This window comes from Streptomyces sp. NBC_01445, assembly GCF_035918235.1.
Lineage (GTDB): Bacteria > Actinomycetota > Actinomycetes > Streptomycetales > Streptomycetaceae > Streptomyces.
The window spans coordinates 686,432-742,250 of the sequence record NZ_CP109486.1; the positions used below are offsets into that span (position 1 = coordinate 686,432).

Annotated in this window: 53 protein-coding genes and 8 pseudogenes (2 of these 61 cut by a window edge); 32 read left to right on the forward strand and 29 right to left on the reverse strand. The window is 68.2% G+C overall.

The window, feature by feature from the left end; genetic code table 11:
- A protein-coding gene (locus OG574_RS51415; protein ID WP_326779251.1) for a DUF3291 domain-containing protein crosses the window boundary here: on the reverse strand, positions 1–543 show its 5' portion. The gene continues 15 nt to the left of window position 1, outside the view; 543 of the gene's 558 nt are visible here — the first part of the coding sequence; it begins with the start codon at positions 541–543; its stop codon lies beyond the left edge, outside the window.
- Positions 544–1,045: 502 nt separating this feature from the next.
- Positions 1,046–1,834 carry a tetratricopeptide repeat protein gene (locus tag OG574_RS51420; protein ID WP_326779252.1) on the reverse strand — a complete coding sequence of 263 codons (789 nt, stop codon included), beginning with the start codon at positions 1,832–1,834 and terminating at the stop codon, positions 1,046–1,048.
- Positions 1,835–2,439: 605 nt separating this feature from the next.
- Between OG574_RS51420 and dnaE the strand changes: the two genes are divergently transcribed.
- From dnaE to OG574_RS51455, 7 genes are all read left to right on the forward strand, one after another.
- Positions 2,440–6,045: a DNA polymerase III subunit alpha gene (gene dnaE / locus OG574_RS51425; protein WP_326779253.1), complete on the forward strand. Its 3,606-nt coding sequence runs from the start codon at positions 2,440–2,442 to the stop codon at positions 6,043–6,045.
- Positions 6,042–6,395 (forward strand): DUF6300 family protein, encoded by a 354-nt coding sequence (locus tag OG574_RS51430; protein ID WP_326779254.1) that lies wholly within the window; start codon positions 6,042–6,044, stop codon positions 6,393–6,395. The genes dnaE and OG574_RS51430 overlap by 4 nt, the downstream gene beginning before the upstream one ends.
- Before the next feature lie 255 nt (positions 6,396–6,650).
- Positions 6,651–7,040 carry a hypothetical protein gene (locus OG574_RS51435; RefSeq protein ID WP_059420476.1) on the forward strand — a complete coding sequence of 130 codons (390 nt, stop codon included), beginning with the start codon at positions 6,651–6,653 and terminating at the stop codon, positions 7,038–7,040.
- A gap of 265 nt (positions 7,041–7,305) precedes the next feature.
- The gene (locus OG574_RS51440) at positions 7,306–7,698 is read left to right on the forward strand and encodes a CPCC family cysteine-rich protein (RefSeq protein WP_326779255.1); all 393 of its coding nucleotides are present in this window, start codon (positions 7,306–7,308) and stop codon (positions 7,696–7,698) included.
- Between the two features lie 28 nt (positions 7,699–7,726).
- Entirely contained in the window at positions 7,727–8,452 is a 726-nt protein-coding gene (locus tag OG574_RS51445; RefSeq protein ID WP_326779256.1) for a HEAT repeat domain-containing protein, read from the forward strand.
- 25 nt (positions 8,453–8,477) lie between these two features.
- The gene (locus OG574_RS51450) at positions 8,478–9,023 is read left to right on the forward strand and encodes an Imm21 family immunity protein (RefSeq protein WP_326779257.1); all 546 of its coding nucleotides are present in this window, start codon (positions 8,478–8,480) and stop codon (positions 9,021–9,023) included.
- A 5-nt stretch (positions 9,024–9,028) separates the two neighbouring features.
- The gene (locus tag OG574_RS51455; RefSeq protein ID WP_326779258.1) at positions 9,029–9,670 is read left to right on the forward strand and encodes a DUF6000 family protein; all 642 of its coding nucleotides are present in this window, start codon (positions 9,029–9,031) and stop codon (positions 9,668–9,670) included.
- 75 nt (positions 9,671–9,745) lie between these two features.
- Here OG574_RS51455 and OG574_RS51460 read toward each other — a convergent pair whose 3' ends face one another.
- On the reverse strand, positions 9,746–10,279 hold the full coding sequence (locus OG574_RS51460; protein WP_326779259.1) for a CbrC family protein: 534 nt from the start codon (positions 10,277–10,279) through the stop codon (positions 9,746–9,748).
- 31 nt (positions 10,280–10,310) lie between these two features.
- Complete coding sequence (locus OG574_RS53010; RefSeq protein WP_442816968.1) at positions 10,311–10,649, reverse strand: hypothetical protein; 339 nt, start codon at positions 10,647–10,649, stop codon at positions 10,311–10,313.
- A gap of 330 nt (positions 10,650–10,979) precedes the next feature.
- On the opposite strand from OG574_RS53010, the gene OG574_RS51470 reads away from it, so the two are divergent.
- Entirely contained in the window at positions 10,980–11,492 is a 513-nt protein-coding gene (locus tag OG574_RS51470) for a uridine kinase (RefSeq protein WP_326779260.1), read from the forward strand.
- A gap of 79 nt (positions 11,493–11,571) precedes the next feature.
- Here the strand turns inward: OG574_RS51470 and OG574_RS51475 are convergent.
- From OG574_RS51475 to OG574_RS51485, 3 genes and pseudogenes are all read right to left on the reverse strand, one after another.
- Positions 11,572–11,857: pseudogene (locus OG574_RS51475) on the reverse strand (NF041680 family putative transposase); the annotation flags it as partial.
- A gap of 85 nt (positions 11,858–11,942) precedes the next feature.
- Positions 11,943–13,163, reverse strand: coding sequence for an alpha/beta hydrolase family protein (locus tag OG574_RS51480; protein WP_326779261.1), 1,221 nt, complete (start codon positions 13,161–13,163; stop codon positions 11,943–11,945).
- A 137-nt stretch (positions 13,164–13,300) separates the two neighbouring features.
- A pseudogene (locus OG574_RS51485) lies at positions 13,301–13,540 on the reverse strand (3-hydroxyacyl-CoA dehydrogenase family protein); the annotation flags it as partial.
- Between the two features lie 220 nt (positions 13,541–13,760).
- On the opposite strand from OG574_RS51485, the gene OG574_RS51490 reads away from it, so the two are divergent.
- Together OG574_RS51490 and OG574_RS51495 are read left to right on the forward strand one after the other, a co-directional pair.
- Entirely contained in the window at positions 13,761–14,075 is a 315-nt protein-coding gene (locus OG574_RS51490) for a hypothetical protein (protein ID WP_326779262.1), read from the forward strand.
- Entirely contained in the window at positions 13,972–14,559 is a 588-nt protein-coding gene (locus tag OG574_RS51495) for a transposase (RefSeq protein ID WP_326779263.1), read from the forward strand. Before OG574_RS51490 ends, OG574_RS51495 begins: the two co-directional genes overlap by 104 nt.
- Positions 14,560–14,640: 81 nt before the next feature.
- Here OG574_RS51495 and OG574_RS51500 read toward each other — a convergent pair whose 3' ends face one another.
- The 4 genes from OG574_RS51500 to OG574_RS51515 all read right to left on the reverse strand — a co-directional run bounded on the left by OG574_RS51500 (position 14,641) and on the right by OG574_RS51515 (position 17,770).
- On the reverse strand, positions 14,641–15,387 hold the full coding sequence (locus OG574_RS51500; RefSeq protein ID WP_326779264.1) for a phosphotransferase family protein: 747 nt from the start codon (positions 15,385–15,387) through the stop codon (positions 14,641–14,643).
- 146 nt (positions 15,388–15,533) lie between these two features.
- Positions 15,534–15,917 (reverse strand): SgcJ/EcaC family oxidoreductase, encoded by a 384-nt coding sequence (locus OG574_RS51505; RefSeq protein WP_326779265.1) that lies wholly within the window; start codon positions 15,915–15,917, stop codon positions 15,534–15,536.
- A gap of 53 nt (positions 15,918–15,970) precedes the next feature.
- Positions 15,971–16,684, reverse strand: a complete 714-nt coding sequence (locus OG574_RS51510; RefSeq protein WP_326779266.1) for an SDR family NAD(P)-dependent oxidoreductase — start codon at positions 16,682–16,684, stop codon at positions 15,971–15,973.
- Between the two features lie 165 nt (positions 16,685–16,849).
- Entirely contained in the window at positions 16,850–17,770 is a 921-nt protein-coding gene (locus tag OG574_RS51515) for a LysR family transcriptional regulator (RefSeq protein ID WP_326779267.1), read from the reverse strand.
- A gap of 139 nt (positions 17,771–17,909) precedes the next feature.
- On the opposite strand from OG574_RS51515, the gene OG574_RS51520 reads away from it, so the two are divergent.
- Positions 17,910–18,197, forward strand: coding sequence for a muconolactone Delta-isomerase family protein (locus tag OG574_RS51520; protein WP_326779268.1), 288 nt, complete (start codon positions 17,910–17,912; stop codon positions 18,195–18,197).
- Here the strand turns inward: OG574_RS51520 and OG574_RS51525 are convergent, their stop codons facing one another.
- A complete protein-coding gene (locus OG574_RS51525) occupies positions 18,198–18,797 on the reverse strand; it encodes a TetR/AcrR family transcriptional regulator (protein WP_326779269.1) in 600 nt (199 codons plus the stop codon).
- Positions 18,798–19,008: 211 nt separating this feature from the next.
- Positions 19,009–19,902: a methyltransferase domain-containing protein gene (locus tag OG574_RS51530; protein WP_326779270.1), complete on the reverse strand. Its 894-nt coding sequence runs from the start codon at positions 19,900–19,902 to the stop codon at positions 19,009–19,011.
- A 510-nt stretch (positions 19,903–20,412) separates the two neighbouring features.
- Here OG574_RS51530 and OG574_RS53015 point away from each other — a divergent pair.
- Positions 20,413–20,687: pseudogene (locus tag OG574_RS53015) on the forward strand (IS630 family transposase); the annotation flags it as partial.
- Positions 20,688–21,019: 332 nt separating this feature from the next.
- On the opposite strand, the gene OG574_RS51540 reads toward OG574_RS53015, so the two are convergent.
- Together OG574_RS51540 and OG574_RS51545 are read right to left on the reverse strand one after the other, a co-directional pair.
- The gene (locus OG574_RS51540; protein WP_326779272.1) at positions 21,020–21,199 is read right to left on the reverse strand and encodes a hypothetical protein; all 180 of its coding nucleotides are present in this window, start codon (positions 21,197–21,199) and stop codon (positions 21,020–21,022) included.
- Positions 21,200–21,525: 326 nt separating this feature from the next.
- On the reverse strand, positions 21,526–21,786 hold the full coding sequence (locus tag OG574_RS51545; protein ID WP_326779273.1) for a hypothetical protein: 261 nt from the start codon (positions 21,784–21,786) through the stop codon (positions 21,526–21,528).
- A gap of 375 nt (positions 21,787–22,161) precedes the next feature.
- Between OG574_RS51545 and OG574_RS51550 the strand changes: the two are divergent.
- Positions 22,162–22,879, forward strand: a pseudogene (locus OG574_RS51550) (IS5/IS1182 family transposase).
- A gap of 78 nt (positions 22,880–22,957) precedes the next feature.
- Here the strand turns inward: OG574_RS51550 and OG574_RS51555 are convergent.
- Positions 22,958–24,016 (reverse strand): NAD(P)-dependent oxidoreductase, encoded by a 1,059-nt coding sequence (locus tag OG574_RS51555; protein ID WP_326779274.1) that lies wholly within the window; start codon positions 24,014–24,016, stop codon positions 22,958–22,960.
- 331 nt (positions 24,017–24,347) lie between these two features.
- Between OG574_RS51555 and OG574_RS51560 the strand changes: the two genes are divergently transcribed.
- Positions 24,348–25,403, forward strand: a complete 1,056-nt coding sequence (locus OG574_RS51560) for a LacI family DNA-binding transcriptional regulator (protein WP_326779275.1) — start codon at positions 24,348–24,350, stop codon at positions 25,401–25,403.
- Positions 25,404–25,475: 72 nt separating this feature from the next.
- Here OG574_RS51560 and OG574_RS51565 read toward each other — a convergent pair whose 3' ends face one another.
- From OG574_RS51565 to OG574_RS51575, 3 genes and pseudogenes are all read right to left on the reverse strand, one after another.
- Positions 25,476–26,018 (reverse strand): plasmid pRiA4b ORF-3 family protein, encoded by a 543-nt coding sequence (locus OG574_RS51565; protein ID WP_326779276.1) that lies wholly within the window; start codon positions 26,016–26,018, stop codon positions 25,476–25,478.
- 178 nt (positions 26,019–26,196) lie between these two features.
- Positions 26,197–26,481 carry a ribosomal protein L7/L12 gene (locus OG574_RS51570; protein WP_326779277.1) on the reverse strand — a complete coding sequence of 95 codons (285 nt, stop codon included), beginning with the start codon at positions 26,479–26,481 and terminating at the stop codon, positions 26,197–26,199.
- A gap of 122 nt (positions 26,482–26,603) precedes the next feature.
- Positions 26,604–27,775: pseudogene (locus OG574_RS51575) on the reverse strand (RNA-guided endonuclease InsQ/TnpB family protein).
- Positions 27,776–28,664: 889 nt separating this feature from the next.
- Between OG574_RS51575 and OG574_RS51580 the strand changes: the two are divergent.
- The 3 genes from OG574_RS51580 to OG574_RS51590 all read left to right on the forward strand — a co-directional run bounded on the left by OG574_RS51580 (position 28,665) and on the right by OG574_RS51590 (position 30,518).
- The gene (locus OG574_RS51580) at positions 28,665–29,276 is read left to right on the forward strand and encodes a TetR/AcrR family transcriptional regulator (protein ID WP_326779278.1); all 612 of its coding nucleotides are present in this window, start codon (positions 28,665–28,667) and stop codon (positions 29,274–29,276) included.
- Between the two features lie 49 nt (positions 29,277–29,325).
- Positions 29,326–29,997: an enoyl-CoA hydratase-related protein gene (locus OG574_RS51585; RefSeq protein ID WP_326779279.1), complete on the forward strand. Its 672-nt coding sequence runs from the start codon at positions 29,326–29,328 to the stop codon at positions 29,995–29,997.
- 65 nt (positions 29,998–30,062) lie between these two features.
- The gene (locus OG574_RS51590; protein WP_326779280.1) at positions 30,063–30,518 is read left to right on the forward strand and encodes a PaaI family thioesterase; all 456 of its coding nucleotides are present in this window, start codon (positions 30,063–30,065) and stop codon (positions 30,516–30,518) included.
- Here OG574_RS51590 and OG574_RS51595 read toward each other — a convergent pair.
- Positions 30,519–30,749, reverse strand: a pseudogene (locus OG574_RS51595) (Tn3 family transposase); the annotation flags it as partial.
- A 6-nt stretch (positions 30,750–30,755) separates the two neighbouring features.
- On the opposite strand from OG574_RS51595, the gene OG574_RS51600 reads away from it, so the two are divergent.
- The 3 genes from OG574_RS51600 to OG574_RS51610 are packed head-to-tail and all read left to right on the forward strand — an operon-like array spanning position 30,756 to position 32,068.
- A complete protein-coding gene (locus tag OG574_RS51600; RefSeq protein WP_326779282.1) occupies positions 30,756–30,911 on the forward strand; it encodes a hypothetical protein in 156 nt (51 codons plus the stop codon).
- A gap of 49 nt (positions 30,912–30,960) precedes the next feature.
- Entirely contained in the window at positions 30,961–31,320 is a 360-nt protein-coding gene (locus OG574_RS51605; RefSeq protein ID WP_326779283.1) for a Tn3 family transposase, read from the forward strand.
- Positions 31,321–31,330: 10 nt separating this feature from the next.
- On the forward strand, positions 31,331–32,068 hold the full coding sequence (locus tag OG574_RS51610) for a VOC family protein (RefSeq protein ID WP_326779284.1): 738 nt from the start codon (positions 31,331–31,333) through the stop codon (positions 32,066–32,068).
- A 169-nt stretch (positions 32,069–32,237) separates the two neighbouring features.
- Here the strand turns inward: OG574_RS51610 and OG574_RS53020 are convergent, their stop codons facing one another.
- Positions 32,238–32,393, reverse strand: coding sequence for a transposase family protein (locus OG574_RS53020; protein WP_442816977.1), 156 nt, complete (start codon positions 32,391–32,393; stop codon positions 32,238–32,240).
- A gap of 277 nt (positions 32,394–32,670) precedes the next feature.
- Positions 32,671–33,384: an alpha/beta fold hydrolase gene (locus OG574_RS51615; protein ID WP_326779285.1), complete on the reverse strand. Its 714-nt coding sequence runs from the start codon at positions 33,382–33,384 to the stop codon at positions 32,671–32,673.
- A 173-nt stretch (positions 33,385–33,557) separates the two neighbouring features.
- Here OG574_RS51615 and OG574_RS51620 point away from each other — a divergent pair.
- A pseudogene (locus tag OG574_RS51620) lies at positions 33,558–34,334 on the forward strand (transposase family protein).
- A gap of 280 nt (positions 34,335–34,614) precedes the next feature.
- A complete protein-coding gene (locus tag OG574_RS51625) occupies positions 34,615–35,136 on the forward strand; it encodes a hypothetical protein (RefSeq protein ID WP_326779286.1) in 522 nt (173 codons plus the stop codon).
- Here OG574_RS51625 and OG574_RS53025 read toward each other — a convergent pair.
- Complete coding sequence (locus OG574_RS53025) at positions 35,117–35,497, reverse strand: transposase (RefSeq protein WP_442816978.1); 381 nt, start codon at positions 35,495–35,497, stop codon at positions 35,117–35,119. The two genes, OG574_RS51625 and OG574_RS53025, sit on opposite strands and share 20 nt — an antisense overlap.
- 78 nt (positions 35,498–35,575) lie before the next feature.
- The gene (locus tag OG574_RS51630) at positions 35,576–36,529 is read right to left on the reverse strand and encodes a magnesium transporter CorA family protein (protein WP_326779287.1); all 954 of its coding nucleotides are present in this window, start codon (positions 36,527–36,529) and stop codon (positions 35,576–35,578) included.
- Between the two features lie 497 nt (positions 36,530–37,026).
- On the opposite strand from OG574_RS51630, the gene OG574_RS51635 reads away from it, so the two are divergent.
- Together OG574_RS51635 and OG574_RS51640 are read left to right on the forward strand one after the other, a co-directional pair.
- Complete coding sequence (locus tag OG574_RS51635; protein ID WP_326779288.1) at positions 37,027–38,718, forward strand: adenosine deaminase family protein; 1,692 nt, start codon at positions 37,027–37,029, stop codon at positions 38,716–38,718.
- 1,121 nt (positions 38,719–39,839) lie between these two features.
- Entirely contained in the window at positions 39,840–40,094 is a 255-nt protein-coding gene (locus OG574_RS51640) for a hypothetical protein (RefSeq protein WP_326779289.1), read from the forward strand.
- A gap of 266 nt (positions 40,095–40,360) precedes the next feature.
- Here OG574_RS51640 and OG574_RS51645 read toward each other — a convergent pair whose 3' ends face one another.
- Positions 40,361–40,468 carry a hypothetical protein gene (locus tag OG574_RS51645; RefSeq protein WP_326779290.1) on the reverse strand — a complete coding sequence of 36 codons (108 nt, stop codon included), beginning with the start codon at positions 40,466–40,468 and terminating at the stop codon, positions 40,361–40,363.
- A complete protein-coding gene (locus OG574_RS51650) occupies positions 40,465–40,710 on the reverse strand; it encodes a stealth conserved region 3 domain-containing protein (RefSeq protein WP_326779291.1) in 246 nt (81 codons plus the stop codon). The genes OG574_RS51645 and OG574_RS51650 overlap by 4 nt, the downstream gene beginning before the upstream one ends.
- Before the next feature lie 511 nt (positions 40,711–41,221).
- On the opposite strand from OG574_RS51650, the gene OG574_RS51655 reads away from it, so the two are divergent.
- Positions 41,222–42,481, forward strand: coding sequence for a uracil-xanthine permease family protein (locus OG574_RS51655; protein WP_326779475.1), 1,260 nt, complete (start codon positions 41,222–41,224; stop codon positions 42,479–42,481).
- A gap of 12 nt (positions 42,482–42,493) precedes the next feature.
- Here OG574_RS51655 and OG574_RS51660 read toward each other — a convergent pair.
- Positions 42,494–43,736 (reverse strand): annotated as a pseudogene (locus OG574_RS51660) (RNA-guided endonuclease InsQ/TnpB family protein).
- A gap of 183 nt (positions 43,737–43,919) precedes the next feature.
- Here OG574_RS51660 and OG574_RS51665 point away from each other — a divergent pair.
- The 3 genes from OG574_RS51665 to OG574_RS51675 all read left to right on the forward strand — a co-directional run bounded on the left by OG574_RS51665 (position 43,920) and on the right by OG574_RS51675 (position 46,829).
- Complete coding sequence (locus OG574_RS51665; protein ID WP_326779292.1) at positions 43,920–45,335, forward strand: amidohydrolase family protein; 1,416 nt, start codon at positions 43,920–43,922, stop codon at positions 45,333–45,335.
- A complete protein-coding gene (locus OG574_RS51670) occupies positions 45,332–46,042 on the forward strand; it encodes a sulfite exporter TauE/SafE family protein (protein WP_326779293.1) in 711 nt (236 codons plus the stop codon). The genes OG574_RS51665 and OG574_RS51670 overlap by 4 nt, the downstream gene beginning before the upstream one ends.
- A gap of 466 nt (positions 46,043–46,508) precedes the next feature.
- Positions 46,509–46,829: a hypothetical protein gene (locus OG574_RS51675; RefSeq protein WP_326779294.1), complete on the forward strand. Its 321-nt coding sequence runs from the start codon at positions 46,509–46,511 to the stop codon at positions 46,827–46,829.
- Between the two features lie 341 nt (positions 46,830–47,170).
- Here OG574_RS51675 and OG574_RS51685 read toward each other — a convergent pair whose 3' ends face one another.
- Both OG574_RS51685 and OG574_RS51690 read right to left on the reverse strand, forming a co-directional pair.
- Positions 47,171–47,740, reverse strand: coding sequence for a hypothetical protein (locus OG574_RS51685; RefSeq protein WP_326779295.1), 570 nt, complete (start codon positions 47,738–47,740; stop codon positions 47,171–47,173).
- Positions 47,741–47,803: 63 nt separating this feature from the next.
- Entirely contained in the window at positions 47,804–48,124 is a 321-nt protein-coding gene (locus OG574_RS51690) for a GYD domain-containing protein (RefSeq protein ID WP_326779296.1), read from the reverse strand.
- A gap of 880 nt (positions 48,125–49,004) precedes the next feature.
- Between OG574_RS51690 and OG574_RS51695 the strand changes: the two genes are divergently transcribed.
- The 4 genes from OG574_RS51695 to OG574_RS51710 all read left to right on the forward strand — a co-directional run.
- Complete coding sequence (locus OG574_RS51695) at positions 49,005–49,547, forward strand: hypothetical protein (protein ID WP_326779297.1); 543 nt, start codon at positions 49,005–49,007, stop codon at positions 49,545–49,547.
- Between the two features lie 689 nt (positions 49,548–50,236).
- Complete coding sequence (locus OG574_RS51700) at positions 50,237–51,745, forward strand: FAD-binding oxidoreductase (protein WP_326779298.1); 1,509 nt, start codon at positions 50,237–50,239, stop codon at positions 51,743–51,745.
- A 74-nt stretch (positions 51,746–51,819) separates the two neighbouring features.
- The gene (locus OG574_RS51705) at positions 51,820–53,049 is read left to right on the forward strand and encodes an IS30 family transposase (protein WP_326779299.1); all 1,230 of its coding nucleotides are present in this window, start codon (positions 51,820–51,822) and stop codon (positions 53,047–53,049) included.
- A gap of 267 nt (positions 53,050–53,316) precedes the next feature.
- Positions 53,317–55,819: the 5' portion of a S8 family serine peptidase gene (locus tag OG574_RS51710; protein ID WP_326779300.1), read on the forward strand. It continues 1,211 nt past the right edge of the window; only the first 2,503 of its 3,714 coding nucleotides appear in the window; it begins with the start codon at positions 53,317–53,319; the stop codon falls past the right edge of the window.

The following is a 55,819-nucleotide window of genomic DNA, read 5'->3' on the forward strand; positions in this document are numbered from 1 at the left end:
GCTCTTCGGCCCGATGCCTTTGATCCTGGTCGGAGTTCCGTCCGGGGCGAACGAGTGGTGGAAGGTGAAGGCGTGCGGCGCGGAGCCGTGGTCGTGGAGATGTTCCAGCCTGGAAACCCCGTCCTGCCAGGTGGGTGTCACGCCGTCGGAGACCCACCAGAACACGTAATTTGAGTGTCCTGTCCTCTCGAACCAGTCGTAACGCCTGTTCAGCGCCTCACGGTGCAGACCGGTGTAGATGGCGTCGAAGGCGGGGCGCAGGTCGGTCCAGAGTGAGAGGGTCGCGGCCAGGGCGGTGGTTTCCAGCGTATGGCCCTTGCCGTACCAGGTCGGTACGGCGAACTCTCCCCATGCACCCCAGTCCGCCTCGAAGAGCGCGCCCCGGTCACCGTCTGCCGCCTCAGCATGCGCGAGGTACCCGGGGTGCTGACTGATCTTCCGGTAGACGGCCGCACCAATGTCGTAGAACTCGCGCGTGAGAGGTGCGGGATCGACGAGAGGTGACTTCAGGACGCCGAATGTGTACAGAGCAAGATGGGGCATGTGTCTCTCCCTGGTTGGGGCTGCCTGGCGTGGACCCGGTTCGGTGGCTTACGCATGGGGACGAGGGTTCGTGGGGCGTGACCGACTCATCCCGTCGCGGCTGGCCCAGCCTGAAGGAACCCCTGTACGACCGTGGCGACCACCGAAGACCAGATGAAGGTAGCTGCCTCTGCGAGCCATGTCGAAGTTGCAATTTCCTTGTCCAAGTGGCCTCTTGTACCGGTCATTTCGAGGGCTGGGGCGGCGACAGGCGGGGCAGGCTGCGGGGTACCAGTGATCCACTTCGGCCGATCGGTTCGCCCGCCATGCCCGTCCGCACCCCCTGTCCGAAGCCTCGAGTGCCGCCGAACCCGTGCGATTGAAGAAGATGACCTACGGCCACAAGACCGGGCACCGGCTGCGGGTGCGTGCCATGAGATGACCTCTCAGTCCGGCGCGTTGCGATAGCTGAATGAGCTGCCCAGGGAGCCGCCTGCGACTCGCCCCGAGCGGGGCGCTGCGCTTACGGTCGAGTGCCGTCGATGTGCTCGAGCAGCGTTCGGGCTTCGACGGTGCGGCGGTGGTCCGGGCCGAAGGAGGCCAGGCAGGAATCGTGAGCGGCTGCAGCCTGGCGACGGGCATCAGGAGCGCGGCGCAACCCCAACAGGGCAGTAGCAAAGGCCAGTTCGACAGCGCCCGTATCTGGATGGCGCTGGTATTCGGGCAGAGCGCCGTACAGCTTGTCCGCGCCCTGCACCTCGGTGAGGGCGTCTTCGTGGCGGGCTTGGCCGTTGAGGCTGCGAGCCAGGCCGAGGCGCAGGACGAGGGACGTCCGGTCACGTGCGCGATGGGCGGCCAGGGCCTCGCGGGCGAGTGCTTCGGCCTCCTGGTGGCGCCCCTGCGCATTGAGGGCGAAGACCAGCCCGTTGCGGGCGGCCGCTGCCAGGAGTGACATTTCCGGGCCGGTACCGCGGCCCGCGGCCTCGGCGACGGCCGCACATTCTGCCTCGCACTCGGCGTGCTGACCGAGCGAGATCATCTGCTGGGCGCGGTCCGAGCGCAGCTTCAGGGTCAGCCAGTGATCGGCTCCAAATATCCTGCTGAAGGCAGGCAGCGCTTCGTCGTAGGTGGCGAGCGCCTCGGCGTGGCGGCCTTGGGCGCCCGTCGCGATCGCGGCGATGTTCAGCGCCACAGCTGCGTACTCGTCGTCGCGTGGGCGCGATCGGGCGACGGCGCGGGCTTCGGCCTCCGCCTCGGCGTAACGCCCGGCTTCGTAAAGGGCTTTGGCCTCAGCCACAGGCGTACCCGTCATTCGTTGGGCGTCGCTTCGGCCACGCGGCCGGAAAAATCTCATGCCCGGGAGCATACGGACACTGCGCAGGCTGCTCGGCGAAGAGGCAAGGAGGTGGTCGGCAGCCCTTCCGTCCTAAGACGCTGGCGCGCCGTATACAGCGAAGAGCTGCCTCGCAGGCACCGTCATGACCATGGGCAGCTGACAGCAAACAAGCCGACATCACTCATTCAAGTTCAGAAGTCGTGACGGTCGACACTACGGTCGGCCTCGGCCTGCTGACTGCAGCCGTTGAGGAGTGCAGCGCACCCCAGAGTGCGTGGGGCGCACGCTGCCCATATGCGCTTGGAAATCGGGGCTGTTGCTCTCCGAGCGCGGCGTCCGGTCCGCGCGGCGGCCACAGAGTCCAAGGCGTGATCATTTCTCCTAATTGTGCAAGCCTCAGGCGAGCCCCTGGCATGGATCGGCGCCACGCCCGAGTGTAAATATCTCTCCCGGTCATACCGCGAGGCCATCACGGCCGCGTCATTCGGTGAGGCTCCGGAAGGGGCAGCGAAGCCGAATTTGATCTTGGTCTCGGGGCTAGGGTGAGGGCTTCCCGCGACCCCTTCGGAGGTGCCTGCCCGGTGGCTGACAGCTTTGTTCACCTGCACAATCACACCGAATACTCGATGCTTGACGGGGCTCAGAAGCTCAAGCCGATGTTCGGCGAAGTCGAGCGTCAGGGCATGCCCGCGGTCGCGATGAGCGACCACGGCAACATGTTCGGTGCGTACGAGTTCCATCAGGTGTCCAAGGGCTTTGACGGCGTCAAGCCGATCATCGGGATCGAGGCGTACGTCGCCCCGTCCTCGCGTCGGAACCGGAAGCAGGAGTTCTGGGGACCCGGTGGGCAGCGGGCGATGTCCGACGACGGTGAAGGGTCCAAGGACGTCTCGGGCGGCGGCCGCTTCACGCACATGACGATGTGGGCGCAGAACGTGAGGGGCCTGCGCAACCTCTTCTACCTGTCGACGGAAGCCAGCTATACGGGGCAGTTCCCGGCCGGCAAGCCCCGCATGGACATGGAGCTGATCAGCGAGCACTCCGACGGGATCATTGCGACGACCGGCTGCCCCTCGGGTGCGATCCAGACCCGTCTGCGGCTGAAGCAGTACGACGAGGCCCGGCAGGTCGCGGCCTCGTATCAGGACATCTTCGGCCGGGAGAACTACTTCCTCGAGCTGATGGATCACGGCCTGTCCATCGAGCGGGACGTCAGGGACGGGCTGCTGCGCCTGGCCAAGGACCTGAACATTCCGCTCCTGGCCACCAACGATGCGCACTACGTCCACGCGGACCAGGCGGACGCGCACGACAACCTCCTGTGTATCGGCGTGGGCAAGAACAAAGCCGACGAGAAGCGATTCCGGTTCTCGGGGAACGACTACTACCTCAAGACCGCGGACGAGATGCGCGCTCTGTTCGCCGAGATGCCCGAGGCGTGTGACAACACGCTTCTGATCGCGGAGCGTGTCGAGGCGTACGGCGAGGTCTTCGACAACATCGACGAGATGCCGCAGTTCCCTGATGTTCCCGACGGGGAGACTCAGGAGTCGTGGCTGCGCAAGGAGGTCATGAAGGGCCTCGCCATGCGGTACGGGGACCCCGTCCCGGCCGAGGTCCTGGAGCGGTTCGAGACCGAGATGAGCATCATCGGTCCGATGGGGTTCTCCTCCTACTTCCTCGTGGTCGCCGACATCTGCAAGTACGCCCGCGACAACAACGTGCCGGTGGGGCCGGGCCGTGGATCGGCCACCGGTTCGATCGTGGCGTACGCGACCCGCATCACCGAGCTGTGCCCGCTGGAGCACGGCCTGCTGTTCGAGCGGTTCCTCAACCCGGAGCGCATCAACCCTCCGGATGTCGACCTCGACTTCGACGACCGTCAGCGCGACTTCATGGTCCGCTACGTCGTCGACAAGTACGGCGACGAGTACACCGCCATGGTCAACACGTTCGGCAAGATCAAGGCCAAGAACGCGATCAAGGACAGCTCGCGCATCCTGGGCTATCCCTTCCAGCACGGCGAGCGCATCACCAAGGCCCTGCCCGACGACATCATGGGCAAGTCCATCCCCCTCGACGGCATCTTCGACTCCACGCACCCGCGCTACGGCGAATGCGGCGAGATCCGGGCGCTGTACGAGAACGAACCCGACGTCAAGAAGGTCATCGACACGGCCAAGGGCGTCGAGGGCCTGACCCGCGGCACCGGAGTGCACGCGGCCGCCGTCATCCTCTCCAAGACCAAGCTGACCGACCGGATCCCGCTGCACATGCGGGCCAAGGACGGCGTCAAGATCACCGGCTTCGACTACCCCAGTTGCGAAAACATGGGGCTCGTCAAGATGGACTTCCTGGGTCTGCGGAACCTCGGCGTCATCGACCACGCCATCCAGAACATCCGTGAGAACCGCGGTATCCGTCTGGCCACCGTCGACCCGGGCAACGGCGACGTCACCGACCAGGTCGTCATCCCTCTCGACGACAAGACCACATACGAACTCCTCGCCTCGGGCGACACCTTCGGCGTCTTCCAGCTCGACGGCGGCGGCATGCGCACACTGCTCAAAGCCATGGAGCCGACCCGGTTCGAAGACATCGCAGCCGCCCTCGCCCTGTACCGCCCCGGCCCGATGGCCGCGAACGCGCACATGAACTACGCGCACCGCAAGACCGGCCGCCAGGAGATCCAGCCGATCCACCCCGAGCTGGAGAAGGCCCTCGAGCCGATCCTCGGGAACACCTTCCATCTGCTCATCTACCAAGAGCAGATCATGGCCATCGCCCGCCAGCTCGCCGGCTACACCCTCGGCGGCGCCGACCTGCTGCGCCGCGCCATGGGCAAGAAGAAGCCCGAGGTCCTGGCCGCCGAGTGGGAGAAGTTCCACGCAGGCATGCAGGGCAACGGCTACTCGGAGGAGTCCATCAAGGCTCTGTGGGACGTCATGCTCCCCTTCTCCGGCTATGCGTTCAACAAGTCCCACACCGCCGGATACGGGCTCGTCTCGTACTGGACCGCGTACCTCAAGGCCAACTACCCGGCCGAGTACATGGCCGCGCTGCTGACCTCCGTCGGCGACGACAAGGACAAGGCCGGCATCTACCTGGCCGACGCCCGCAAAATGGGGGTCACCGTCCTGCAGCCGGACGTCAACGAATCCGTCGCCGAGTTCGCGGCCATCGGCGACGACGTCCGCTTCGGCCTGCGGTCGGTCCGCAATGTCGGCGACAACGTCATCGAGTCGATCGTCGCGGGCCGCAAGGCGGGCGGGAAGTTCGGCAACTTCGCCGACTTCCTGGACAAGGTCGACCTGCCCGCCCTCAACAAGCGGGCGATCGAATCACTCATCAAGGCCGGCGCCTTCGACTCACTCGGCCATACCCGCAAGGGCCTCACTGCGGCCCACGAATACGCCATCGACGCGGTCGTACCCGTGAAGAAGGCCGCCGCGTACGGGCAAGACGACTTGTTCGCCGGCCTGGGCGGAGACGGAGGCGACGACGGCACTCCGGCCTTCGGTGTCGACATCCAGATCGACGAAGGCGAGTGGCCGCGCAAGCAACTCCTGTCGACCGAGCGGGAGATGCTCGGCATGTACGTCTCCGCACACCCCTTGGACGGCACAGAGAGCATCCTGGCGGGCCATCGCGACACCACGATCCCCGACTTGATCGCCTCCGGCCGAACCGAAGGCGTCGTACGGCTGGCCGGACTCATCACCAGCGTGCAGCCGAAGATGACCAAGCAAGGCAACCCCTGGGCCATCGTCAACCTCGCAGACCGAGACGGCCAGCTGGAAGTACTGTTCTTCCCCGCCACCTACCAGCTCGTCATGGGAGCACTCGTCCCGGACAGCGTGGTCTCCGTCCTGGGCCGCCTCAACGACCGTGACGGCACCATCAACCTCGCCGGACAGGAGCTCCAGGTCCTCGACGTGACCTCCGCCGAACGCAGCGGCGCCGCGCCCATCCAACTCCACCTGCCCTACCACCGAGTCAACGATCCCTCCGTACAGGAACTCAAACGCATCCTGCTCGCCCACCCCGGCCCCAACCCGGTCCGCCTGGCCATCCAAGGACCCCGGAAAACCACCGTGTATGTCCTGCAGGAAACAGTGAACGCCGGCACGATCGCGTCCGACATCAAGGGCAGCTTCGGCCAGGACACCTGGCAGGGCATCGCATGACTGCACCGGCTGACGAAAACGACGTCATCATCCAACTCGACGACATGGACGCGTGCCGGGCCTGCGGTGAACAGAGCGTGCTCAAAGCCAGCTTCGCGCAGACGTGGACGAACAAGCGCGGCGAGGCCATGTCCGGACTACGCGAGGCAGTGCTGTGCCCAGAGTGCGACCGGGGAACCCCGGCCGCAGACGAACTACTCGCGCTGTTCGCCGTCGACGAGACGCTTGGCATCAACAACATCGAGACTTTCGGCGGACTCGTCGCGGCCTGGGTCGAATCCGTACGACACCAACAAGTCGACGAGGCGCGACTCGCCGAGGAACACGAGCAGTGGAGCGGTGAGTTGTAAGCAGCTCGCCCCGGCGCTGCGCACGGGGGCCGGTGGAAGCGGCGGCGATGCGTGAACAGCCCCACTGCGCAGCCCCGCCTCGCACAGAAACCCCAGGTCAGAATCCTGCTGTTGGGATGCTCCTTCAGCATGTCGTCGGTCGTCGCATAGAGTGCTGTCGCGAGGGTGTCCACGTCGTTCGTCACAAAACGATCTTGGACACCCTCGTTCTCGTCTCCGCAGGCACCCCTTGGACCACACCACCAGGAGGAACCAGTGTCATACCCGCAACTGCTCACCCCCGAGGAGAAACTCGCCGACGCGAAGAAGCTGTTGAGCCTCCCGCGCATCGTCGTGATCTGCGGCTCCACCCGCTTCATGACCGAGATGACCGAGGCCGATCTGCGGGAGACCAAAGCCGGAAAGATTGTCGTCAAACCGGGCTGTGACATGAAGTCGCCGCACGAACTTTGGTCCGATCCTGTCGAGGCCGAGGCGCTGAAGGTTCGACTCGACGATCTGCACCGGGCGAAGATCCGGCTCGCTGATGAGGTGCTCGTAGTCGGCGACTACATCGGAGACAGCACCCGAGCCGAAATCGCCTATGCCCGGTCGCTGGGCAAGCCCGTACGGTTCACGCACCCCGAAGTCGACCCTGACGCCTGACCGCCCGCTGCCACCTCGACAACCAGGGCCGGCAGGCCGCCGCCTGACCGTCTCGCGGTGACTTCGGCCGCCGCCCACCCCACACCCTCCGCAGGCATCCCTTGGAATTGATCACCTAGCCAGGAGCACGGCGCTGCTTACGCCCGTGACGCTTGATCCAACGTGTGCTTCCCCGTCCGCTCACGCATCGCTCACGCACGGCATGGGCCGGGTGAGTTCGGAAACCCCGTGGTGAGGCGGGTGAGTCATCGTCCACACTGCGCCGATGACCAGCCCATTTCCGTGTCCGTGCTGCGGGCATCTCGTCCTCGATGAGATGCCCGGCTCCTACGAGATCTGTCCCATCTGCTTCTGGGAAGACGATGGCGTTCAGTTCCGGTGGCCCACGATGTCTGGCGGAGCCAACCGCGTGTCCCTTATCGAGGCCCAGCAGAACTACCAGGAATTCAGCGCCTGCGACCGCCATGGCCGACAGTACGTACGGCTGCCGGCGCCCGACGAGCCGCTCGACCCGGCGTGGCGCCCCATCGATCAGTCCCGCGACTCCTTCGAGGACTGGGACGGTGCGGAGCGGGCCCCATGGCCCGAGGACCGTTCCGTGCTGTGCTGGTGGCTGCCAACCTTCTGGCGCCGAGTCACCTCGCCTGACACGAAATGAGCCAACCCACTCCCGAGAGGAACCGCGCATGGCATCCCGAATCGCAGCCCTCGTCCAGCAGATGGACGGCGCTGCGGAAGAGTCCATGGATGCCCGCGCCGAGCTGATCCACATCGGACACCCCGCCATCCCTGTCATCATCGACGGCCTACCGTCCCTCGGCAGCTTCGGCCAGCTGACCGCCATTGAGGTCTTCGAGGAGGTCAGAGACCCACGCTGCGGCCCCGCACTGATCGAGTTGTTGGCCAGTGACAACAGCACCGTGCGGGAGTGGGCGGCGCTGGCCCTCGCGGACCTGGGGATCAGGGGCGCGGTTGAGCCCTTGTGGCGCGCATACCGCGCCTGCGTGGAGCGGGCGAAGCCACCGGACTGGAGCGAGCCAGTGGGCTTCCGGTTTGCGCTCACAGAACTCGGGGCCCGCCATCCGGTCGTACCCCCATTGACGGCCCGACTGTGCAGCATGACCAGCTTCGGTGCGCTTGCCTGGCCGTCTGCTCACTACATCGAAGTCGTCAACGACCTTGCCGACCATGATCAGCTCGTCCTCTACAGCCAGTTCTGGAAGATCGAAGGCGACCGGACATACGGCATCTCGGGCCCCGACCTGGACTGGCAGCTCAACTGGGAAAGACCTTGGCCGGAGTTGGTCGAGTCGGCCCGCGAATGGGCGCTGCTCGAAGCCACAGAAGCTCCCTGCGACGAGAGCATCGTCGTCACCATTACGTGGATCGACCGCACCGATCTCCACCCGTAGATGATCGCCGGTTAGCCTTCCCGGCATGTCTGATGCCACTCCGCACAAGCCGCTGTTGTGGGTCGAGTCCGGTGGCGGCCCGCTGGTCGTCGTGCCCGAATCGGCCCTGGCTTCTTGGTGTACGGATACGCAGGCCACGAGCGCAGACGAGTGCAGCGGCTGGGGCGACTACGGCCGGGCCTGCCAAATCGACGACTACATAGGCACGCTGCACGTGGGGAACGCCGAGGCCCTGGTACTGGCCGACAGCCCCGACACCACAACCTTCCTGCCCGACCGCATGCTCTTCATCCGGTGGAGCGGAGCCGACTCCGAGAGCGACATCCTCGCCGCACTCGAACCCGCCCTCACCTTGGCCGCATGGCAATCCCCCGTGCAGTGGACCCTTGCCGGCGGCCCGGTCGTCCTCTTCGACGCTGCCTGGTCCGGCACCGATCTGCCTGACCACCAGCCGGACAATCACCTGCCCATCTACTTGCCCCCCGGGGTCTACGCGGCCGAGTACGCGTATGTCGAGCCGAACCCACGCACCTCGTTCGGCCTCGTCCGACTCACGCCGCGCGGAAGGTGACGCGCATGCCTATCCAGCACCCGGCAGAGACCGGATACGGGTACGTCATCGAGCGCTACGTCACGACGGGCCACAGCCGGTCCAGCCGCCTCAGCCGATACGGCGAGATACTCAGCGGCCGCTTCACCCGCCGGGAAGACGCCATTCGCAATCGATTCGTGCGCGACCTGCTCCACGACGCCGCCACGATCACGGACGACGAACTGGCCGCGCTCTTCGGCTTCGAGTGGCGAGCCCGCCTCACCGCATCCTGGCTGGTCGGCGTGGCCCAGCGCCACAAGTTTCGCCAGCAGATCGGCGACCTGCTGCTCGCCAGCGAACTCACCTACGCAGGACGGGGGTACTGCTTCGCCCCGGCCCGCCTCGGCACACACGAGGACGCCGAGATCCTGATCGCGTACCTGGACCGCTACCTGCCACAGCTCGACCTCCGCTACGACCAACCGGATGCCCTCGGCGCACTCCTGCGCCTCGACGACCAGCTCGGCACCGAGTACGCCACCCGATTCACAGCACCCGACGGCCCTTGGGAGCGCTGGGTCAACGCCCTCCCACACCTTCGTGAAAATCCCGGGTACACGCCCGCCGACCAGCGCCGGTGGACCGCTACCCAATGCGACTTCGCCAACGGTTGGTCCCTCACCTGACGGCGGAAGCCGATGGGTGCGGGCCTTTGAAGAGGCGATCGGTTCGATCTCGCGGGATGCCGGGCCAAGTGGCGATTATGAGGCGTCGGCGTAGGCGAGGTGGGTGCCGCAGACGGTGCAGCGGAAGAGCATGGCCGTGGCCCCTGCACCGAGTTGGGTCAGGAACTGCTCGAGTTGGGCTGCGTCGTGCCAGCCGTTCATGCGCAGGTCTTGCCTGAGCTGGTCGAGGGCCTCGGGGTGGGCTGCCAGTTCGCTGTATCCGACCTCGCCGATGAAGGCTGCCGCGTCGTGGCAGTGGACGAGCCAGTGCGGATCCTGCCAGGCATGGAAGCCGGGAGTGCGGCGGGTCACCTCGTACAGGGTCTCCTCGCTGACGCCGTCGAGTCCGTAGGAGTCCATGAACTCGCCGGCGAACCGTTCAGCCGCGCTGCCGTCCGCGATGCACCAGGGGCAGAAATGTCCGCTGACGTCTTGGGCGGTGTAGAAGGTCGCGGTGTAGATCCACCCCATGGCGCGGCTGCAGCACACACATGTCTCCGCGCTCTCGCGGATCGACCCGCTGGCGAGCGGATCGGGGTGGTAACGGAAGGCAGGCAGGTCGGAGTTCACTGGTGCAGTCTGTTCGTAGGCAGCCCAGTGATCAAACGGTGAGCGCGTAACCCTGCTGGTCGGATGCCGGATAGAGCCGCTGATGCTCACGCGCGGTGTGGTGACGCCAGTAGGAGTCGAAGTCGCCGTTGTCGATCAGGGTGCGGAGTTTGAGGACGGCTTCGGCGCCGTGCAGTCCCCAGCGGGCACCGGTGATGTCGAGTCCGCCGATCAGGTGCCCGCAGGGCACTGTACGGCGCCGGTGGAGATCGACCAGGGCGATGTCATAGCGGAGCTGGTCGAGGTGACCGGTCAGATAGCGCCGACAGACATCGACGGCCTCTCGCCGACCGGCGGAGAGGCCGGTCCGGTCGGCTTGGACCGCGGTCATCACGGCCAGGGCTGCGGTGTGTGAGAGGGAGACGAAGTCCCTCTCAACCGCGGCGGTGACCTTCCGATCAGCTTGCTGACGCCAGCACATTGTAGGATCCGCGGGGTGGCAGAACTGATCAGGACCAGTGCGATCCCGCCTGACGATTGCTCGGGCCAACCCACCCGCGATCAGGTCATTGGCCGGATCGCCGATCACCTTACGGCCCAGGACCCCGGGCATCCGCTTCGTGTCGCGGTGGACGGCATCACCGCCGCAGGAAAGACGACCCTGGCGCGTGCACTGTCATCTGCGGTCGCCGGTCGTGGCCGACCCGCGATTCACCTGTCCATGGACGGGTTCCACCACCCGCGCGCCCACCGCCACCGGCAGGGCCGCGACTCAGCAGTCGGCTACTACCAGGACGCCTACGACTTTCCCGCGTTCGCACGGACAGTGCTCACACCGATGGGCCCAGGCGGCGACCGCCGCTACCGCGGTCGCATCATCGACCTGGCCAGCGACCGGCAGATCGACGAACCCCCAGTCACCGCGCCGGCCGAAGCGGTGCTGATCGTGGACGGCAGCTTCCTCCAACGCAGTGAACTGGCCCACCTGTGGGATGAGGTCGTGTTCGCCGACACCAGCTTCCTCGTCGCCCGCCGACGCGGCACTACGCGGGACGCCGCGCTCTTCGGCGGACTTGAACAGGCCGAGAATGCCTTCGACAACCGCTACCACGCAGCCTGTCGGCACTACCTGGCCGAAACCGACCCGGCCACGCGAGCAAGCATCGTCATCGGCAACGACGACGTCGACCACCCTGAACTACGCCGCATCGGCGACCTCCGACGGCCCCAGTAGCCTGCGCGGCCGTCCAGCCAACTGATCCTCGATCCGATGTCCCCCTGATCGGAAAGACAACGGCTTCTCAGCTTGTTGTTTAACCCTGTTGCTGCCTCAAGCGGACGTGAGTGGTGAGGGTTTCGACTCGTTTCACGGTCTTCCCGGGCTCGTAGCGGGGGGCCGGTCTGCGGTTTTGTGTCCTGGTGGGCGTCCGGGGCCTGGCCGGGAGGGTTTCGGCGCGCGTGCGGGAGGGCGGCCTTCCCCCGGAGGTGCCGGCACCCACGGCGGACGCGAGCGGGGGTGAGTCGGCGCGGTTCGGCGGGTCGTTCCCAGGGGCGGTGGAGGTCCTCGGCGAGTGGTCGGGCCAAGCGGAGCTGGGTGTGGGTGTCACCGCCGAGATGGTCCGGGGCCAGTCGTCCTGCTCCCCCAAGCGCCTGCGAGGGGCCGCGGTGCTGCGGTCCCGGGTACTCAGGGGAGGAACGTCACTGCCGGGAAGGCTGGGGACGGCCCGTCGAGCAGATGCCCCCGACGGTGGCGCAGGTGCTCGTCGAAGAACGCGAGCGGGTACGCCTGCTGGATCTTCACCGCCTGGTCGGGATCGAGGGTGCCGATCACGTCCTGGAGCTGCTGCCCGCTCCATCCGAACAGCTTCGCCACCTGTGGGAACAGCGCCTCGTTGTCGCCGTACGAGGCGTGGACGGCGCCCTGGGCCTGGATGTTCAGCCGCCGACCCCGCAGGTGCGACCAGAATGCGGCGGCCTCGGGATCCGTGGCCCGGGTGAACTCGGCGGTCATCATCATGAACGGCCGGTCCAGGTCGCCGGCCAGCGGCGGGTTCATCTGCATCGGGCCGTCGAGGCTCAGCCCGGCCCGGATGCGCTCGTCCGCGAGCGTGGCGCAGGCGGTGGCCGTCCCGCCCTTCGACCAGCCGAACGCGCCCATGCGCCGCGGGTCGAGGGAGCCGAGCAGCCCGGCCGGCAGCTCCTTCTGGTCGACGTCCGGATTGCATCCGGCGGCGAGCTGCTCGACGCAGTCGAGGACGAAGCGCAGGTCAGCGGCGAAGTCCCCGGGCAGCGTCGGCGCCTGCCTGTCGTGGAGCGGGACGGCGATCCGACCGTCGGGGAACTCGGTGTACGTGTCGTACTGGTGGGCCACCGTCACAGCCGCGTATCCGTGGCTGGCGAGCTCTTGGACCATGACGGTGTGGTCGCCCTGGTGGCTGTGCGCGCCGTGCGAGAACACGACGACGGGCAGTCGTCGGCCCGACCGCCGCACCGGAGCGCCCACGTGGCCGGCAGTGAGCGGCCCCCGGGAGGCCAGAGCGCTGAACCCCGCGTCGGCGAGGAACGCCTGAAGTGCGCCGGCCGGCATCCAAGGCGCCACCGGATACCGCTCGACGTCCCGGGCGGGGTACCAGACGGTGGCCATCAGCTCGCGAAAGTGCCCGGGGCCCGCGATGTCGTCCGGCCGCGACCGGTCGACGAGGTGCAGCTGGACCGTGCCCACCGGGTGCGGCCCGGTCGGCGCGGGCAGCCTGAGTCGCGTCGAGGCGTGGGCGGCCGCGGCCGGGTCCGCCCACGCGGGGCCGGCGACGGCGGCAAGAGGCACGGCGGCCCCGGCTGCCAGCGCGGCTCCCAGCATGTGGCGGCGCGTCATGCGCTTGCGGTTGATGAGCGGCGTGGTGGTCATGGGCCCTCCCGTGGTGACGGATCGTCACTCGTGCCGCGACGGCCGGTCCGTGGGCACGAGTGGAACGCTGTCATGTGCCCCTCTCGCGCAGCATCGGCCCACCGATTGATCACTCGCGCGGGCATCGGCCCACGGGTTTACGCCCTGGGGCCGATGCGGTCGGCGGTGTCGTCCGGTTGCGAGGCAATCCCGATCAACGCGGCAGGCAGCCCCGCCTCGACCACGCGCAGCAGCAGCGGCGCGGGCGAGTACCGCGGCTCCTTGAACTCGGCGTGCATCGACTCGGTGATCGTCTGGACGGTATCGAGCCCGATGAGGTCGGCCAGCGCGAGCGGACCCATCGGGTGGGCGCAGCCGAGGGTCATGGCGTCGTCGATCGACCGTCAGCTCCGGCGGCCTGTCCGGGTGGCAAACTGCCTCGAACGGTAGGGTCACCGATGGCCCAGCATTGCGATCATGAAATCATCGTGAGCCACTCATTACATGATCAGACACGTGATGCGTACGCTGTGCGCCGCCACCCTCGTGGCCGCTCCCCTCGCCCTGACCGCAACGCCGGCACAAGCCCTGACTTCATGTACGGTCAACGGCCGTCCCGTGTCCGGTACGACCGTCAGTGGTACTGCCGGCTCCGACAACATCAGCTGCGGCGCCCTTGCCTCGGGCGATAGCGTCAGCGGCTTGGGCGGCAGCGACTACATCGTCATCAACGGCATCGTTGCCGGTACCGTCGACGGCGGCGCCGGCGGCGACTTCATCATGGCCAACGCCGGTACCACGGCGAACGGCAGGATCCTCGGCGCCGCCGATGGCGACTCCATCTTCGTCGGCCCGAACGCCGGCACCGTCGACGGCGGACTCGGGTCGGACTTCTGCCGAGTCGCTTCCGGTAACCCCCCGATCAGCTGCTGACCGGCAGCGGGTTCGTCGGGCCGGCCATCTGCGACGCTCAGAGTGGCCAGCTGGCGTGCCACAACACGCGGTGGCCATCGTCGAGGCGCACGGCATCCCGCTCGCGGCAGTCACCACCGGCGGCTGCCGCAACGACGTCACCCAACTGATCCCGCTGATCCAGGCCGTCCCGCCGATCCGCGGTAGGCGCGGCCTGCCACTGCGCCGCGCCGAGCGCCTGTACGCCGACCGCGGCTGTGACCACGAGGTCTACCGGGACGAGGTCCGCCGGTTCCAGATCACCTCACACATCGCCCGGCGCGGCACGGGGCACTGCTCCGGCCTGGGCGTGTACCGCTGGGTCGTGGAAGGAGCGATCGCGCTGCTGCACTGGTTCCGCCGCCTGCGTATCCGCTGGGAGATCCGCGACGACATCCACCACGCGTTCGTCACCCTTGGCTGCGCCGTCATCTGCCGGCGACGACTGCGCACCGCACTTTGTTGAGAGCAACGGCGGGCGGTCGCCTCAGGGGATGGCCTGCTCGATGCGTCAGAACGCATAGGTAGCAGTCGGGCCCGCGCAGCCTCACATACGGGATCTCAGCACGTCGATCTCACAGCCCGGCGCGGAGGGGTCGAAGCCGTGCTCGATCAGCCAGCGAACCGCCAGCAGGCTTCGCAACGACCACCACGCGTGGATCACGTCGAGGTCGATGTCGGTGCCATAGCCGGCGATGACGTCGTCGAGGTGCTCCTCGTGTCCGAGCGTGAAGGTGGCGAGGTCGTACAGGGGGTCACCCTGGCCCGCCTCGGACCAGTCGATGATGCCTGTGACCTCGTCGCCGTCGACGAAGACGTGCGCGATCTGCAGGTCTCCGTGCGTGAACGCCGGAGTCCACGGCCGGAGCGCGGCCTCGGCGACCTGGCGGTTGCGGGTGACCACGTCGGCGGGCAGGACGCCGTTCGTCACGAGCAACTCGCACTCGTCGTCGAGTTCCGCCGCCAGCGCGACGACGCTCCGGCCGGCCCGGCCCGGCAGGGGCGGCAGGGGCGCTTCGTGCAGCTTCCGGATGGCGGCACCCGCCGCGGCCCACGCCGCCGGCGACCCGGTCGACGGCCCGCCGAGGCGCCCAAGCGTCGTCCCCGGGAGTGCGGCGATCGCGAGCACGGGCGGCTTGCGCCACAGGACCTCCGGGGTCGGGACCGGCGCGAGGGACATCGCCTGGACCTCGGCGTCGATGCGCGCCTGATCGGCGTCCACCTTCAAGAACACGTCGCCGACGCGCAGAGTCGCGCGCTCGGAATGGGCGACGACGACTTTGACCTCATCCATGGGCGGCCAGTATCCCGGGGATGATCGCCGACGTCACCGGGTTTATCGCATGTGATTACGCGGTTGGCCGCGTCCCGCTCCCGGGCGGCATCGTGCATGACACCGACCTCTGACCAGGTCAAACCCACCACTTTTGTTGGGAGTCCTTAGTCCAGGCGGGACACCTGGTAGTGGACGATGGACCAGCCGTCCGCCACCCGGCGCACCACAATCGCGAGCTTGACGGCAACCGGGGTCCGGTCGGTGAACGAGAACTCGGCGTCCAGGTAACCGAGTACCAGGTCGTGGGCCAACCGCCGGGTTTCGAGAATCCGGTACTCGGCAGTCATGCCCAGGGGTTGGGAGTCGTAGTACTCGGCGATGCCCCGGTGCCCGACGGTGTACGGGTGCAGGCCCTGGAAGATCGCGTCCTCGGTGTAGAGGGAGGCGACCCGCTGCGGGTCGTGCGCGTCGACGGCCGCCTTCCAGGGGGCGAGGACGCCGCGCAGGATCGCCGCGTCGTCCGTCGTGGTGTTCGTCGTGGTGCTCATCGAGTTTCTCCCGTCGAATGGAGCGGAGCCGAGGTGTCGGACGGAGCCGGGGATCAGTGTCCGGCGCTCATACCGCCGTCGACGTGCAGGATCTCGCCGGTGACGAAGGGAGCCGTCTCGAGGAAGACCACGGCGTCGACGATGTCGTCCACCTCGCCCATCCGGCCGACCGGGTGCAGGGCGGCGAGGCTCTGGTGGGTCTCCTCCGGGTGCATCGGGGTCCGGATGGTGCCGGGCGACACGGCGTTGACGCGGATGCCGCGGGTGGCGTACTCGATGGCGAGGGACTTGGTGGCGGACTGCAGGCCGCCCTTGGTCAGCGAGGCCAGGACGGAGGGGACGCGGGAGTCCGCGTTGTCGACCAGGCTGGTAGTGACGTTGACGATGTGGCCGCCGCCCTGGGCCAGCATGTGCGGAACGACCAGCTGGGAGATCCGGAAGAACCCGGCCAGGTTCACGCCGGTGACGGTCGCGTAGTCGTCGGCCGTGTGGTCGGTGAAAGGCTTGGCGACGAAGACGCCCGCGTTGTTGACCAGGGTGTCGATCCGGCCGAACCGCTCCACTGCGGCGGCGACCACGCGTTCGGCGGTGGCCGGGTCGGCGATGTCGCCCTGGACGGTGAGGATGTCCGCGTCGTCGGCGGGCGCGATGGTGCGTGAGGTGGCGACGACGGCGTGGCCCAGCTTGCGGTAGGCCTCGACGAGGCCGGCTCCGATGCCCTGTGAGGCTCCGGTGACGATCGCGACCTTCTGGTTCTGAGAGCTCATGACGGCCTTCTCCGAGTAGTGGCTGAGGTGCTCCCGGCCGGCTACTAGCCGACCGGTCGCCTATTCGGAAAGCTAGGCGTCCCGCAAAGACGAAGTCAAAGGTCAGAGGGTCTTTTGCCAGGACCGGAATCCTCATTGCTGAGAGGCCCGGTCTCCCAGCGCACGTCAGCGGTGCGGGTCCCCTTCGGGCAGCCAGGCGTCCGGGGAGCGAAGTCCGAGGTCGTCGACGCCGGCGCAGAGCGCGTCGACGACGGCGAGCACCGCGCTACGCGTCTCGCCCTCGCGCCACACCAGCGACCAGGTCCAGTGCACCGTCGGCGCGACGACCTCGCGCCGCACCAGATCGGACGGCAGTGCGGTGGTCTGCCCCTTGGGCGAGTTGACGACCGGCCGGCGGCTGCGGCGGACGTGGTCGAAGAAGGCGGGGCCGGTGATGCCGCCGTCGCAGATGCGCACCGCGTGGGCCCCGGTGTCGTGGCACAGCTGCTCGGCGTAGACGTTCCAGGACGACCAGGAAGTGGTGTCGTCGTCGAGGAGGACGGCGGTGTCCTGGGCGCGCACGTCTGCCGTGTCGGCGCCCGTGGCCACGGCGTAGAGCCGGTCGGCGCCGAGGAGGCGGGCGCGCAGGCCATGCCGTTTCAGCTCCTCGTCGCGTACCCAGCACACGGCGAGGTCCAGGCTGCCGTCGGCGACGCGAGCGGCCTGGGTGTGGGAGGGCGCGATCCAGGCGTCGACGTGCAGCCGGGCGACCCCGGCGGTGCGCGTGGTCAGGTCCGCGGGGAGCCAGTTGACGTAGCCGAGCCGGACCGCTTCCGAGCCCGCCAGCCGGCCGGCCCTGAGCTGAAGGTCGTCGGCCCGCTCCAGCAGCGCCCGGGTGTGCGGGAGCAGGGCGGCGCCGGCCGGGGTGAGGGACACCGAGCGGCGGTCGCGGTCGAAGAGTCGTACGCCGAGGTCGCGTTCGAGGGCCTTGATCTGTTGGGAGAGGGAGGGCCCGGCGATGAGGAGGCGCTCGGCGGCGCGGCCGAAGTTCAGCTCCTCGGCGACCGCGACGAAGTACCTCAACTGGCGTAGCTCCACGCTCGTCATGCTACGCGGGCTGGGAGGCCGTATCTCTCAGCAGGAAGGCAACCTGTCGTGGCGTCCCGCGCCCGCAGCGGACAAGGCTGGGGGCAGGGAAGCCCGGCGCTCCGCCGTCCGGCGGGGCGGGCCCGAACGGAGCGAGAGCATGCAGGAGTTCCTGGTCGAGATCACCACGACCATCCCCGACGGCACCAGCCAGGACGAGGTCGACCGGCGCCGCGCCGCCGAGGCCGTACGCGCCCGGGAACTGGCCGCCATCGGCCACCTGGCGAGGCTGTGGCGCCCGGTGGGCGAGCTGCGCAGCGTCGGCGTCTGGTGCGCCGCCGACGAGGCGGAACTCCACGAGAAGGTGCTCGGCACCCTGCCGCTGAGCCCATGGATGAGTTTTGCCGTGACGCCGCTGGAGTCCCACCCGAACGACCCCGGTCGCTGATCAGGCGGCGCGGGCCCCGAGCAGGGCCAGGGAGTTGGCCCAAAGGGAGTTCAGCCGCCCGGTGTTGTTGTAGAGCTTCGCGAACATCACCTGGCCCTCCAGCTGGGCGACGACGGACCGCGCCGCCTCCCGGGTGTCGGTCACGGTGACGTCCCCGCGGTCGAGGGCCTCGGTGACGACCGCGTCGACCATCTCGACCTGGTCGTCGAAGATCTCCTGCAGTCGTGTGCGGACGGCCTCGGTCCGGTTACTCATCTCCAGACTGAGGTTGCCGAACAGACAGCCCGGCACGGTGCCGCAGTCCTGCTGTCCGGTACGCAGCCCGGCCTCCGTCTGCGCGAACAACTGCCGCAGCCGCTTCAGCGGTTCGCCGGCGCCGCTCAGGACGCGCGTCCACTCCCGCCGCTGGTCCGCCCAGTGCTCGTCGACAACGGCCAGCGCGAGCGCTTCCTTCGATTCGAAGAAGTAGTAGAAGCTGCCCTTCGGCACGCCGGCCGCCTTGCAGATCTCGGCCACTCCCAGCGCCGAGTAACCACGCGCCTCGAAGAGCGACCGCCCGGCCGCGAGGACCTTCTCCCTGGCGTCACTGGTCCTGCCCATACGGCAACTATACGACCGGTCGGCTATCTACGATCGGGGATGATGCGTCGGCAGGCACGGTCTTCCACTCGGATCACGGGGTGTCGAGAACTCCATGATCTTCGAAGCCGTGCGCGGGCTGGCCCCGGCTCCGGTGACGCGCGGCGCGCACCTGCGCGAGCTGCCCGTCGAAGAGTGCTGTGGGCAGGTCGGACAACGCCTGGATCCGCACCTAACCGAGTGCCGGAGGGTCCTCGGCTGGACGGCGTCCCCAGGCCGAGATGAGCGGCGCGAGTGTCAGGTCGAGTGTGCCCGCGTGGATGGCGGCCAGGTGCGCGTCGATCTCGGCGTCGTCGGCCAGGCCGGCCGCGAGCAGCTCGCCGCGCACGTGCCGGATGGTCGCCGCCTCCAGCCGGTCGCAGGCCGGCCCGCCGACCGGGAATGAGCCCGCCGCGGCGACATCCACCAAGCCGGCCTCACGCAATGCCCGCGGCAGTGTCCGGCCGTAGCGCAGGTCCGCGCCGCGGCGCGCCAGCAGCTCCCGGACCGCGTCGCGCAGCCGGTTGGCCCGCCGCTGCGCAGGGCCGCTGTCGTCCAGGCATGCCAGTGGCTGCAGAGCGGTATCGGCGTCCTCGACCAGCAGCCAGCCGCCGGGCCGTAGCGCTGCCGCCATCGTGGCCAACGCGCGAGCCCGGTCGGGTACATGGACCAGCACGAGCCGGGCGTGCACCAGATCGAACGTCCCCGGCTCCGGGGGCGGATCAGCGGCGACGTCGTGCCGGCGCACCTCGTACCCGTCGCCTGCCTTCAGCCACGACGGGTCGATGTCCGTGGACAGCACGTGCCCGGTCGGACCGACGGCCGCCGCGAGCGCCTCCGGGACACTGGGGCCACCGGCCCCCACTTCCCAGCAGCGCGAGCCGGCCCTGACCCCCAGCCGATCGAAGTGCCCGCGCGTCACACCGTCGAACAGCTCGGCCAGCCAAACGAATCGCTCGCCCGCCTCGGCGCGCGCGTTGTCCAGCAGGTACCCGCGGGCGGGAGCGGACTCTCCACCGAGCGCGGCAGTCCCGCCTATCGGATCCGGTCGGCCACCGGCGTGCGGCGGGCGAGGCGAGGAGGTCATGACTACATGGTCAACCTCCCCAGGCCGCCAGCGCCACGAGGCCGGGAGAGGGATGTCTCACACGGCCAGCGGATCCAGCAGATGCACGTCCCCGTTCGTGACGGGTGGTACCTCTTCTCCAGTTCGGGATCCGGGGCTGAGACCACACACCGACACTGTCTTACTCCGAGGGCTTCCCACCCGACAGACCGTCATGAACCGGACACCATCCGACTACGCCGAAGCCCTGCCCACTCCAGGGAGGCCTTCTCGGCCTGGTCCGAGGCGAGTTGCCAGCGTAATTTCGTCGCCACCCAGTCGGTCACGTACGCACAGCGGCCGCCGGCGAACGGCGGCAGCCACTGCGTCGGATCCGGGCCCGCCTTGGACCGGCTCGTCTTCGCCGCACCGCCGTCAGTGAGCGCGGATCCCCGAGCACTGGTTCCCAACCTCGCCGGAGCCGAACGCTGCAGACGCTCCCAGACGTGCCGCTGTCTGGTCTTGGCAGGCTTGACACAAGATAGGGGCATCCTGAACACACACGTCAGCCGCACCATGCGGAAGCTGATCGACGCCCGATCATGGCTGACCGTCTAGCAACTACCGGCCCATGAAGCCGAGTTCACGATTTCAACTCAGTCGAAGGCGTGTGGTCGCACCTGAAGCGCTCACTGGCCAACCTCACCAAACACAGCCTCGACCAGCTCACTGCGCCGGTGAGGACCCGGCTCAAACAGATGCAGTACCGGCCCCGCCTCAGCGACGGCCTCATCGCCGAGACCGACCTCGGCTTCCAACCGCCGTAACCTCAGCCGTTGAAGATCCCTAGCTATACGGTGGCCAGCGCCCCGTCCATTTCTCTATATGCGCGCAGGTCAGCGCGCATGCGCCCTCAGTCGCAGCGATCGTTTGGGAGAAAGCTGGGAGAAGAGTCCACCGGATAGGCTCCAGTGAAGACGCTGCCGACAGAGTGACACGGCTCCCGAGGCAGGAGACCACGTACGGACGCGGCGCTCGGGGTGCCGGAGGGACGGAGCGAAACAAACGGTCACCGCCCGATCCCGGGATCTGGAACCAGGCGGTGACCGTGCCTGGCACTCACTCCATGCTGAGGCTGGGCAACACGCTGTGGGTTGCCTTACCGCTCTTCCTTCGGCGGCTCGCCGCGCCCAATCGTCATGGACCAGTGCACCGTTGAGGGCGCAACGACGGCAACCGTGCCCTCCTTGTCCGTCCCTGACATGTTGACCATGTTGTAGGCGGTGCTCGCTTCACCATCGACGCATGCCAGGGGAAATGCGGCGTGGACGGTCTTCACGGAGACCTTCAACTCCCCTTTTCCTTGGCATCGCACAGCGATGATGAGGGCGTCCCCCTTCTGGCCCTTCTTGAAGGGGAAGATGCGGCTCCCGCGAGTCTCTTCTTGGCGAGCGGCGAGAGTCTCGTCCTGGTCCAACTCCGGCGGAACTTTCACCGGGGGCTGGTCAGGCGTGGCGGGTACCGAAGTACTGTGGGCGGCCGATGCGCTGGGCTTCGCAGACCTTGTGGAGCCGCCATCATCTGAGTGATCAGACGAGCAAGCTGCTATCAGCGGCAACATGGCTGCTGACAGAAGGCTCAGTCCTGCGAGGAACTGGCGGGACACTATGCCTTCGTCTCCCAGATGTACCAACCAACATTGCGCGGCGAGTAGAGCGTCGCGTTGGTCTTAACGCCCTTGGTGCAGTTGGCGTGGTACTGGCTGTAGCCATTGCTCTTCAGGCGGTACACCCCGTCCTTGGCGTGGATAACGGTGTGGGCTGGGGTAGTGGTCGCGCACGAGTTGCCGAACTTGGCAGTGAGCTCGCCGGCGCCCTCCTCGTCGAGGTCCCCCTCCTCGGGCTCCGCCGGAGGCTCCGTCTGCACGACCACAGGTTCGGGCGCCGGATCCTCCGCGAAAGCCGGGCCTGCTGTACCCAGCGCGGCTATCGCAAAGGTCGGCACAAGCAGCAGCGACGCCGCTCTTGTAAGGCGCATCAAAGTTCCCCTCCCGGTCAGACCAGGGGCGGACCACCTGCGGCGATCCCCCCGATCGCAGGCCTGATCTTGCAGTGCACCGCATTACACAACAAGGCCATTGCGGGACTCCTGAGGAAAATCTGAGCTTCCGGTAGCGGACACGCAAAATTCATGCATTTAGGGCGTCCGCCAGTAGGTGCCGAAAACTGAGTGAGCGTAACTGCAAAGGCACGGTTCGCCCGATCATGAATTCTCTACGCTTCGTGATCACAGGGGGGATCCGTGCCGGCCGTCCCGTCACGCATTCTGGATCCGACACGCGACCAGTGCCTCGCGCTGCTGCCTGAGCGTCAGGATCGCCATCCGTGGGGTCGCCACAACCCGCGCATCAGTGACCAGGTGGTCTTCGACCGCCTGTTGCAGGTCCTGGTCTTCGGGCGCGGATACAAGCGGGTGGCCGACCATCTGTGCTCGGCGACCACCTTGCGCCGCCGCCGGGACGAGCGGATCGCAGCTGGGGTGATGGAGACCCTGAGGCTGCTTGTACTCGCCTGCTATGACCGGGCATACCGCTCGTCACCGACCCAGCGCCGGCCACCACCCGCGACCACACGCTACTGCCCGCCACTCTCGACCAATTCGCCGATCTGGAAGCTTCTCTGGGGCCGCTGCCCGAGCATCCGCGGCTGAGCCTGGACGCCGGGTACGACTACGCAGCATGGTTCACCTCGACCTGAAGGCCCGCGGGATCACCGACCAAATCGCCGAGCGCGGCGCGAAAACCCCGATCCAGACAGGCGGATGCTGGGTGATCGAACGTACGAACTCCTGGATGAACAACTTCGGCAAGCTCCGCCGCTGCACCGAGCGACGAAGAGCTCCCATCGAGTTCTTCATCGCCCTGGCCAGCGCCATCATCACCGTCCGCTGCCTGATCCGCGGCGCCTGGCCCCGCTACCGCTGGGACACCCGCCCACGAAGCCCCCCCCGCATCCGATGACCCACGCGGCGGGTACAGACGGGCTGTCGGTCGCCCGACTATGTGGGACGGCGGGCCTCATCGCGTTGACGGCGACCGTCACGCTGTCACCACGGGTACGCCGTCCGGGCGGTCGGCAAGCAGGGCCGCGATGTGGTCCGCGCAGCGAAGGGCCGCCCTGGCCATGGCGCTCCTGGTCATCCCGGCCACATGCGGGGTCAGCAGGGCGTTCGGCAGACCGACGAGCGGCGAGGCGAAGGCGGCGTGCTCGTGCTCGAAGGTGTCGATGGCGGCCGCCACGAGCGGGTGCGCGGGGTCGCGCAGCGCCTCGGCCAGCACCTGCTCGTCAACGATCCCGCCCCGGGCGGTATTCAGCAGGATCGACCCCGGACGCATCAGATCGAGCTCCGCCCGCCCGATCAGCCCTCGGGTCTGCGAAGTGAGCGGCAGGTGCAGGGAGACCACGTCACTGGTCGCCAGCAGTGCCGCGAGAGAGCGGGCCCGGGGCACCGACGCCTCGGCCGGACCCCGTGAGAAGGCCTGGACTTCCATGCCCAGGGCCGTCGCCCGCTCGGCCAGTGCTAGGCCGATCCGACCCACCCCGACGATGCCCAGGGTCAGCTCCGACAGCTCCACCGCCGGTACGGCCGATGCGCGCCAACTACCGTCGTGCGAGGCCTCGTTGTGTGCCGGGAGATGTCGGGTCAGGGCGAGTAGCTGGGCCAGGGGGAACTCTGCGACCGCGTTCGCGTTGGACCCCGGGGTATGAGTGACCGCGACCCCGTGACGGGCGGCGGCTTCCAACTCGACGTGATCGGTACCCGCCCCGGCCCGCCCGACCACGCGGAGCCGGTTGGCCAGCATGGCGTCGGTCGCCGCCGCGAGGAACGCGGCGCGCAGCGGCACACCGGCACGGGACTTGACCGCGTGGTAGCCGAGTCCATCCCGGACGGTCTCGGCGAGCAGCGCGGACTCGTCGAAGGCGTCGAAGTCGGTGAAGTCCACCCGGCCGGCCCAGGCAGCCCGCGCCCCGGCGTGATCGGCCACCCGCCGGAGATTCAGCGTGACGGCCAGCCCGTGGCCGAGCAGACGCTCCAGCTCCCGACCAAGCAACTCGCCAGGAGCCGCGTCCAGCAGCAGGACTCGGGCCCGCTCCATACGATCCCCCCTTCCCCGGCACGGACCCTACTGCGATCCAGGGACTGGCCACCGAGAGACCCGCGCCAGCCCGATCCCGCACCTACCGGCAGAGCCTCCTACATGGATTACTCACGCCGGAGGCTGTCCCGAGCGGCGGACCAACGGGCAGAAGGCCCCTCGTTCGCCCAGGAGGCCCTCTGGATTTCCACTGCTGAGTTGTGACGGGAGGAGTCCCCCGCAACGGAAAGTCCATTTGGGGACGTGCGACCCTGACTCGATCCCCGGCCCGGGATGCGTCGGCGAAGATGGAACTGTCCACCGTGCACGCCAGCGAGGAGTCCTTGCGCAGATGGCTACTTCCGCCCCCGGCCCGAGGCCGCCGACGATCGCCGATGTCGCACGCGTCGCCGGCGTTTCGCGCACGACCGTGTCGCACGCCCTGAACGGCCTCGGCAAGGTCGACCCCCGGACCCGGGAGCGCGTCAGGCAGGTCGCGGCGGAGCTGGGCTACCGCCCCAACCTTCGGGCGCAGCGACTGCGGCGTGGACAAGCCAAGGCCATTGCGCTGGCCTCCTCGATGCCGTTCGCGGTGGCGGGCGGGCCGTCCCGGCTCGGCTTCTACATGGAGGTCGCGGCGGCGGCCGCGGAGAGCGCACTCCTTCACGACTACGCACTCGTCCTCGTACCCCCCGTGCAGTCGCGTTCCGCGCTGTACTCCGTCGACATCGACGGGGCCATCGTGGTCGAGCCGGAAGTCGATGATGCCGCGATCGCACAACTGCGTGAACGCGGGCTGCCGTACGTGACACTCGGCAGGCCCGTGTCTGCCGAGGAGGACGCGCCCTACGTCGACCTGCGCGGTGAACTGGTGGTGGAACTGCTGCTGGCGCACCTGCACGAGCAGGGTGCGGTGAGGCCGGCGCTGATCGTGGGCTCCGGTTCGCGGCGTTCATCCATCGATGCGCTCACCGCGTACGAGCGCGTGGCCGCGCGACACGGCTGGACGCCGATCGTGGCGAGGGCCCCGGAGTCGGGCGGTGAGCAGGCGGGGTACGAGCGGTGCGCCGAACTGCTCGCCGAGCACCCGGACGTCGACGCGGTCTGCGCGCTGGTCGATGCCTTCGCGGTGGGCGCGGTCCGGGCAATCCGGGACAGCGGACGGACCGTACCGGACGGCGTCATGGTCGTCACCCGCTACGACGGCCTGCGCGCCCGTACGTGTGAACCGCCTCTGACGGCGGTCGACCTGCACCTGGACAAGGCGGCGTCCGACGCGGTGGAGCTGTTGCTGGGGCGGCTTCGCGGGGACACCGCGACGCCGTCGGTGACGGTGTCCCCGAACCCGCGGGTGATCGTCCGGGCTTCGTCGGCAAGAGCCGGCCGGAGGTCAACCACCCGGACCTAAGACGATGGATCGATTGGTGCGAGAGCCCACGAATGGGTCTCTAATGCTGCGCCGCAGAAGTTCCGCCGATGGCTATCGAGCGGTAAGGCGTTTGTTGATGTCCTCGACGTCGAACTGGACAGGGTCGAAGGTGCCGCCGACCCATTCCAGGAGTTCGTCGTGCTCCTCGTGCCCGGGGTCGGTGATGGCCTCGATGAAGTTCGCGTAGCCCCACGGGCCGCCGCAGTCCTCGGGCGGGCAGGCCCGGCGGCCGGTCAGGCATCGGGGGTAGGCCGTTCCCGGTTCCCTGGGCAGGGCCTTCTCCACCTCGATGCGGTGCCCCCAGCCGTCACCGAAGTCATAGGTGTAGCTGATCTTGTCCCCGACGGCGGGCGCCACCGCGTAGAGCGGGACCTTGCGTTCGTCGCGGTGGCCGAGCTCGCTGTCACGGCGCCCGTAGTCGCCGACCGGGGTCTCAAAGAGGTGCATGTGATAGTTCTCCCAGCCCATCGCCCTCTGGATCACCAGGTGCAGGCGGTCGAGTGTGAGGTCGGCCGGAACCTGCAGCCGTCGCCAGATCGGCGGGCGGATGTCGGCCAGGGTGACCTTGATCTGCAGGACGGAGTCAGCAGGCATGGCACGGTTCCTTCACAGCGACGGCGCTCTCGCCCTCAGTCTGGCGGGGTCGCCCCTCGGTGGTGTGAGCACGTACCCGCTCCTCCAACACACACCGATCGTCAGGATCAAGCACCGCGCCCGGTCAACGAGACGGCGCCCATCGGCGGAACTTAGAGGCGGCGGGCGCCACTGCTGGTCAGCTCATCCGCTCCACAGCGTCCTTGGACTCCTTGAGCCCTTCGCCGGTGAGCTGTCGGTACACCTTGATGGCCTCGATCTTCTTGCCCTGCCGGATGAGTTCGTGCACCCGCTCCATGCCGGGTATCTGCGGCACCTCCACACCGAGGTGGCTGATCAGCAGATCCACTTTCTGCTCCAGACGGGCAAGCCGTCGCTCGACACTCACGATCTTCCCCGACGGGGACGACAGAGAGAGCAGGGCAACGAGGACAAGGACAGCGGACAGCAGTACGAATTCCATGCTCGAACCTTATGGCTTCGCGACGGACGCTCTGTCAGTTGTGTCAACTGCCCGGTCGTGGAACGACCGGGTTTGCTGCTCGAGTCATCACTGGCTGTGATGGGTTCGGCTGCGTCCAGTTCTCACGCGATGAGGGTGAGTTCAGGGGCCGTTGACTGAGCCCCGCAGACCCACACCATCCAGCCGCGTTGGCGGATGTTGTGGGACGCGTTGTGGTCTGCGTGCTCAACGAATCCGCAGACCCGGCACGCGAAGCGGGCCTGGGCGGGCCGGTTCGCGCGTTCGGTGTGATGGCACTTCGAGCATTCCTGGCTGGTGTAGGCCGGATCGACGTGCACGACCGGCACCCCGGCCCGCTTCGCCTTGTAGGCGATGAAGGAGCCGAGTTGGGCGAAGGGCCAGGAGTGGAGCGTGGTGCGTTGGGGCTTTCTCAGCCGTGCCCGCTCGCGGATGCCCGTGAGTGTCTCCAGGGCGATCCCGCGACCGGTGCGTTCAGCCTCCGCCACGATCCGCTTCGAAATCTTGTGGTTGATGTCCTTGTTCCGCCGGGCTTCCTTGCCCGCGTGCTTCTTCGCCCGCCGCTTGGCGGACTTGGTGTTCTTCTTCTGCAGCTTGGACCGCAGCTTGCGGTCCTGTTCCCGCTTGCGGTTGATCCGGCGACCGCAATGTCGTCCCCCGTCGGAGGTGACCGCGATGTTCGCGATCCCCAGGTCCACCCCGAGGAACCCGACCGGGTGGGTGTTCGGGGCGGCTTCGGGGATCTCGCAGGTCGCGATCAAGAACCATTTCCCGCCCTGGCACACCAGGTCGGACTCACCCCTGCGGTGCGCGGCCAGGACCTCCAGCTGCTCGGCCTGCCCGGTAAAGGGCACATTCTTCAGCCGTCCGGCCGTGGTCCAGATCGATACCGTGCGTGCCTGGTGCTGCCAGGACAGCATCCGGTCGTCGTACGGCTGAGCCGCCTGGGGCCGGAAGGCCACCGGTTTGCCCGAGGCGCGGGCGTGACGCTCGTGCCGGGCCGCCCGTAGCGGCCGTTACGCAGGTTCGCCTTCAAGGTGGTGTAGGCGTCGCAGGTCTTCTTGATGGCGTGCTGGGCGGCCTGCGCGCCCAGATGCCACCGCTCCCGGATCTCGGCATAGGTGTGCTTGCGGAGCTCAAGCGGACGTCGCGCTTCCTTCTCGAATGCGACGGACGCGGCCCAGGTGGCGGCCTCGTTGCAGGCGTGCAGGGTCGCCTCAAGTGCCGCCGCCTGTACGGGCGTCGGCAGCAGCTTCACCCGCACCACCAGCTTCACGAGCAGCGAACCTACACACCCGGCCGAAGACCCACCACACGTTCGCCCCCGCCCCACCCCAACGAGCGACACCCGCCCCAGCCCTGCCCGCGCACACCGCCGTGGCCCGGCTCCGCCGGAACGCCTCCCGGCCGCTCCGCAGCCGTCATCGCCTACGGCACATCACGGCGACGCTCCGCGTCGCACCCCGTGGCTGCGATTCCTCCCGGGCGTGAACGCCCGGGGCTCCTCGCAAGAATCCGCTGAACACCGTGCCTCACGCCATCATCGCTGGTCGGCGGCAGAGGCCTCCTCTTCGGCAGTGCGGCGGAACTTCCGCGGCGCATCACCAGGATCCCCTCGTGCAGGCATGCAGGGCTCCTCAAGTGCCGCTGCCTGGTGGGGCGTTGGCAGGAGTCTCACCTGCGCGGTCAACTTCACGACCGCGACGTTGCCTGCCGGCTGACGTACCGGCATTCGAACAGCGCACATTCCTCACCGCACACACCCGCCCGGTTTCTTGCGGGCGCTCCGCGACCCGTTGCCGCGTCGATGCCTCGCATCGCCATCACCGGATGCGATTCCTCCCGGGGGCAGACCCCCGGGGTCCTGGCTGATCTTCTTCCAGCCGCAGGTCGTGCCGGCGCTGGTGCAGTGCTCGAAGCCAGGGTTGCTGACATAGACGGTGTTGTTGTCCTGCATCCGCCAAGCCGGGCCGGGATCTCGTGGAAGGTCCCGTGTTCTGGGTGAGCGGGGGCCGAGCACCCAGCCTCACTTTTATATGTTCTATGCTATAAACCATAGAACGCTTTTCGGCCGGTCCGCCGACAGGACCAAAGACCACGTCAACGCGATCTGAGTCGTCTTCCCGCAGATCAGCGGCGGCACGGAGGGCGAGGAAAGAGGCGCGATGAGTCCCCGCAGGAGTGACAGCCGTGAGCGCATGCTGCGCTCCACGATGACCTTGCTGCGCGTGCACGGCGCGAGCGCGACCACCGTCGACCGGGTGCTGGCGGACAGCGGTGCCCCGCGCGGCTCGGTCTACCACCACTTCCCCGGCGGTCGGACCCAGATGGTCGAGGAGGCGGTTGCCCTCGGCGGGGACCTGGTGACCGGCATGATCGAGACCCTCGCGCAGGCCGAAGACCCGGTCCGAGCGGTGGACGATTTCTTCGCCCGCTGGCGCAGCCAGGTGGAGGACAGCGGTTTCCGGTCCGGTTGCCCGATCGTCGCGGTGGCCGTGGAGACCAACGACGACGCACCCCAGCTCGCCCGCTCCGCAGGCCAGGCCTTCGCCCGCTGGCAGAAGGCGTTCACCGCCCTCCTGCGGGGGCATGGCCTGTCCGAGGAGCGCAGCCGCCGCCTGGCCGCCCTGATCGTGGCCGCGGAGGAGGGCGCTGTGGTGCTGTGCCGGGCCCAGCAGAGCACCGCCCCGATGGAGGACGCGGCCGCCGAGATCCACGAACTGCTCGTCCAGGCCCTCTCCGACCGGCCCGAAACCGGCGACGGTACCCGTCCGTGACCCGTCGCAACGCCGACCGCACCGACCGACCCATTTCAAAGGAGCCGCCATGCCCACGCTGGAACGCCACGACGACGTCTTCATCCTCGATCTCGGCGATGGGGAGAACCGCTTCCACCCCGACTGGATCGCCGCCTTCGACACCGCCCTGGACGAAGTAGAGAAGGCCGAGGGACCGCGCGCCCTGGTCACCGTCGCAACCGGCAAGTTCTACTCCAACGGACTGGACCTGGACTGGCTCTCCGCCCACGCCGAGCAGCACCAGGACTACGTCGTCTCCGTCCAGCGGGTCTTCGCCCGCCTGCTCTCCTTGCCCGTGATCACCGTGGCCGCCGTCCAGGGACACGCCTTCGCCGCCGGAGCGATGCTCACCCTCGCCCACGACTTCCGGGTGATGCGCACCGACCGCGGTTTCTGGTGCCTGCCCGAGGTCGACATCAACATTCCCTTCACTCGCGGCATGGCCGCCCTCATCCAGGCCCGCCTCGCCCCGCAGACCGCACACGAGGCCATGCTCACCGGCGGCCGCTACGGCGGCACCGATGCGGCAGCCGCCGGCATCGTCGACCAGGCCGTCGCCGAGGACGCCGTCCGCACCACCGCCGTGGAACTCGCCCGCACCAACGCGGGCAAGGCCGGCGACACCCTGGCCACCATCAAGGCCCGGATGTACGCGCCCGCCCTGGCCGCCCTGCGCGACACGGACAGCCCGCTCGCCTGACCCGCCCTTCGAAACCCGACCGCCGCACCCCCGCAGCGCTCCAGCCCATCAAGGAGACCACGACCATGACGACCACCGACCCCGCCGCCTTGACCGGCCTGGAACTGATGCGCTGGGTGCAGAGCACGAACAGCGACGACATCCCCTCCATACGCCGCCTGATCGGCATGCGCGTCGACGATGTCGATCATGGGCGCGTCGTCATGTCCCTCAAGACCCGTCCCGACTTCACCAACCCCCTCGGCACCGTCCACGGCGGCATCGCCGCCACCCTCCTCGACTCGGTCATGGGTTGTGCCGTCCACACCACCCTGCCCGCCGGGGTCGGCTACACCACCCTCGAACTCAAGGTCAACTACATCCGCGCCTCCCACGTCAACGGCCAGAAACTCACCGCCAGCGGCACCGTCATTCACGCCGGTCGCCGCACCGCCACCGCTGAAGGCAAGGTGGTGGACGACAACGGCAAGCTCATCGCCCACGCCACCACCACCTGCCTCATCCTCCAGCCAGCCGAGTGATCAGTACGCGGCGTCCTCCTCGGCGGCATCCGGGTCCCGGAGGGGGCGCAGTCCCTGGCCGCGGCCACTGGCCAGGGTGCTGAACAGACAGCGGCCCAGGAAGTTGACGTGCCGGTCCTTGAGCGGAGAGAGCCGGGCTACATCCTCGTCCTTGATGCCGTTTCCCTCGGCGCGGAGCTGGGCGACAGCGGCGTCCAGGTAGCGGGCGTTCCACAGGACCATGGCGTTGAGGCCCCGGTGTCCTGGCTCAGACACCTGCTGGCCCTCTTCGCCCTGGGCACGCACATAGGCATCCGCGGCATCGTGGCGACCGGGGAGCACGGCGAGAGCGAAGCCGCGCTGCGGCACGTGCGCCGGCACTTCATCACCGTCGCAACCTCCGCGCCGCGGTGACGAAGCTCGTCCGCCACTTTCGCCGCCCGCGGCACCGCGTGGTGGGGCCATGGGGAACGAGTGCGCCTCGGACTCGAAGAAGCTCTGCTCCTGGTCCTCGAACTTCATGACCGAGTACCACGCCCGCTACGACGGCAACGACGGCAACGACGTGATGATCTACTGGCACGTCGAGCGGAAGAACATCTACATCTACTCCCAGCTCAGGTCCTGCTCGTCGTCCGAGGTTGCGACGGTGATCGAGGGCCTACTACGGCACCGCACGGACGCCGACATCGAGTCCAACTACGTTGATACGCACGGCGCGAGCATCGTCGGGTTCACCTTCACCGAGTTACTCAACTTCCGCCTGCTGCCGGGCAGCATGGACATCAGCAACGACGGATGGTCGTCACAGGGCAACCCTTAGGGTATGCGGCATGACGCTGCAACTTGTTCAGGTGAACTTCAAGGCCCGGGACGACTCGGCGCTTGGCCGGTTCTGGGCGGAGGTGCTCGGCTGGGGTGTTTCCAGCGAAGGGCCCGGAGTCACCAACCTGGAACCCGAGGGCTTCGACTGGCCGGACCCATCCGCCGTCTGCGTCGACCTGGTCCGCGTCCCGGACCCGGAGACGGTGAAGTACCGCGTGCACATCGAGCTCGCCACCACTTCCGACGCCCATCAGGCGGAGTTGGTCGCACGCCTGAAGGAGCTCGGGGCGACGACCGCCGATGTGGGCCAGGGCGAAGTGCCGTGGACGGTGATGGCCGACCCGGAAGGCAACGTGTTCAGCGTTCTGGAGCCCCGAGAGCTCTACCGGGACACCGGGCCGATAGCCGCCGTGGTCGTCGACTGCGCCGACCCACGGGCCATGGTCCGGTTCTGGGGCGAGGCAGTCGACTGGACCGTCCACGAACTGACCGACGACCGCGCCCTGCTGCGCTCCGTCAAGGGCGTCGGACCGTACCTGGAGTTCCGCCGCACGCCGGACGACAACGTCGTATCGAACCGCATCCATCTCGACGTGATGTCCAACCCTGTCGAGGATCAGGCGAGGGAGGTCACCCGGCTCGAAGGTCTCGGCGCGACACGGGCCGACGTGGGTCAGGGTGACGTCTCCTGGGTCGTCCTGGCTGACCCTGAGGGCAACGAGTTCTGCGTCCTCGGCCGGGGCTGACGCGGAGCTCCGCCCGCTCCCTCATGGCGGTGCGGTGCGGTGCGGCAGTGCGCGGCGCTGACGATCGCGGCGGGCCTTCCGCGTGCTGGTCGCCGCGACTTCGATGACCTCTCGCATCTGCGCCACCATGGCGGACAACACGTTCTCATCGACCTCGCTGCCGCCCAGCTCACGTAGCCACGCAATGGCGCCCTGCTGCTCCGAAACCTCGGTCGCCGAGCAGCGGCCGGAGTTCCCCAATGGCCTCGGTGATTGTGGAGCGGGCCACCCCGTACAGTTCCGCGGGCGCGGCGTGCGGGAGCTGGGTGCGCAGATGGACCAGCATGACCAGCAACCCGGTCGGTAAACACCAGTTCGTACTTGCGCCCGGCCCCGGCCTGCCGGCGGCGCTCACCACCACGGCGCTCACCACCACGGCGGTCACGCAGCGTGGACTCACGTCGCACCTGCCACGGTGCGGCCAACTCCTCGATCAGAGCGCCGAGTTGTGCACGGGAGAGGCCGGTGAAGGCAGGATGGGACAAGGCCGCACGGGCCCAGTTCTTGGTCACACTCGAAGAACCCGCGCGGCCTCCTTCACGTCACGGCCTGTGACATCGCCCTCATGGTTGACGGGCGGGGTCGGGGTCCTCGTCCGACAAGAGGAACGCCGAAACCGCCTCGGCGAACGCCTTGGGCGCTGCATGGTGGATCAGGTGTCCGACCGGGATGGTGACCATGTGTCCCCCGGGGATGCGGCGGGCCAGCTCGGCGATGCCGTCCTGGGGGACATGGCTGCGTGGACCGCCGGCCACAACGAGAGTCTCGGCTGTGATCTGGCTGAGCCGCTCCAGCCACCTCGGGTCAGGCAGGTCGATCTGCCTCCTGACGGCCAGCACCATCTCCCAGTCGAAGGCCAGGTCGCCGTCCGGCCGGGTCGGTGTGGTCGGCTCCCGGGGACGCGGAACCGGAACGTCCTCCAGGACGAGCCGACTCACCCGCTGCGGATGCTCCTCCGCGAGCAGGTAGGCCACGATCCCACCCATGGAGTGCCCAATCAGGTCCACCCGGCCAAGCCCCAGTGCCTCCAGGAACCGGAGCACATCGGTCTGCATGAGTTCGAGGGAGTACTTCCCTGGCCAATCGCTTTGGCCGTGACCGCGAAGATCGAGAGCGTAAACCCGTCGGCTGCGGGCGAGGGCAGGTGCCACCATGTCCCAGTCGGTGGCGTCCTCGCCCAACGCATGCACCAGGACGAGCGGGGCACCGTCCAGCGGACCCGACACCTGATAGGCCAGCCGGATGCCTGCCACGTCGACCGAGTGATGATCAACCATGTCCGGAGGATATGCGCGGAGGTACTGGCGGAGGTCCGGTGTTCACCAGCGGCCGAACCCAGCTACCTGTCAGCACCTCGGATCCTCCACACACTCCTGGCCCCGATCTCCAATACCCGACTACGTCGTAGAGCTGTCCCGTGACGCCTGGCCACGGGCGAGATGATCTTGGTGTGACTGGTGTGATCACGGTGTCGAAGCCGTCCTGGATAGCCCCGTTCACCGGGCTGAGCCCGCTCTGCTTCGGCAAGTTGGTGACCTTAGTGCGCCGCGAGACCGCGGGATGAGGCGCGGCGGGGACGTCCGTGAAGTCTGCCCCTGGAGGACCGGGTTCGTTCTGCTGGTCACGGCTTGCTGGCGCACGAACTTGACGCTGCGCCAGCTCGCCCCGCTCTTCGGCGTCTCCAAGTCGACTGTCGACCGGATCATCGATCGCCTCGGCCCCAAGCTCGCGCTCCAGCCACGCAAGCGGTTCACGAAGGACACCGTGCTTGCTCATCGCGGACTGCACCCTCGTACCCACCCGCGACCACACGGTGGCCGAGCGGTCGAAGAACCACCGCTACTCGACCAACCACCAGGTCGTCATCGACGCCGACACCCGTCTCGTCGTTCTGGTCGGCCGGCCGCTGCCCGGCACCCGCAACGGCTGCAAGGCGTGAGGCGAGTCCGGCGCGAAGGACGCCGTAGACGCGACGATGACCATCGCGGACGGCGGATATCCCGGCACCGGTCTGGTGATGCCGCATCGCCGCGCGAAAGGTCAGGCCGAACTCCCGGACTGGAAGCAGGAACACAACCACTCGCACAAGCGAGTTCGCGCACGCGTTGAACACGTCGTCGCCCGCACAAAGGTGGAAGACCCTGCGCGACCGCGCCTCAAGGGCGATGCTGTGCACCAAGTGATGCTCGGCATCGCGCGCCTGCACAACCTCTCTCTGGCGGGCTGAGCGAACCACTGGCCCTCGGGCATCCGTGTCCCCGGCTCAGCGAAGATCGTTTACGGGACAACCCTTAGCTGATCTCCTTCCAGCCGCAGGTCGTGCTGGCTCAGGTGCAGTGCTCGAAGCCAGGGTTGCTGACACAGACGGTGTCGTTCTTTCGTGCCGAGTTGGTCCGACTGGTCGGATCTTCCGGTGGGTCGCGCCGGGACGTTCCGGGCAGCGGCAGAGCCGAGGTTATGAATGCGCCACCTGACCATCCATGAGCATCAACATCAGGAGCCACACAATGCGCCCCATCAGAGCAGCCTGCCTCGGCACCGCCACTGCGCTGGTCACCCTCCTCGCCACCGCCCCTGTCGCGGCCGCCGCCACGGACACCGATTCCGCCCACGCCAAGGGCAGGGACCGTGTCATCACAGTCATCGGCCACCTCGCGCAACAGACCCGCTTCCCCGTCAACCCCGGCGGCGCCCCCGCCCAGGGCGATCGGACCGTCTTCCGCTCGATCCTCTTCGACAAGGACGACAAAAAGCAGGTCGGCGAGACCAACGGCACCTGCACCACGACCCTGGCCGAAAAGAACGGCGGAGCGGAGGAGTGCGTCGTGACCTACAACCTCCCGGGCGGCCAGCTCACCGTGCAGGGGATGGTCTTCGGCATCCTCACCGACGGCCTCCCGACGCTCCCTCCCCCCTCGTTCGACAACGCGATCACCGGCGGCACCGGGAAATTCGACCGGGCTCGTGGCTCGGTCCACGCCGACACGATCGGGACGGGCAAGAGGCGCTTCACGATCGACCTCGACTGACTGACCCTGCCCCCGCCCGGTGAGAAGGCTGGCCCGTCCACAGCACGGCCCACCGGCTCGATTGGTCCCACTGGCGACGCCGCCACCAGCATGCGTATCGGGGTGTGGCGTTAGTACGGCCGGGCGAAGAGCCCCCGGTGAAGGGCGCGTCGGTGTACGCGGTGGCCGGCCGAGGACGGTTCCGACGCCGCCGGCCGGTCTTCCGCGTCCTGAACCGTTCCGGCAGATCACGCCAGTGGACCTCGGTCCTCACCCGGTGCAATATCCCGTCGATTGCCTGTCGGCGATTCCGCAAGCGGCCCCAACGCCCGTTGCTGACAGACAAGAAGGGCTGCAGCCGCTCCCCCTCGGCATCGCTCAGATCACCCCGTTCATGTCCACATCAACAACACGGGAGCAAGGTGGCCACACGAGCGGCCGCACGGTCCCAGTCCTTGTCCTAGTCCTCGTCCCGCAGCCGCCGCCAGATGCGGGTGCGGTGCAGTACGTAGAAGGCCACGAACAGGACGGCCACCTGAAGCCCCACGGCGAGCAGCCAGAAGACGACCTTGCTCTCCAGTTCGTCGGTCAGGTAGGTGAAGTTCATACCGAAGAATCCGCTCAGGAACGTCAGCGGCAGGAAGATCGTCGACACGATGGCCAGCCGGTTGATCACGCCGTTCTGCTCGCCCGCGGCGAGGGAGGAGTAGCTGGCGAAAGCACGACGGGAGGCATCCTGGAGGGACTCGATATTCGCCAGGACCAGCCTCGCCGCGTGGCTGAACTCCTGGGCGAGTCTTTGCCGCTCCTCCGGGAAGCTGGGGTTCAGCATCCGGCGGGTGAAGACCTCGTCCACCACCTGAAGGTAGGGAAGCAGCGAGTGGTGCAGGAGGGCGGAGCGCCGTCGCAGCATTGACAGGCGGTAGATCTGCTCGGGGCGCCGTTCCTGGAACATGTCGTCCTCGAGTTCCTCCACCAGCAGCAGGTCCTGCACGGCGGCCCGGCGGAAGGTCGCCAGCGCCTCCTGGAGCAGCAGGAAGAGCACGGCCACGATGTCGGGGGGCCTCTCGTGCCGGAGCTGCGCGGAGATGTTCGACGCCAGGCCCGCCCGGCCGTGGTGAACGGTGACCAGGAACTGCTCGGTCACCAGCGCGTGGATGTAAGCGACCTGGTCGTCGTGGATCACGGGGACGACGAAGCCGGCCTTGTGCCCCAGGAAATCGGCCCGCGCAGGCTCGTCCTTCCTGCCGAGCCAGTCCAGGTCGTCAGCCTCCAGACCGAGCTGACGGGCCACAGACTCGCCATCTGCCGGCGCTTCTTCCGGCAGCTCGACGTCGACGATCAGAAAGCGGGCCGCGGCGAGCCGCTCACGTGCCTCAGCCATGTCCGTACGGGTGACGGTCACCTCTGGCATTGACACCATCGTTACGATCATGGCCCTCACCGTTGGTTACGACTCCGAGGGTCCCAGCGTGAGTGCGGTCCGGTATCTCCGCACTCGGACACAGTCATGTGCGGCACCGTGCCGACCGGACGAGTGACGAGATCACTCGCAGGTGGGGACGAGGGGGCCTGCACCGCTTGCTGCCTGAAGCGGACCTGACGTCCACGTGACAGCACGTAGGGCTGTCGGCCCGTGCACGCCCAGCCGGCCCGCGGGGGCGTGAGCGCCGGCCTGGAGCTGGTGCGTCAGCTCATGCGTGCCCTAGGCGTGGTGCCCTGCCGGCCGAAGCCCGAACGGTGGTCGCCGACTCGGACCGCGGCCGACGGCGTGCCCGACCCGGTCGGCCTTGACTTCACGGCCCGACGCTCCCGGCGAGAGGCCGGTCGACGGCATCACTTGCGGCGCCCGGGTGACATGTGGCATGTCGGGCATTTGCCCCTCGCTCCGGTTGCCAGAAGATGCAAGGCATGCTTCCCTCCGTCCCGTCCTTCGCGCCGCGCCGCAGCGCCCGGCTCGCGCCGGTCCTGAGTGCCGCACTGGTACTCGCCCTGACATCCACTCAGCCGGCTCAGGCCGCCGCGGAGGACGACACCAGCGGACCCACGCACGCCGAGGCGCGCGTCTCGGCATACCTGCGAGGCGTACGCGACCGCCCCGAAAAGCTGGCCGCCTTCTTCAGGGCCCTGCCCAAGGGCGCAGACCTCCACAATCACCTTTCGGGCGCGGCGACCACCGAACTGCTGCTGCGCATCGCCGTCGAGGCCGAATACTGCATCGACACGACCACCCTCACCGCGAGCGCGCCGCCCTGCACGGAAAACACCCGCCCCGCGGCCGACACCCTCACCGACCCCGCCTTCCGGAGTCAGGTCATCCGAGCCTGGTCCATGCAGGACTTCACGCCCAACCAGGGCGAGAGCAGTCACGACCACTTCTTCGCCACCTTCGGAAAGTTCGGCGCGGTCAGCGGACTCCATCCCGGACGGCTGCTGGCCCAGGCGGCCACCTCGGCCGCGAAGCAGCACCAGTTCTACCTCGAGACCATGTGGACGCCCGCCTGGTACGCCGCCGACGCCCTTGCCACCAAGGTCGGGTACCACAGTGGCCTGGCCCTGATGCGCGACATGATGCTGGCCGACGGCGGCATGGACGCCGTCGTCCAAGAGGCGAAGAGCGAGACGGACTCGATGATCGAGGAGTTCCGTACCGCCGCGCACTGCGACACCGACCACCCCGACGCCGGGTGCGCACTGCCAGTACGGTTCATCGCCCAGGTCGACCGGGGCGGACCGCCCGAGCTGGTCTTCGCCCAGATGCTGCTCGGCGTGGAACTGGCCCGGCGCGACCCCCGCTTCGTCTCGCTGAACCTCGTGGGCCCCGAAGAGAATCCGGTGTCGGTCGCCGACTACCGCCTCCACATGCGCATGCTGAACTACCTGCGCGGTGTGTACCCCGACGTTCCCCTCACCCTGCACGCGGGAGAACTCGTACCCGGCCTGGTCAAGCCCGAGGACCTGCGCTTCCACATCCGCGACGCCGTGCTCACCGCCCGCTCCGACCGCATCGGCCACGGCGTCGACATCCGCCGCGAGGACGACTACCGGGAACTGCTGCGCCTGATGGCACGCCGGCATGTGCTTGTGGAGGTCCCGCTCACCAGCAACGCGCAGGTCCTGGGTGTCACGGGCCCGGCTCACCCCTTCCCGCTGTACCGGGCGAACCACGTTCCGGTCGCCCTGGCCACCGACGACCAAGGCGTCGAGCGAACCGACATCAGCCGCGAGTACCAACGAGCCGCACTCACCTACCGGCTGGACTACCCGGTGCTGAAGGATCTGGCCCGCACCTCCCTGGAGTACGGCTTCCTGGAGGGCCGCAGCCTGTGGCGCGACCGCAACGGCCACCGGGCCGTCCCCGAGTGCGCCGGAGACCGCCTCGGCGACCCGACCCCCGGCAACCGGTGCACCCACTTCCTCGCCTCCAGCGCCAAGGCCACAGTGCAGTGGAAACAGGAAGACGCCTTCCGCGCCTTTGAACGCACCTTCGCCGCCGGAGCGCCCCAGGCCGCATCCCGTATCCCGCACCACCAACACGCGCGCCGAGCCCACGATGATCCGGCACCCTCGCGACGCACCAGCACATCTGCTCTGATCGCCTGACGCCCCGTCCGGGAACTTCCCCGGACCCACAGCCCAACTGGTTCACGAGCCGCGAAAGGACCGGACAGCGCTCGGGGGACGCCCGCGCCCTCACCTGGCCCGCTGCTCCCCCGTACTCGCAGGGCCGCTGTCCCAGCAGCGCATTCGCTCCGGACGGCGGCCCCTGGCATCGCGAGCGGGCTCTCGGCTGCCGCGCGGTGCGCAGCCGAGAGCCCGCTCGCGTGTTACGGCCCGGCGGTTGGCGGTGCTGGACCGGCGGTTGGCGGTGCTGGACCGGCGGTTGGCGGTGCTGGAGGGGGCGCTGTGTCCGGAGTGCTGTCGGGGGGCTGCGACTCCCAGGAGCGCCCGGTGCCAGGAGCGGGCGTGACGTACTGCTCTTCCACCGTGGGGCGGGTCGTCCACCACATCACGGCCACCAGACCAACGGCGCACGCGCCACCGACGAGCAGCCCCACGGTGGGGCGTCCCGGTGAGCGCACAAGGCGCAGGCCCAGCCATCCGACGCAGGCTCCTGCGAACATCGCGATCGTCGAGGTGAGATCGCCGTTCCTGTAAGTGACAGGCAGGGCTTCATAGTTGGTGAACAACACCAAGAGCGTCGCGTAGAGGACCGCGATGACCGCGCACAGTCCTTCGAGCAGCCGCAACACTCGTCGGCCTCCGCTCATGCCGACCTCCCTTCCCCGGGCCAACCGTAAGGGAATCAGCTGGCAGGCGGTACGGACGGCTGGGCCTGGACGTTCTCGGATACCCGCCCGGCTGCGGCCGGGTTCGCGTGCCCCAGCGGGCAAGAGACGGGCCGGCAGCACCCAGCGCCGCGAAGAACGACGCCAGCAGCAGCCGGCACGCCGTCTCGAGGCCGAGCACCACCGTAGTGAGGATCGCGAAACCTCGGCCAAGTCCGGGAAGTCGCCTAGCTTCTGGTAGCTCGTCAGCGGGCTCTTGTGAGGAATCCCGGGGGGTCACCCCCGGGAGGAGTCGCATACGGTGATGGCGATGCGGAGCATCGCCGCGGCACGGGCGCGGAGCGCCCGCAAGAAACCGGGCCCCAGCGCCCGGTGAGGAATATGCACTGTTCGAATGCCGGTACGCCAGGCGACAGGAGCGTCACGGTCGTGAATTTGACCGTGCAGGTGAAACTCCTGCCGACGCCCGTGCAGGCGGCGGCACTTGACGAAACCCTGCACGCCTGTAACGAGGCCGCGACCTGGGTGTCGTCCCTGGCGTTCAAGAAGGACATCAAACGCAACTTCGCCCTGCGCGAGCACACCTACACGGCGGTCAAGGACCGATGGAGGTTCGGCGCGCAGGCGGCCCAGCACGTCATCGTCGTTGACCATTCCCGGCATCGACTACCGCAAGGCCGAGGACGGTGAGTCGCACGGTGTGGCTGCTGCACCCCGGCGGCTAGTGGGCCCGCGCCACCGCACTCGCCTTCCTCGACTCACCCAACTGTGCACCAGGGCGGCCCGCGCTGACTGTGGGACGAGCTGAAACGCATCCGGCACCGCCTCAACCTCGAAGGCCGCCTGTCAGCCTACGGAGCCCTAATCCGCATCGAACCCGACGGCAGGCTGGCCCTCTCACCTGCGGCACCTGGTCCCTGACCCTGAGGTGAACAGCATCCCGCAGTAGCCGACGGTCAGATCCCGGCAGCCCGTTCCCATCGGCTGAAGAACGGAAAGCGGGACTCCATGAAGGCGCGGACAACCGGCTCAACGTTCTGCCGGTCGGCTTCCGCGGTGTTCACGTCGTTGAGGCAGAAGAAGTCGTACGAGTGCCCGATACCCGGAGTTCATCAAGGGCCGCGGGCAGGTCCGGCTTGCCCATGTCGATGTAGCGGAGCTTGTACGTGCCCGGCACGCCGCGGCCTGTGAGATAGGCGTAGTGGTGGTGCAGCGACGCGGTCATAGCGATGTCGCTGGTGGACCGGAAGCGGGACCGGCCCGTGCGGGCCACCTCATCGGCGAAGCGCTCCTCCAATTTCTCCATGAGCCCGGAACCCCTTGGTGCCGCCACCCTTGACGGTGGATCCGAGGGCTCTCATACTGGCGGCCAAATCGATTTGGCCAAATCGATTTGGCTCTCCGTCCAGGGCCGGATCGCGGCTGATATCCGAGCGTGCCGTACGCCCGAACGGAGCCCGAACATGTCCAGTCCCCGCCAGAGCAGGCCACCGGCCGGCCAACCGCCGGCCTCCGGTCCCGCGGCCACGAATCCGGCAGGCGAGCCCACAGCCCACCCCTCCGAGACCTCCGACGCTTCCGAGATCTCCGAGGCCTCCGGGTCCTTCGACACTTCCGGGGCTTCCGGGACCTCCGAGGCCGTCAACTCCCAGCTCACGCAGACAGTCGCCCCGGATGAGCGCCCCCATCCCGAGAGTGCCCGTCCCGACACCACCGAGTCCTCGGCCGGCAAAGGTGCCCCACTCGGCGTGCACCCCGTGGACGAGTCGCGTCCCCTGGGGCGGATCCTGCTCTTCGGGATCCAGCACGTCCTCGTGATGGCCGCCACCCCCATCTCGGCGATCTTCCTGATGAGCGCCACCCTCGGGCTCAGCGCCGGTCTCACCGTCGATCTGCTCTCGGCGGCTTTTGTGCTGTCCGGCGTGGGATCGCTGATCCAGTCGCTCGGGCCCTGGAAGTTCGGGCCGCGGCTGCCCTTCGTGATGCTGCCGGGCGGGGCTCCGCTCATCCTGTTCCTCGCGATCGCCGAGCAGCACGGCGTGCGCATCGCCACCGGTGCGGTGGTCCTGACGGCGGTGTTCTCCTTCGTCGTGCTGCCGGTCTTCTCCCGGCTGCTCGCGTACTTTCCCGCCCTGGTCATCGGCACGATGATCGTCATCGTCGGCGTCAACCTGGTGAAGGTCGGCGCGGTCCTCGTCACGGGACAGCCCGGCTCGCCCGGCTTCGCGAATCCCACCAACCTCGGTCTCGGCATGGCGACGATCGGGTTCACCGTCGTCTTCTACCTGCTCTTCACCGGCATCCTGCGCCAACTGGCCGTCATGCTCGGCCTGTTCGCCGGCACCGCGCTCGCCGCCGCGGTCGGCGCGATCGACGGCGCAGGTGCCACGGGCGGCGCACTGGTGAACCTGCCGCACCTGATGCCTTTCGGCTCACCCGAGTTCAACCTCGTCGCCGCCCTGCCGCTGATGCTCTACAGCGTGGCCTCCATGGCCGAGGCCACCGGCCAGACCGTCATCAACGCCGAGGCCGTCGGCAAGAAGATCGACAAGCGGACCGACGTGCCGAAGACCGTCCGCGGTGACGCGCTCACCTCGCTCTTCGGCGGATTCTTCGGCCTGCCGCTCATGGTCACCAGCGGGGAGAACATCGGCATCGTCCGCGTCACCGGCGTCCGCAGCCGGTTCGTCACCGCCGCGGCCGGAGTCGTACTCATCGTCATCGGATTCCTCGCACCCGTCACCCGTGCGATCAGCGTGATCCCGACCGCCGTCGTCGGCGGCACCGCCATGGTCGTCTTCGCCGTCATCACCGTGCTCGGCATCCAGATGCTCGGCCGCTCCGACCTCGACAAGCACACCAGCACCTTCATATGCGCCGTCGCTCTCGCACTGGGGCTGCTGCCCATACTCGTCCCTGGCGTGTACGGAGCGTTCCCGCCGAACGTCCGCATCCTCCTCGAAAGCGGCGTCGCCGTCGGCACGTTCACCGCCGCCGTGCTCAACATCCTCTTCCACCATGTCAGGCCCGGCATCGCCGCCCGGCTGACCACCACGCGCGCAGAAGGCGACCGTTGACTCCTCCCCCTCCTAAGCGAGGGGGATTCCTAGCTCACGTCGCCTGCCCCCCGGCGGGGGTGCAGGTCTTACACGATCAGCACTAGCCGGGTGGAAGACCAGCCCGGACCAGCATCACGCGGGCGGAGTTCTTGTCTCTCGGCGAGACGGCTCCGCATGCGGTGCAGGCATACGTTCGTTCGGAAAGAGGTAGTGCGTGCTTGGTTCTCGCTCCGCACTGCGCGCAGTCCATCGTGGTGTGCGCGGGGTGTACCACATGGATGGTCCGGCCGTGCTTCCTCGCCATCTCGACAAGCGCCGCCTTGGTGGCGCCGATCGCGGCATCTGCTGCTTTCCTGGCCATGGTCGACTTCGCGAGGAACTTCGGCTTGAAGTCCTCGATGGCCAAGGCGTCGTGGTCGCGGACGACCTTCTTGGCCCACTTGCGGCTGGTGTCCTGCCGCTGGGCCGCGACCTTACGGTGCAGTTTCGCCCTCTGCCGCTTTGCCTCGCAGTATCCCTTCGATGCGGCCTGTCCCTTCGCAGGGCGGCGCCGGGCCATCATCCGCTGATAGCGGGCAAGTTTCTGCCCGGCTGTCCGCCCGTGCTGGGAATGGGGAAGGTCGTGGTCGTCGGATGTGGTGGTCGCGGTCTCCTTGACGCCCCAGTCGATGCCGATCACGCGACCGGTTGCGGGCAGCTTCTCGGTCTGTGCGGGGACGACGAAGGACGCCCACCAGTGCCCCACCGCATCGCGGTACACGCGCACCGACGAGGGCGGTTCGGGCAGCTCGCACGACCACACCGGGCGCACCACGATTTGGCCGGCGAGATGCAGACGGCCGTCCTTGAGGCGGAACCCTCGCTTGGTGTATTCGAGGGTGGGCAGCGCTTCGCGCTTCTTCTTGTACTTCGGCATCCCGGCCCGCTGCCGCATCGGCAACCGCGCCTTGATGTCCTTGAGGGCCTTCGCGCGCGACTTGCCGAAGTCGCGTATCAGCTGCTGCTGAGGAACGCAGGCACCATCGGCCAGCCACGGCGTGCGCGATCGGGCCTCGGTCAGCATCGCCGCGAGCTGGACCGGCCCACACGTCGTCTTCTCGCCGGTCGCCCGGTTGTGCGCGTGGACGGCCTTGGACTTGGCGACGCACTCATTCCACACCCAACGTGCCCGGTCCCACTCGGCTTCGAGCGCAGTGCGGGCCGACGCCGACAGACGCACGCGGTAGGTGTACCGGCAATGGCCGGCCGCCTGCGTGGTCGCTTCTGTCGTCATGCATCGGAACCTACCTGGGAGGACTGACAGTTGAGCCCTCTTGCTCTTTGCGGTGTCCCTCGCCAGCGGTTTCGGTGTACGCCGATCCGCCCTGGCGGCGAATCCGCTTTCCCTGCCCCGCTCACGCGGGAGCTGCATTTCCTCCCCCCGGCTAAAGCCGGGGATATCCACGAAGGAAAAACGATGAACCGATCCGACCGCGATGTCCTCGCCGGCCCAGGCCCGCTCCTTCTCGTACCGGACGCGGTCCTGCTGCCCGAAGGCCCCGCCGACGGCTGGGCCGTCACGATCGACGACGGCCGCTTCGAAGCCGTCGGACCGGCGGACGAACTGGAGGGCGCGCACCCGCAGTTGCCGGCCGTACGGCTGCCCGGCCATCTGCTGATGCCGGGATTCGTCGACGCCCATCACCACCTCACCCAGAGCTTCGGCTCCGCACTCGCCTTCGGGGAGCCCTCCGAGATCTTCCGCCGGGTCTGGGTACCGCTGGAAGGCGCGCTGGACGAGGAATCGGCCTACACCGCGGCCAAGCTGGCCGCCCTCGAAGCGCTGCGCGGCGGATTCACCACCGTCACCGACGCCGGCACGCGCGCCGGTGTCGATGTCGACGTGGTCGCGTCCGCCGCGCGTGACGCCGGAGTCCGCTGCGTCCTCGGACTCGTCTGCAACGACGCGGACGAGGACGCGACGGACCCCCCGGTCGTTGTCGAGCACGCCGAGAAGCACCTCGCCCGTTACGACGGTGATCCGCTCGTCCATCCGTCCCTGACCGTCTCCATCCCCGAGGCGGCGACCGAACGCACCCTGCATGCCACCGCCCGCCTCGCCGCCGAGGCCGGGGCCGTCGTCCAGATTCATGTCAACGAGCACCTCGCCGGCGTGGAACGTTCCCTCGTACGACACGGGCTGCGGCCCCTCGAACACCTGCACCGCGTCGGCGCGCTCGGCCCCCAACTGCTCGCCGCGCACGCCACGATGCTCACGCCGCGCGAGCTGACCCTGCTCGCCGACACAGGAACCGCCGTCAGCTACAACCCCGTCGCCAGCGCGTGGAAGGGCAACGCGGTCGCGCCCGCGACCGCCATGGCCGAGCGTGGCATCCGCTTCGGGCTCGGCACCGACGGCACCCGCGGCGACGGCTTCCGGCTCGCGGAGGCCGCCGAGTTCGCGCAGCGCCTCGCCTACGGTCTGGCGACCGGTGACTCGTCGTGCGGTGCGGGCTGGACGTGGCTGGAGCGCGCCAACCGGGGCGGGGCGGATGCCGTTGGGCTGGGCGCCCGCACCGGCACCGTCGCCCAGGGCATGGCGGCCGACTTCCTTCTCGTCGACGTCGACACTCCGGAGCTCGCGCTCTCCTGGGACCTGCCGTGGGAACTCGTGCGACGCGGCAACCGGGACCAGATCGCCGCCGTCTTCGTCGCCGGGCGACTGCGTATGTGGCACGGCCGGCCGGTCGGCTGGGACGGGTCCGAGCTGGTGAGGCGGGCGGCCGAACTGGCCCGCGCTGCCGTCGCCAGGGCGAACGTCACCAGGGCGCACCCCACCTCCACGGCAGCACGGGCGCTGATCCGGTCACAGGAGCGGAGGACGACGCTGTGAGTACGCAGATACTGGCGGTCCTTGCCGTGACGGTGGCCATCGCCGCGTTCGTCCAGGGCAGCAGTGGACTGGGCTTCGCTCTGATCGTCGCGCCCGTGGCCGGCATCCTCGATCCCGGCTTGGTCCCGGTCTTCGTCCTCGCCTCGATGATCCCGCTCAACCTGTACGTCGCCTGGCGCGAACGATCCTCGCTCGACCTGCGCGGGGCGGGCTGGATCACCGGGGCGCGGCTCGCCGCCACCCCGGCCGGTCTTGCGGTGCTCTGGCTGATCCCGGAACACAGTCTCGGCCTGTTCGTGGGCGGTGCCACTGTGCTCGCGGCCGTCGCGAGCCTGACCGTCCCCGCGTTCACGCCCGGGCGGGCCGCATACGTCGGCGCGGGCGCGGTGACCGGTCTGACCGAGACCGCGACCGGCGTCGGCGGGCCTCCGCTCGCGCTGGTCTACCAGCACCGGCCGCCCGCCGAACTGCGCTCCACGGTCGCCGCGTGCTTCCTCATCGGGGAAGTCGCCTCCCTGGCATTGCTGTTCGCGACAGGGAAAGCGCAGGTCACTGAGCTCGGCCAGGCAGCCGCGCTGCTCCCCGCGATCGCCGCCGGCGCGTGGCTCAGCCGCCTGGTCCACCACCGTCTGGACGCACGCAGGATGCGTCTGTTCGTGCTCGTCTTCGCATTGGTCTCTGGGCTCGTCCTGATGCTCCGGGCCTGACTTGGCCGCGACGGCAGCAGCCACGATCTGCGCGTGCCCCGAAATGGCTCGGGAGGTTTGAGTCTGTGGCATCGCTGCTGGTCACAGGGACGCTTCTGCGTACTCGACGGCTGCCTGTCCACGGCTGGTCCACGGGCACTGATGCCTGCCTGCATGTGCCGGACCGGTGCTGCGGGACGAATCGGGGTGGGGGCTGCTGCTGGTGGAGGTACTCGCGAGAGGTGGGTCGTAGGGGAGCGCGGACTCGGCGGGATCGTGAGGCGCAAGTTCACCCTGGTGGGCGAGGATCCCACGCATGCGCGCGCGTGACGCCGACACGCCAGGCGTCGGTTCCTGATTCAACGTTTTTTCGCTATATAAGGCTCCTTTGATGGCGAGTCGGACGTAACGGCGCATTGCGGACGCCACCATGCATATGTCCGACCCAGGCAGGCGCATGAGGCACCTGCCGTGAAAGGAGCATGGAATGCAGGTTTCCCGTTTTGTCGCCGCGCTGGGCGTCGCGGGCGCCATCCTGGTGGGCGGCGCCACCGGCGCCAGCGCCGCCGCCGCGCCTCCGGTGGCATCTCATGCCACGCACGACCGTGGCGACGGCCACGGAGACGACTACAGGCGCGGCGGCGACCACGACGGCCGCTGGGGCCACCACCGTGACGGCCGCTGGGGCCACCACCGCGACGGCCGCTGGGGCCACCACCGTGACGGCCGCTGGGGCCACCACCGCGATGGCCGCTGGGGTCACCACCGCGACGGCCGCTGGGGTCACGACCGCTACGACCACCGCTGACCGTCCTTGGGGGTGCCCTTCCGCAGTTGGGGGAGGGCACCCCTTCCGCGTCCTCCACATGCCTTCGGCCGCATAGACACCCGCGGCCGGCCGAGATCTACGATCCGCTCGATTCCGACCGCAGGGATCTGGGTCCGCACATTGGTGTCGTGCAGGAGTTCAATGCCCGCCGGGTGAATGCCCACCGGGTACTGGACATCGCCTGCAGGAACGGGTGCGCGACACCCGCTTTAGGAGTTCGAGCGCGGGTCGCCTGGAGGCGCTTCACCGGAGGAGGGAACGGTCACGTCTGGCTGCCCTGGACCGCTGGTGTTCCTCGACGTTGATGTCAGCCGCGGATGTCACTCGCGCCCGTTGAGGGCGTCTGCGAGGGCCTGGGCTTGGCTTGTTGCGATACCGAGGGCGAGCGGGATTTGGCGGGGGCTGTAGGACGACGAACATACTGCGATCGGGCTGTCGGTAGTCACGGTCCAGGAGGGTTCACTATCGGGCTCCTGGTCGCCGACCAGGACTGTAGCCAACTCGTCAGCTGCGCTAGAGCGTATGCCGCAGCGGGTCAGCGCTTGCGCCACTATGTGGCTGGCTTCTCGGGGCATGTCGGCATCGCCGAGCATCGGAAGCAGGAGCAGAAGGCGCTGTGAGCTATCGGCCAGACCTTCACTGCTGTTCTGTGCGGCCTCAGCGAGTATGTCGAGCTCCTTCCAGGACAGTCCGGGGCCTGCCTCGTCAGCGCCGCACTTGCCGAGGTAACCGAGTCGTCCCCACTCCGGGTGGCGGACGAAGAAGTCGACGTTGTTCACGTCTTCGAAGTTGGCATAGACGACGTAAACGGTATGCCCACCCTCGAAGGGGACGCGCAGGACAGGCCAGGGCTCTTCATGGTTGCCGAGGACGGTGATGTCAGGCGACACTGCCTGGTCGGTTACGGACGGCGGTAGGCGGCGCGGTCGGTACCGGGGCCAAGGGTCCCGGGCTCACATGCCAGGGGAGCGGAAGGTGACTTGCCGACGGGCGGCCTCGTCGATCTCATCGAGGGTGAGGAGAGGGGTGGCCCGGGTGTGGAGGGCTCCGCTGGCCTTGACGGTGAGGCTGACGGCGGCCATGGAGACCGGGTCGGGGAAGTCGACGATAAGCACGATGTCGTCCTCCCCAAAGGCGAAGTACATGGCCTCGACCTGCCCGCCGAGGTTGGTGACGACATGGTCGACGGCGGCGCGACGGCTACTCGCGCCTTCCTTGAGCAGACCCTTGGTGCCCTCGGGCGTGTAGGTGGCCTGGATGAGGAACTTCGGCATAGGGATGCTTCCTGCCCATCGTTTGTCCGGTGTGGAATGGCCTTCCCGCTGTCACATCGGCCACTACGCGCGGAACGGCTGGGTTCACTCGTAAGAACCTGAACTCTTCCGCTGACCGCTCCGGGTCGGCGCAGCCGCCGACGCGCTCACACTCTTCTAGACCGTGGCGGCCCTGGCTCGCGGGCCCTGCCACTGGTACAAAGCGGTTGCTATCGGCTTCGGCCCAGAGTGGCTGCGTGTCCCGACCGGCATCCGTGTCTGCCTACTGGGTGAGGAGTTGTCGGCCGTCGTGGGCACCCCACGATGTGGGGGCGCCACTTCTGCGCTGCCCGCTCATCATGAAAGGCTCAGGAGGGCCCGGCTCTATTTCAAGACCGCCCGCTCCCGAAGCAACTTGAGTGAGGGCTCTGCCTTGGGTTGATGTGCCCCTCAGCTGTTCTGATGGTGCGCAGGCGGCCGTGCTTGTTCGCTGCTGTGCGTCGGCGTTGTCACGCAGTTGGACACTCACAAGGAGGGATCGCCACTGTGTCCGTAGGCCATGGCTGCGCGGCACACATCTAGATGTTCAGTGCAACCGAAGTACTCCATGGGTCGCTTGAACAGGCCCGCTCTTCGCGCTTGCAGCGCCTGGCCGCCATCCTTACCGACGGCCTCCCGTTTCCGGCCACCGACCGGCGTCCGCACTGAGTCGCTGGAAAGGGGGCCGGACCTCGGGCGACTGTCAAAATCGCACCAAGCTACGCCGTCCCTGTCCCCTGTGTCGCGCTGGTGTGGAAGGGTGCCAACGTTGTCAGTGACAGGGGGGGCTGTGGGTAAACAGGATGTGCGCAAGATGCTGCGTGAGATGGCGACCGGGGAGCCAGTTCAGGTCACCAGTGGCATGTCGTCCATTGACAAAATCGCCGGACTCGGGGTTGTAGCCGAGCAGTTCGGTTACCAGTACGTCGACGTACGGCGGGGCGACGGGTATGTGATGTCTCTCGTGGCCGACCCCGCCCCGCAGGCCCGTGCGCGGGCCGCGCAGAACTGGGCGCAATATCCCAACGCCGTTGACGGGGGCGCGTTGCCGCCCTTCGTACCCGACGCGTTCCAGCTCCTCAAGGCCCGCATCACGTTCGACCTCACCACCGAGTACTCCGACAAGCAACGGTTGATCATCGCGAGTCTCGGCATCACCGTGATGGTCGTGGGAGTCGCCGCCTCGCTCGGCGCGGACACCACCTCCTTCGTCGTCGCCGGCATCGTCTGGGTCCTACTGATGTGCCTCATACCCGTCTTGAACGTCGCCGGCCGGCGCTACAAAGCCAAGTACGCCGCCCGGCTGGCGGCCGCGGGGTTCACGCCGGTGACCGACGAGAGGGGCCGGCTGCGATACCTGCCGCCGGGCGGGCAGCTTCCCGGGCACGGCAATCCCTTCGCCTGAGGAACTGCGACGAGTTGGGCATTCCTACAGGTCAGACGCCATCGGCTAACACAACATCAAGGCCCTTGCGACGTCCGCCAGAAGAGTCGGTCCCTCGCCCACCACTGCCCCGGCTTCCATCCCGTCCGCCGTCGATCCACACACCGTGGAACGGGCGTGGTTCATGGCGTCCAGGTGGAGCGCGCCACTGTACGAACGACCTGGACGCCATGGGCCGCGACTGCTCGGCTCGGCGGACGGGATGGGAGCCCACCACGCTCACCACGAACCGGCCGCCACTCGCGCACGGCGCCGCCTCCCACCCGGTGCCGGCCGACCCCCGCCGGAGGCATGTCCTTGAACGAGGGCCGCGGACGTCGGGTGCTGGCGTTGATGTCAGACATAGATGTCAGTAAGCCTCGCCACCAGCGCCCCGTCGAACCGAGGTTGCAGGGTGGCCGCCACGCCCGACGTGACAGCGAGTATGCCGCCCAGGCCGGCCAGGGTGGTCGTCGCGTTCCGGAACAACTCTTGCTGGAGCGTCGGCGAAGTCGATGCACGACGCCGGGAGCTGCGGTGTCAGGCACCTTGGCAGTGGTGCCGAGCGTGTCGAAAGAGACCCCCGCGATCACCCTTGCTACCGTCCACTTCGCCTAAATAATCCCTGATTGACTGATTCGCACCCGCGGGTGGTCGAGAGGACACGGATCATGAACGACTTTTCCCGTCGCCGACTGCTGAAGACTTCTGCGGTCGCCGGCGCCGGCGCAGTCGTCGTGCCGGGCGTCGCGGCAGCCGCGCCCCCTAGTGCGAGTGTCGTGACGGAGACTTCCGTAAATGAGGCGCACGGGGCGCAGTGTTCGCCGGCGAAGCTGACCGGCCGCATCGTCCGTCCCCACGACCCTGGGTACACGGATGCGCGCCTCGGATGGGACCAACTCTTCTCTCACTATCCGCTGGTCATCGTCTTCGCTCAGAACACCCAGGACGTGGTCAACGCCCTGACCTGGGCGCGGCAGAATGATGTCGCGCTGCGGATCCGGAGCGGCCGCCACAGCCTGGAGGGCTGGTCGAACGTCGACAGCGGCCTCGTGATCGATATCAGCGAACTGAAGTCGGTCCATCTCGACAGCGCTGCTCGTGTCGCGACGGTCGGCGCCGGACTCAACCAGCTGGAAGCGGTGACCACGCTCGCGAAGCGGAACTTCGCGGTGACGACAGGCACCGAAGGCACGGTAGGCCTAGCCGGCGCGACGCTCGGTGGCGGCTTCGGCTTCCTGACGCGCTGGCTGGGGATGGCGTGCGACAGCCTGATCGGCGCCGAGGTCGTCGTGGCCGAAGGTGGCGAGTGCGCAAAGGTGATCAAGGCCGATCTGACCCATAACTCGGACTTGTTGTGGGCGCTGCGCGGTGCGGGTAACGGCAACTTCGGGATCGTCACCTCGCTCACCTACAAAGTGGCTCCGCTGAAGAGCGTTACGTATGTGCAGGCCACGTGGGATGGCATCGGTGACTTGCGTAGGGTCTTCAATGCCTGGCAGCGCACCGCGCTGCACGCCGATGACCGCCTTGGCACGCAGGTCGAAATCCACCGCAATCAGACCTTGTTGTTCGCGGTCCTCGCGGAGGGGACACCTGCGGAGGCCAAGAAGCTACTGGCCCCGATCCTGTCGGTCGGTAGTCCTCAGGTGTCGGTGCAGGTCGGCAACTGGGGCGAGGTGTATTCGGGATTCCAGATTCCTACCGCCAACGAACCCGCGAACTGGAAGTTCTACTCCCAGTTCACCAGGAAGCCGTTCCCGGGCAAAGCGATTGACGTGATCTGCTCGTTCATGAAGCATGCGCCCACGGACGACAGCAACTTCTTCACTCAGGCGTTCGGTGGGGCGGTCAGAAGGAGTCCCCGCGGCGGCACGGCGTTCCCGCATCGCGACGCACTCTTCTACTCCGAACCCGGTGCCGGCTGGGGGACCCGTTCCGACCAGCCGGGCATCTGCGACCCGCTCACCCCGCAGGCTCAAGCGTGGATCGCCGAGTTCAGCCAGGCCTTGCGCCCCTACGTGGACGGTGCCTACGTCAACGTGCCGAACGTCGGCATGCAGGGCTGGGAAACCGCCTACTGGAGGGACAACTTCGACCGCCTGCGCGAGATCAAGGCGAAGTACGACCCGCACAACGTCTTCCAGTACGACCAGAGCATCCCGCCTGCGTCCCGCTGACCGAGCGTTGATGGAGCCCCCTCCCGACCCTTCAGTTCTAGTGGTCGTCGCAACACCCCAAGTGAAGGGGTGCGATGGACTTCGAGATCCGGAAGAACCGGGTGCCGGGCGGGAAGAGGTTGGTCCGGGAGCGGGCCGCATACTTCCAGCTCATGGAGCAGGGCTACAGCACGCGTGAAGCCGCGCGGATCATCGGTATCAACCTGCGCACCGGTAAGCGGTGGCGCAACGGCTGGCACTCCCCGCCCGGGGGCCGGAGGCCGGTTCCTCCTGTTCGGATCGTTGAGGAACCGGCTCCGGCGTCTCGCTACCTGACCGAGCCCGAGCGCATCCACATCGCTGACCGGATACGCGAGAAGGCATCGGTCCGGCAGATCGCCGTGGAGTTGGGACGCAGTCCCTCCACGGTCAGCCGGGAGATACGACGCAACCGCCGCCCCATGCCCAGGGGCGGCTGGACCTATCGGCCCTTCGAGGCCCACCGCCGCGCCGAGGCACGTCGAGCGCGGCCGAAACCGGGAAAGATTGGCCAGAACCCTGAGCTGCGGGACTTCATCCAGGACCACCTCACGATGCGGTGGAGCCCCGAGCAGATCTGCCACGCTCTGCGGGCACGCTTCCCCGACCGGCCAGAGATGCACGTGACCCACGAAACGATCTACCAGGCCCTCTACGTCCAAGGCCGGGGAGAACTTCGCCGGGAACTGACCCGCGCCCTACGCACCGGACGGGCCATGCGCCGCCCTCACCGACACGCCTACAAGCGCGTTGCCGGCCCGATCAGGAACATGGTGATGATCAGCGACCGGCCGGCCGAGGCCGCAGACCGCGCGGTCCCCGGGCACTGGGAGGGAGACCTCATCATCGGCAAGGACGGCCGGTCCTCCATCGGCACACTGGTCGAGCGTGCCACCCGATATGTGATGCTCGTGCACCTTCCGCATGGCCACAGTGCCACCGCCACCCGGGACGCGTTGGCCACAACCGTCCAGCATCTCCCGCCGCACCTTTGGCGCTCTCTGACCTGGGACCAGGGCTCGGAGATGGCTGCCCACCGGGACTTCACCGTGGCCACCAACATCCCGGTCTTCTTCTGCAACCCGGCGAGCCCCTGGCAACGCGGTTCGAACGAGAACACCAACGGCCTGCTGCGGCAGTACTTCCCCAAGGGCACCGACCTGAGCAGCCAAACGCCCGAGGACCTGGCGGCCGTGGCCACCGAACTCAACAGCCGCCCACGCAAAACGCTCGGCTGGGAAACCCCAGCCGAGCGCCTCGCTAAGCTACTGGACCTAGCCAGCTGACCAGCAGTGTTGCAACGACCCCTCGAATTCGCCACCGGTGAGGGGGCTCCGCTGTGCCATGCCCCACAGGCCCGTTGCCTCGTCCCTCGACACGCCGAATTCATGGGGCGGTCCGCCCCCCGGACGCGCGGTGGCCGACGACCCCGTCTGCTCGTGGCGTAACAGTGACATGGCACAAGAGCGACATGTGCGACCCCTTGAACGACGGCAGGTGAGGCCGGAGGATCCAGTGATCTTTCGCTCTTCGCCGCGTCTCAGGAGTCTTCCTTGCCCAAGCTTCCCATCCCCCGGCCCGGGCCGATCGCCCTCGCCGTGGTGGCCGCGCTGACACTCGGCGTCATACCGGCGACTGCCGCTGTGTCCGCGTACTCATTCGGTGAGGTGTCGCACAACGACGCCGGACACCGAACCCCCGGCGATACCGGCACGCACACCGTCACCTTGATCACGGGTGACAAGGTCACCATCGGGACCGCCGCCGACGGCACCGTCGTGCGCTCCTTCCAGGCCGCGAGCGGAGCCACCACCGGCTTCCACCGCGCTGTCGTGGACGGCGCCACCTATGTCTACCCCGACGCCGCCCTGCCGTACGTGAGCGCCGGCAAACTCGACAAGCAGCTCTTCAACGTGACGCGGCTGATCACCGAGGGGTATGACGACGCGCACAGCTCCCGGCTGCCGCTGATCGTGCGCTACACCGGAGCCGCCGCCAAGGCCCGCACTCGTACGAAGATGGCCGGCTCGACCGACGTCCGCCGCCTGGACAGCATCCAGGGCGCGGCCCTCGCGCAGAACCACAAGCAGGCACCGGAGTTCTGGTCCTCGCTCACCGGGGGTTCCGGCGCGGCGGCCCGGTCCGCGAAGCCGTCCTTCGCGGGCGGCGTCGCCCACGTGTGGCTCGACGGCAGGGTGAAGGCCGATCTGGCCGACTCCACCGCTCAGATCGGTGCGCAGAAGGTATGGGCGGAGGGCGACACCGGCCAGGGCGTGAAGGTCGCGATGCTCGACAGCGGCGCGGACACCGAACACCCGGACCTGGTCGGGCAGGTGTCCGACAGCGTCAGCTTCGTCCCCGGCGAGGACGACATCGCCGACTACAACGGCCACGGCACGCACGTCGCCTCGACCATCGTCGGCACGGGCAGTGCCTCCGACGGCAAGGAGCGGGGTGTCGCCTCCGGCGCCCGGCTGGCCGTCGGCAAGGTGCTCAACTCCGAGGGCAGCGGCCAGGAATCCTGGATCATCGCGGGCATGGAGTGGGCCGCCCGCGACCAGAAGGCCAGGATCATCAGCATGAGCCTGGGCGGCGGCGGTGACAAGACCGACCCGATGAGCCAGGCCGTTGACGAACTCAGCCACGACACGGGCGCGTTGTTCGTGATCGCGGCGGGCAACGGCGGCCCGCACTCCATCAGCAGCCCCGGTGCCGCAGACTCCGCGCTGACCGTCGGCGCCGTCGACTCCACCGACACGCTCGCCGACTTCTCCAGCCAGGGCCCGCGTGACGGCGACGGCGGGCTGAAGCCGGAGATCACCGCGCCCGGCGTCGACATCGTCGCGGCGCGCTCGCACTACAAGCGCGGCTCCGGCTACTACACCACGATGAGCGGCACGTCGATGGCGACGCCGCACGTCGCCGGTGTCGCCGCGCTCCTCGCCTCCGAGCACCCCGACTGGACGGGCACCCAGCTCAAGGAGGCGCTGGTCAGCAGCGCCAAGGCAACCCCGGCGTACACCCCGTACCAGGCGGGCGCCGGCCGGCTCGACGCGCCGGCGGCCGTGCACACCACGGTCTTCGCCACCACGACCGCCTACTCCGGCTTCCACACGTGGCCCCCGAAGCCCGGGGAGACCGACGTCCAGACGGTGACGTACACCAACGTCGGCGACGCTCCCGTCAGCCTCGACCTGGCGGTCAACGGCACCGTCCCGGCCGGGTTGTTCAGCCTCTCCGAGGACCGTGTCACCGTGCCCGCGCACGGCACCGCCACGGTCACTCTGACCGCGGCTCTGGACAAGCTGGGCGGCGACCAGTCGGTCAGCGCCATGATCACCGGTACGGACGGCGCCGGGACGGTTCGCGCCCGGACCTTGATCGGCGCGGCCCGAGAGGGCCAGCGGCAGAATCTGACCGTCGTCGCGAAGGACCGTGCGGGCAAGCCGCTGGCGGGCCGGGTCGTCCTCACCGCCGAGCACCTCTTCACGGTGATGGACCTCGACGCGTCCGGCACCGGCACGACGCGGCTGCCCGTCGGCAGTTACAGCGGCTGGCTCACCGGGGACGTGCAGGGCGCCGAAGGCCCGAACTCGCTCGGCATGGTGCTGCTCGCTTTCAACGACGTGAAGCTGGACCAGGACCGCACCGTCACGCTGGACGGCCGCAAGGCGCGCCGGATCCTGGCGCGCGTGCCGCAGCAGACCACCGCCGTCGCGCCGCGCCTGGACGCCCACCGGTCCTTCACCGACAGCCTGGTGGAGACGTCGATGCTGCCCAACTCGTCGTACGACAGCATCTGGGCGCTCCCGACCGGCAAGAAGGTCACCGACGGCGAGTTCGAGGCCGGCGCCCGCTTCCGCCTCGAGCAGCCGGCGCTGACCTTGAGCACGAAGTCGACGACCTTCAACGACCCGTTGGTCAAGCGCGCGGCCACGCCGCTGCCCGCCGGTAGCCGGAACCTGACGGCGGTCTTCGCCGGCGACGGCACGGCCGAGGAGCTCGCGCGGCAGAACGTGCGCGGCAAGGCCGTCGTGGTGCGCGGCGCCGGCACGG

Excerpts from the sequence above, each read along its gene's own strand:
- OG574_RS51520 (WP_326779268.1), top strand. The coding sequence starts at position 17,910 with ATGCAGGAGTTCCTGGTCGAGATCACCACGACCATCCCCGACGGCACC.
- OG574_RS51445 (WP_326779256.1), top strand. The coding sequence starts at position 7,727 with ATGGCATCCCGAATCGCAGCCCTCGTCCAGCAGATGGACGGCGCTGCG.
- OG574_RS51510 (WP_326779266.1), bottom strand. The coding sequence starts at position 16,684 with ATGAGCTCTCAGAACCAGAAGGTCGCGATCGTCACCGGAGCCTCACAG.
- OG574_RS51505 (WP_326779265.1), bottom strand. The coding sequence starts at position 15,917 with ATGAGCACCACGACGAACACCACGACGGACGACGCGGCGATCCTGCGC.
- OG574_RS51610 (WP_326779284.1), top strand. The coding sequence starts at position 31,331 with ATGACGCTGCAACTTGTTCAGGTGAACTTCAAGGCCCGGGACGACTCG.
- OG574_RS51565 (WP_326779276.1), bottom strand. The coding sequence starts at position 26,018 with ATGCCTGCTGACTCCGTCCTGCAGATCAAGGTCACCCTGGCCGACATC.
- OG574_RS53010 (WP_442816968.1), bottom strand. The coding sequence starts at position 10,649 with ATGACCGCGGTCCAAGCCGACCGGACCGGCCTCTCCGCCGGTCGGCGA.
- OG574_RS51580 (WP_326779278.1), top strand. The coding sequence starts at position 28,665 with ATGAGTCCCCGCAGGAGTGACAGCCGTGAGCGCATGCTGCGCTCCACG.
- OG574_RS51695 (WP_326779297.1), top strand. The coding sequence starts at position 49,005 with ATGTCGTCCATTGACAAAATCGCCGGACTCGGGGTTGTAGCCGAGCAG.
- OG574_RS51650 (WP_326779291.1), bottom strand. The coding sequence starts at position 40,710 with ATGGAGAAATTGGAGGAGCGCTTCGCCGATGAGGTGGCCCGCACGGGC.
- OG574_RS51530 (WP_326779270.1), bottom strand. The coding sequence starts at position 19,902 with ATGACCTCCTCGCCTCGCCCGCCGCACGCCGGTGGCCGACCGGATCCG.
- OG574_RS53020 (WP_442816977.1), bottom strand. The coding sequence starts at position 32,393 with ATGCTGGTCCATCTGCGCACCCAGCTCCCGCACGCCGCGCCCGCGGAA.
- OG574_RS51700 (WP_326779298.1), top strand. The coding sequence starts at position 50,237 with ATGAACGACTTTTCCCGTCGCCGACTGCTGAAGACTTCTGCGGTCGCC.
- OG574_RS51590 (WP_326779280.1), top strand. The coding sequence starts at position 30,063 with ATGACGACCACCGACCCCGCCGCCTTGACCGGCCTGGAACTGATGCGC.
- OG574_RS51430 (WP_326779254.1), top strand. The coding sequence starts at position 6,042 with ATGACTGCACCGGCTGACGAAAACGACGTCATCATCCAACTCGACGAC.
- OG574_RS51625 (WP_326779286.1), top strand. The coding sequence starts at position 34,615 with ATGCGCCCCATCAGAGCAGCCTGCCTCGGCACCGCCACTGCGCTGGTC.
- OG574_RS51635 (WP_326779288.1), top strand. The coding sequence starts at position 37,027 with ATGCTTCCCTCCGTCCCGTCCTTCGCGCCGCGCCGCAGCGCCCGGCTC.
- OG574_RS51560 (WP_326779275.1), top strand. The coding sequence starts at position 24,348 with ATGGCTACTTCCGCCCCCGGCCCGAGGCCGCCGACGATCGCCGATGTC.
- OG574_RS51555 (WP_326779274.1), bottom strand. The coding sequence starts at position 24,016 with ATGGAGCGGGCCCGAGTCCTGCTGCTGGACGCGGCTCCTGGCGAGTTG.
- OG574_RS51450 (WP_326779257.1), top strand. The coding sequence starts at position 8,478 with ATGTCTGATGCCACTCCGCACAAGCCGCTGTTGTGGGTCGAGTCCGGT.
- OG574_RS51440 (WP_326779255.1), top strand. The coding sequence starts at position 7,306 with ATGACCAGCCCATTTCCGTGTCCGTGCTGCGGGCATCTCGTCCTCGAT.
- OG574_RS51525 (WP_326779269.1), bottom strand. The coding sequence starts at position 18,797 with ATGGGCAGGACCAGTGACGCCAGGGAGAAGGTCCTCGCGGCCGGGCGG.
- OG574_RS51495 (WP_326779263.1), top strand. The coding sequence starts at position 13,972 with ATGGCGACTCCATCTTCGTCGGCCCGAACGCCGGCACCGTCGACGGCG.
- OG574_RS51480 (WP_326779261.1), bottom strand. The coding sequence starts at position 13,163 with ATGACCACCACGCCGCTCATCAACCGCAAGCGCATGACGCGCCGCCAC.
- OG574_RS51665 (WP_326779292.1), top strand. The coding sequence starts at position 43,920 with ATGAACCGATCCGACCGCGATGTCCTCGCCGGCCCAGGCCCGCTCCTT.
- OG574_RS51470 (WP_326779260.1), top strand. The coding sequence starts at position 10,980 with ATGGACGGGTTCCACCACCCGCGCGCCCACCGCCACCGGCAGGGCCGC.
- OG574_RS51570 (WP_326779277.1), bottom strand. The coding sequence starts at position 26,481 with ATGGAATTCGTACTGCTGTCCGCTGTCCTTGTCCTCGTTGCCCTGCTC.
- OG574_RS51630 (WP_326779287.1), bottom strand. The coding sequence starts at position 36,529 with ATGCCAGAGGTGACCGTCACCCGTACGGACATGGCTGAGGCACGTGAG.
- OG574_RS51615 (WP_326779285.1), bottom strand. The coding sequence starts at position 33,384 with ATGGTTGATCATCACTCGGTCGACGTGGCAGGCATCCGGCTGGCCTAT.
- OG574_RS51455 (WP_326779258.1), top strand. The coding sequence starts at position 9,029 with ATGCCTATCCAGCACCCGGCAGAGACCGGATACGGGTACGTCATCGAG.
- OG574_RS51675 (WP_326779294.1), top strand. The coding sequence starts at position 46,509 with ATGCAGGTTTCCCGTTTTGTCGCCGCGCTGGGCGTCGCGGGCGCCATC.
- OG574_RS51500 (WP_326779264.1), bottom strand. The coding sequence starts at position 15,387 with ATGGATGAGGTCAAAGTCGTCGTCGCCCATTCCGAGCGCGCGACTCTG.
- OG574_RS51515 (WP_326779267.1), bottom strand. The coding sequence starts at position 17,770 with ATGACGAGCGTGGAGCTACGCCAGTTGAGGTACTTCGTCGCGGTCGCC.
- OG574_RS51690 (WP_326779296.1), bottom strand. The coding sequence starts at position 48,124 with ATGCCGAAGTTCCTCATCCAGGCCACCTACACGCCCGAGGGCACCAAG.
- OG574_RS51655 (WP_326779475.1), top strand. The coding sequence starts at position 41,222 with ATGGCCGCCACCCCCATCTCGGCGATCTTCCTGATGAGCGCCACCCTC.
- OG574_RS51605 (WP_326779283.1), top strand. The coding sequence starts at position 30,961 with ATGGGGAACGAGTGCGCCTCGGACTCGAAGAAGCTCTGCTCCTGGTCC.
- OG574_RS51585 (WP_326779279.1), top strand. The coding sequence starts at position 29,326 with ATGCCCACGCTGGAACGCCACGACGACGTCTTCATCCTCGATCTCGGC.
- OG574_RS51420 (WP_326779252.1), bottom strand. The coding sequence starts at position 1,834 with ATGACGGGTACGCCTGTGGCTGAGGCCAAAGCCCTTTACGAAGCCGGG.
- OG574_RS51705 (WP_326779299.1), top strand. The coding sequence starts at position 51,820 with ATGGACTTCGAGATCCGGAAGAACCGGGTGCCGGGCGGGAAGAGGTTG.